55 protein-coding genes, 1 riboswitch and 1 other annotated feature (1 of these 57 running past the window's edge) are annotated in these 57,671 nt (G+C 33.3%); of the genes, 30 read left to right on the top strand and 25 right to left on the bottom strand.

The window, feature by feature from the left end; all coding sequences use genetic code 11:
* The 11 genes from gyrA to dnaA form a co-directional block, all read right to left on the bottom strand.
* Positions 1–1,740 carry the 5' portion of a DNA gyrase subunit A gene (gyrA, locus tag LQ611_RS07855; RefSeq protein ID WP_129407084.1) on the bottom strand. It extends 861 nt beyond the left edge of the window, so only the first 1,740 of its 2,601 coding nucleotides appear in the window; it begins with the start codon at positions 1,738–1,740; its stop codon lies beyond the left edge, outside the window.
* A 33-nt stretch (positions 1,741–1,773) separates the two neighbouring features.
* Complete coding sequence (gene gyrB / locus LQ611_RS07850; RefSeq protein WP_025906237.1) at positions 1,774–3,696, bottom strand: DNA topoisomerase (ATP-hydrolyzing) subunit B; 1,923 nt, start codon at positions 3,694–3,696, stop codon at positions 1,774–1,776.
* Between the two features lie 22 nt (positions 3,697–3,718).
* Positions 3,719–4,834, bottom strand: a complete 1,116-nt coding sequence (recF, locus tag LQ611_RS07845) for a DNA replication/repair protein RecF (protein ID WP_119494601.1) — start codon at positions 4,832–4,834, stop codon at positions 3,719–3,721.
* Between the two features lie 3 nt (positions 4,835–4,837).
* Positions 4,838–5,068 carry a S4 domain-containing protein YaaA gene (gene yaaA / locus LQ611_RS07840; RefSeq protein ID WP_269750679.1) on the bottom strand — a complete coding sequence of 77 codons (231 nt, stop codon included), beginning with the start codon at positions 5,066–5,068 and terminating at the stop codon, positions 4,838–4,840.
* 304 nt (positions 5,069–5,372) lie between these two features.
* The gene (locus LQ611_RS07835) at positions 5,373–5,786 is read right to left on the bottom strand and encodes a disulfide oxidoreductase (protein ID WP_119475102.1); all 414 of its coding nucleotides are present in this window, start codon (positions 5,784–5,786) and stop codon (positions 5,373–5,375) included.
* 15 nt (positions 5,787–5,801) lie between these two features.
* A complete protein-coding gene (locus LQ611_RS07830; RefSeq protein ID WP_025906233.1) occupies positions 5,802–6,533 on the bottom strand; it encodes a DsbA family protein in 732 nt (243 codons plus the stop codon).
* Between the two features lie 126 nt (positions 6,534–6,659).
* Positions 6,660–7,904, bottom strand: a complete 1,245-nt coding sequence (locus LQ611_RS07825) for an ABC transporter permease (RefSeq protein WP_239709506.1) — start codon at positions 7,902–7,904, stop codon at positions 6,660–6,662.
* Positions 7,897–8,796: an ABC transporter ATP-binding protein gene (locus LQ611_RS07820; protein WP_119475100.1), complete on the bottom strand. Its 900-nt coding sequence runs from the start codon at positions 8,794–8,796 to the stop codon at positions 7,897–7,899. The genes LQ611_RS07825 and LQ611_RS07820 overlap by 8 nt, the downstream gene beginning before the upstream one ends.
* 5 nt (positions 8,797–8,801) lie before the next feature.
* Positions 8,802–9,041, bottom strand: a complete 240-nt coding sequence (locus LQ611_RS07815; protein WP_025906228.1) for a helix-turn-helix transcriptional regulator — start codon at positions 9,039–9,041, stop codon at positions 8,802–8,804.
* Between the two features lie 114 nt (positions 9,042–9,155).
* Positions 9,156–10,289 (bottom strand): DNA polymerase III subunit beta, encoded by a 1,134-nt coding sequence (gene dnaN / locus LQ611_RS07810; protein WP_025906227.1) that lies wholly within the window; start codon positions 10,287–10,289, stop codon positions 9,156–9,158.
* 166 nt (positions 10,290–10,455) lie between these two features.
* Positions 10,456–11,796, bottom strand: a complete 1,341-nt coding sequence (dnaA, locus tag LQ611_RS07805) for a chromosomal replication initiator protein DnaA (RefSeq protein WP_107572669.1) — start codon at positions 11,794–11,796, stop codon at positions 10,456–10,458.
* 551 nt (positions 11,797–12,347) lie between these two features.
* On the opposite strand from dnaA, the gene rpmH reads away from it, so the two are divergent.
* The 8 genes from rpmH to LQ611_RS07765 all read left to right on the top strand — a co-directional run bounded on the left by rpmH (position 12,348) and on the right by LQ611_RS07765 (position 20,344).
* Entirely contained in the window at positions 12,348–12,485 is a 138-nt protein-coding gene (rpmH, locus tag LQ611_RS07800; RefSeq protein WP_016999186.1) for a 50S ribosomal protein L34, read from the top strand.
* Between the two features lie 91 nt (positions 12,486–12,576).
* Complete coding sequence (gene rnpA, locus LQ611_RS07795) at positions 12,577–12,927, top strand: ribonuclease P protein component (protein WP_232152577.1); 351 nt, start codon at positions 12,577–12,579, stop codon at positions 12,925–12,927.
* A 29-nt stretch (positions 12,928–12,956) separates the two neighbouring features.
* Positions 12,957–13,754: an RNA-binding cell elongation regulator Jag/EloR gene (jag, locus tag LQ611_RS07790; RefSeq protein ID WP_103360492.1), complete on the top strand. Its 798-nt coding sequence runs from the start codon at positions 12,957–12,959 to the stop codon at positions 13,752–13,754.
* Positions 13,755–13,867: 113 nt separating this feature from the next.
* A complete protein-coding gene (mnmE, locus tag LQ611_RS07785) occupies positions 13,868–15,247 on the top strand; it encodes a tRNA uridine-5-carboxymethylaminomethyl(34) synthesis GTPase MnmE (protein WP_025906217.1) in 1,380 nt (459 codons plus the stop codon).
* A gap of 15 nt (positions 15,248–15,262) precedes the next feature.
* Positions 15,263–17,137, top strand: coding sequence for a tRNA uridine-5-carboxymethylaminomethyl(34) synthesis enzyme MnmG (gene mnmG, locus LQ611_RS07780; RefSeq protein ID WP_025906215.1), 1,875 nt, complete (start codon positions 15,263–15,265; stop codon positions 17,135–17,137).
* Between the two features lies 1 nt (position 17,138).
* The gene (rsmG, locus tag LQ611_RS07775; RefSeq protein WP_025906214.1) at positions 17,139–17,858 is read left to right on the top strand and encodes a 16S rRNA (guanine(527)-N(7))-methyltransferase RsmG; all 720 of its coding nucleotides are present in this window, start codon (positions 17,139–17,141) and stop codon (positions 17,856–17,858) included.
* Between the two features lie 40 nt (positions 17,859–17,898).
* Positions 17,899–18,738, top strand: a complete 840-nt coding sequence (noc, locus tag LQ611_RS07770; protein WP_204980318.1) for a nucleoid occlusion protein — start codon at positions 17,899–17,901, stop codon at positions 18,736–18,738.
* 151 nt (positions 18,739–18,889) lie between these two features.
* Entirely contained in the window at positions 18,890–20,344 is a 1,455-nt protein-coding gene (locus LQ611_RS07765) for a carbon starvation CstA family protein (RefSeq protein ID WP_025906212.1), read from the top strand.
* Positions 20,345–20,454: 110 nt separating this feature from the next.
* On the opposite strand, the gene LQ611_RS07760 is transcribed toward LQ611_RS07765, so the two are convergent.
* From LQ611_RS07760 to LQ611_RS07740, 5 genes are read right to left on the bottom strand one after another with little or no spacing between them, the layout of a single operon-like run.
* The gene (locus LQ611_RS07760; protein WP_103360493.1) at positions 20,455–21,198 is read right to left on the bottom strand and encodes a cyclase family protein; all 744 of its coding nucleotides are present in this window, start codon (positions 21,196–21,198) and stop codon (positions 20,455–20,457) included.
* 16 nt (positions 21,199–21,214) lie between these two features.
* Positions 21,215–23,464, bottom strand: a complete 2,250-nt coding sequence (metE, locus tag LQ611_RS07755) for a 5-methyltetrahydropteroyltriglutamate--homocysteine S-methyltransferase (protein ID WP_103360494.1) — start codon at positions 23,462–23,464, stop codon at positions 21,215–21,217.
* Positions 23,458–25,296, bottom strand: coding sequence for a bifunctional homocysteine S-methyltransferase/methylenetetrahydrofolate reductase (locus tag LQ611_RS07750; RefSeq protein WP_103360495.1), 1,839 nt, complete (start codon positions 25,294–25,296; stop codon positions 23,458–23,460). Before LQ611_RS07750 ends, metE begins: the two co-directional genes overlap by 7 nt.
* Positions 25,253–26,425, bottom strand: coding sequence for a cystathionine beta-lyase MetC (gene metC / locus LQ611_RS07745; protein WP_037589456.1), 1,173 nt, complete (start codon positions 26,423–26,425; stop codon positions 25,253–25,255). Before metC ends, LQ611_RS07750 begins: the two co-directional genes overlap by 44 nt.
* Positions 26,422–27,528 (bottom strand): PLP-dependent transferase, encoded by a 1,107-nt coding sequence (locus LQ611_RS07740; protein WP_103360496.1) that lies wholly within the window; start codon positions 27,526–27,528, stop codon positions 26,422–26,424. Before LQ611_RS07740 ends, metC begins: the two co-directional genes overlap by 4 nt.
* 77 nt (positions 27,529–27,605) lie before the next feature.
* Positions 27,606–27,916 (bottom strand) — a binding site (T-box leader).
* A gap of 180 nt (positions 27,917–28,096) precedes the next feature.
* Here LQ611_RS07740 and LQ611_RS07735 point away from each other — a divergent pair.
* From LQ611_RS07735 to rpsR, 7 genes are all read left to right on the top strand, one after another.
* Positions 28,097–28,933: a ParB/RepB/Spo0J family partition protein gene (locus tag LQ611_RS07735; protein ID WP_107565142.1), complete on the top strand. Its 837-nt coding sequence runs from the start codon at positions 28,097–28,099 to the stop codon at positions 28,931–28,933.
* Between the two features lie 11 nt (positions 28,934–28,944).
* Positions 28,945–29,829: a mechanosensitive ion channel family protein gene (locus tag LQ611_RS07730; RefSeq protein WP_078099956.1), complete on the top strand. Its 885-nt coding sequence runs from the start codon at positions 28,945–28,947 to the stop codon at positions 29,827–29,829.
* A 23-nt stretch (positions 29,830–29,852) separates the two neighbouring features.
* The gene (locus LQ611_RS07725) at positions 29,853–30,050 is read left to right on the top strand and encodes a DUF951 domain-containing protein (RefSeq protein WP_025906204.1); all 198 of its coding nucleotides are present in this window, start codon (positions 29,853–29,855) and stop codon (positions 30,048–30,050) included.
* A gap of 3 nt (positions 30,051–30,053) precedes the next feature.
* Positions 30,054–31,154 (top strand): redox-regulated ATPase YchF, encoded by a 1,101-nt coding sequence (gene ychF, locus LQ611_RS07720; RefSeq protein ID WP_103360498.1) that lies wholly within the window; start codon positions 30,054–30,056, stop codon positions 31,152–31,154.
* Positions 31,155–31,325: 171 nt separating this feature from the next.
* The gene (gene rpsF / locus LQ611_RS07715; RefSeq protein ID WP_025906202.1) at positions 31,326–31,619 is read left to right on the top strand and encodes a 30S ribosomal protein S6; all 294 of its coding nucleotides are present in this window, start codon (positions 31,326–31,328) and stop codon (positions 31,617–31,619) included.
* A gap of 27 nt (positions 31,620–31,646) precedes the next feature.
* Positions 31,647–32,174 carry a single-stranded DNA-binding protein gene (gene ssb, locus LQ611_RS07710; RefSeq protein ID WP_025906200.1) on the top strand — a complete coding sequence of 176 codons (528 nt, stop codon included), beginning with the start codon at positions 31,647–31,649 and terminating at the stop codon, positions 32,172–32,174.
* 59 nt (positions 32,175–32,233) lie between these two features.
* Entirely contained in the window at positions 32,234–32,476 is a 243-nt protein-coding gene (gene rpsR / locus LQ611_RS07705) for a 30S ribosomal protein S18 (protein ID WP_025906198.1), read from the top strand.
* A gap of 580 nt (positions 32,477–33,056) precedes the next feature.
* Here the strand turns inward: rpsR and LQ611_RS07700 are convergent.
* Together LQ611_RS07700 and LQ611_RS07695 are read right to left on the bottom strand one after the other, a co-directional pair.
* Positions 33,057–33,200: a hypothetical protein gene (locus LQ611_RS07700; RefSeq protein ID WP_158011154.1), complete on the bottom strand. Its 144-nt coding sequence runs from the start codon at positions 33,198–33,200 to the stop codon at positions 33,057–33,059.
* Positions 33,201–33,524: 324 nt separating this feature from the next.
* Positions 33,525–34,058: a hypothetical protein gene (locus LQ611_RS07695; RefSeq protein WP_107573042.1), complete on the bottom strand. Its 534-nt coding sequence runs from the start codon at positions 34,056–34,058 to the stop codon at positions 33,525–33,527.
* Positions 34,059–34,192: 134 nt separating this feature from the next.
* Here LQ611_RS07695 and LQ611_RS07690 point away from each other — a divergent pair, with 134 nt between their 5' ends.
* The 4 genes from LQ611_RS07690 (at position 34,193) to LQ611_RS07675 (ending at position 37,122) form a co-directional block, all read left to right on the top strand.
* Positions 34,193–35,038, top strand: a complete 846-nt coding sequence (locus tag LQ611_RS07690; protein ID WP_119495391.1) for a DUF2785 domain-containing protein — start codon at positions 34,193–34,195, stop codon at positions 35,036–35,038.
* 2 nt (positions 35,039–35,040) lie between these two features.
* Entirely contained in the window at positions 35,041–35,436 is a 396-nt protein-coding gene (locus LQ611_RS07685; RefSeq protein ID WP_107618350.1) for a nucleoside 2-deoxyribosyltransferase, read from the top strand.
* 67 nt (positions 35,437–35,503) lie between these two features.
* The gene (locus LQ611_RS07680) at positions 35,504–36,208 is read left to right on the top strand and encodes an SAM-dependent methyltransferase (RefSeq protein WP_151359121.1); all 705 of its coding nucleotides are present in this window, start codon (positions 35,504–35,506) and stop codon (positions 36,206–36,208) included.
* 23 nt (positions 36,209–36,231) lie between these two features.
* A complete protein-coding gene (locus LQ611_RS07675) occupies positions 36,232–37,122 on the top strand; it encodes a PhzF family phenazine biosynthesis protein (protein WP_119495389.1) in 891 nt (296 codons plus the stop codon).
* A gap of 67 nt (positions 37,123–37,189) precedes the next feature.
* On the opposite strand, the gene coaA is transcribed toward LQ611_RS07675, so the two are convergent.
* Positions 37,190–38,092 carry a type I pantothenate kinase gene (gene coaA, locus LQ611_RS07670; RefSeq protein ID WP_025906185.1) on the bottom strand — a complete coding sequence of 301 codons (903 nt, stop codon included), beginning with the start codon at positions 38,090–38,092 and terminating at the stop codon, positions 37,190–37,192.
* A gap of 215 nt (positions 38,093–38,307) precedes the next feature.
* On the opposite strand from coaA, the gene LQ611_RS07665 reads away from it, so the two are divergent.
* Positions 38,308–38,703 (top strand): VOC family protein, encoded by a 396-nt coding sequence (locus tag LQ611_RS07665; protein ID WP_119495388.1) that lies wholly within the window; start codon positions 38,308–38,310, stop codon positions 38,701–38,703.
* Positions 38,704–38,740: 37 nt separating this feature from the next.
* On the opposite strand, the gene LQ611_RS07660 is transcribed toward LQ611_RS07665, so the two are convergent.
* Both LQ611_RS07660 and LQ611_RS07655 read right to left on the bottom strand, forming a co-directional pair.
* Positions 38,741–39,562, bottom strand: a complete 822-nt coding sequence (locus LQ611_RS07660; RefSeq protein ID WP_025906180.1) for a YqiA/YcfP family alpha/beta fold hydrolase — start codon at positions 39,560–39,562, stop codon at positions 38,741–38,743.
* Positions 39,563–39,720: 158 nt separating this feature from the next.
* A complete protein-coding gene (locus LQ611_RS07655) occupies positions 39,721–40,593 on the bottom strand; it encodes a prolipoprotein diacylglyceryl transferase (RefSeq protein ID WP_119495387.1) in 873 nt (290 codons plus the stop codon).
* Between the two features lie 210 nt (positions 40,594–40,803).
* Here LQ611_RS07655 and LQ611_RS07650 point away from each other — a divergent pair, with 210 nt between their 5' ends.
* On the top strand, positions 40,804–42,321 hold the full coding sequence (locus LQ611_RS07650; protein WP_119495386.1) for a DASS family sodium-coupled anion symporter: 1,518 nt from the start codon (positions 40,804–40,806) through the stop codon (positions 42,319–42,321).
* A 354-nt stretch (positions 42,322–42,675) separates the two neighbouring features.
* Here LQ611_RS07650 and LQ611_RS07645 read toward each other — a convergent pair whose 3' ends face one another.
* Both LQ611_RS07645 and LQ611_RS07640 read right to left on the bottom strand, forming a co-directional pair.
* The gene (locus LQ611_RS07645; RefSeq protein ID WP_058590751.1) at positions 42,676–44,016 is read right to left on the bottom strand and encodes a sodium-dependent transporter; all 1,341 of its coding nucleotides are present in this window, start codon (positions 44,014–44,016) and stop codon (positions 42,676–42,678) included.
* A gap of 178 nt (positions 44,017–44,194) precedes the next feature.
* Positions 44,195–44,854, bottom strand: a complete 660-nt coding sequence (locus LQ611_RS07640) for a nitroreductase family protein (protein WP_119475410.1) — start codon at positions 44,852–44,854, stop codon at positions 44,195–44,197.
* Positions 44,855–44,954: 100 nt separating this feature from the next.
* Here LQ611_RS07640 and LQ611_RS07635 point away from each other — a divergent pair, with 100 nt between their 5' ends.
* The gene (locus LQ611_RS07635) at positions 44,955–45,995 is read left to right on the top strand and encodes an NAD(P)H-dependent flavin oxidoreductase (protein ID WP_239709504.1); all 1,041 of its coding nucleotides are present in this window, start codon (positions 44,955–44,957) and stop codon (positions 45,993–45,995) included.
* A 28-nt stretch (positions 45,996–46,023) separates the two neighbouring features.
* On the opposite strand, the gene LQ611_RS07630 is transcribed toward LQ611_RS07635, so the two are convergent.
* Both LQ611_RS07630 and LQ611_RS07625 read right to left on the bottom strand, forming a co-directional pair.
* Complete coding sequence (locus LQ611_RS07630; protein WP_037589426.1) at positions 46,024–46,680, bottom strand: GNAT family N-acetyltransferase; 657 nt, start codon at positions 46,678–46,680, stop codon at positions 46,024–46,026.
* A gap of 137 nt (positions 46,681–46,817) precedes the next feature.
* On the bottom strand, positions 46,818–48,440 hold the full coding sequence (locus tag LQ611_RS07625) for a DUF2382 domain-containing protein (RefSeq protein WP_119495191.1): 1,623 nt from the start codon (positions 48,438–48,440) through the stop codon (positions 46,818–46,820).
* 255 nt (positions 48,441–48,695) lie between these two features.
* Positions 48,696–48,798: riboswitch (purine riboswitch) on the top strand.
* A 108-nt stretch (positions 48,799–48,906) separates the two neighbouring features.
* On the opposite strand from LQ611_RS07625, the gene xpt reads away from it, so the two are divergent.
* The 8 genes from xpt to LQ611_RS07585 all read left to right on the top strand — a co-directional run bounded on the left by xpt (position 48,907) and on the right by LQ611_RS07585 (position 57,530).
* Positions 48,907–49,482, top strand: a complete 576-nt coding sequence (xpt, locus tag LQ611_RS07620; protein ID WP_025906165.1) for a xanthine phosphoribosyltransferase — start codon at positions 48,907–48,909, stop codon at positions 49,480–49,482.
* A gap of 1 nt (position 49,483) precedes the next feature.
* The gene (locus LQ611_RS07615; RefSeq protein ID WP_037589422.1) at positions 49,484–50,752 is read left to right on the top strand and encodes a nucleobase:cation symporter-2 family protein; all 1,269 of its coding nucleotides are present in this window, start codon (positions 49,484–49,486) and stop codon (positions 50,750–50,752) included.
* Positions 50,753–50,786: 34 nt separating this feature from the next.
* Positions 50,787–52,256, top strand: a complete 1,470-nt coding sequence (gene guaB / locus LQ611_RS07610; RefSeq protein WP_103361454.1) for an IMP dehydrogenase — start codon at positions 50,787–50,789, stop codon at positions 52,254–52,256.
* A gap of 19 nt (positions 52,257–52,275) precedes the next feature.
* A complete protein-coding gene (gene guaA, locus LQ611_RS07605; protein ID WP_119475407.1) occupies positions 52,276–53,820 on the top strand; it encodes a glutamine-hydrolyzing GMP synthase in 1,545 nt (514 codons plus the stop codon).
* Between the two features lie 126 nt (positions 53,821–53,946).
* Positions 53,947–54,267: an antibiotic biosynthesis monooxygenase family protein gene (locus LQ611_RS07600; protein WP_107590962.1), complete on the top strand. Its 321-nt coding sequence runs from the start codon at positions 53,947–53,949 to the stop codon at positions 54,265–54,267.
* A 188-nt stretch (positions 54,268–54,455) separates the two neighbouring features.
* Positions 54,456–55,238: a hypothetical protein gene (locus tag LQ611_RS07595; RefSeq protein ID WP_119475406.1), complete on the top strand. Its 783-nt coding sequence runs from the start codon at positions 54,456–54,458 to the stop codon at positions 55,236–55,238.
* A gap of 170 nt (positions 55,239–55,408) precedes the next feature.
* Positions 55,409–56,170 (top strand): zinc ribbon domain-containing protein, encoded by a 762-nt coding sequence (locus LQ611_RS07590; protein WP_107573030.1) that lies wholly within the window; start codon positions 55,409–55,411, stop codon positions 56,168–56,170.
* A gap of 10 nt (positions 56,171–56,180) precedes the next feature.
* Positions 56,181–57,530 carry a TcaA NTF2-like domain-containing protein gene (locus tag LQ611_RS07585; RefSeq protein ID WP_119475405.1) on the top strand — a complete coding sequence of 450 codons (1,350 nt, stop codon included), beginning with the start codon at positions 56,181–56,183 and terminating at the stop codon, positions 57,528–57,530.
* The last annotated feature ends 141 nt before the right edge of the window (positions 57,531–57,671 follow it).

Below are 57,671 nucleotides of genomic sequence, written 5' to 3'. Positions count from 1 at the left end.
TCTAGACATTTCAGGAATTTCGTAACCTTTAAGTTTGTAGACACGACCTTTATTCGTAAAGAATAAGACGTTATCATGTGTACTTAATGTTACGAGTTGGCTAACAAAGTCATCTTCTATCGTATTCATACCTTGTACACCACGTCCACCTCTATTTTGTGAACGATATGTAGATACTGGTAATCGTTTAATATAGTTGTTATGACTTAATGAAATAACGATTTGTTCTTCTGGGATTAAGTCTTCATCTTCAATTTGATCAAGACCTGCTGCCGTAATTTCTGTACGACGCTCATCACCATATTTATCTCTTATTTCAGTAATTTCTTCTCGAATGATTTCTAGTAATTTTTCTTCATCACGTAAAATCTCTTTTAATTCTTCAATAAGTTTAAGTAAATCTTGATATTCTTTTTCGATTTTGTCGCGTTCTAAACCAGTTAAACGACGTAAACGCATATCTAAAATCGCTTGCGCTTGTCTTTCAGAAAGGTTGAAACGATTTTGTAAACCTTCCATCGCTTCTGAGTCACTTTGTGATTCACGAATTAATGTAATGATTTCATCGATATGATCTAATGCGATTCTTAAACCTTCTAGAATATGCGCTCTATCTTGAGCTTTTTTCAAGTTATATTTCGTACGTCTTGTTACGACATCTTTTTGGTGTTCTAAATAATGATATAGAACTGCACGTAAGCCTAATAATTTAGGTTTACCATCGACTAATGCAATCATATTCACACCAAATGATGTTTGTAATGGTGTTTGTTTGTATAGATTGTTAAGAATAACATTAGCATTCGCATCTTTTCTAACTTCTATAACTATACGTACACCGACTTTTAAGCTTGTTTCATCTCTTAAGTCTGTAATACCTTCAATTTTCTTATCGCGTGCTAATTCAGCAATTTTCTCGATTAATCTTGCTTTATTAACTTGGTAAGGTATTTCAGAAATGACGATACGTTCTTTACCATTTTTCATAACTTCGATTTCAGAACGTGCTCTCATTAAGATTGATCCACGACCAGTTTCGTATGCACGTCTAATGCCACTTCTACCCATAATTAAACCAGCTGTTGGGAAGTCAGGACCATGAACGATATCCATTAACTCATTTGTCGTAATTTCTGGGTTATGACTAAGCGCTAATACGCCGTCTATAACTTCATTTAAGTTATGAGGTGGAATATTTGTTGCCATACCAACTGCGATACCTGATGTACCATTCACCAATAAATTAGGGAATCTTGCAGGTAAGACTACCGGCTCTCTTTCGTTACCATCGTAGTTGTCTTGGAAATCAATTGTATCTTTATTGATATCTCTTAATAATTCACTTGTAATTTTAGCCATACGTGCTTCTGTATAACGCATTGCAGCAGCACCATCACCATCCATAGAACCAAAGTTCCCTTGGCCATCTACTAATGGATATCTATAACTAAAGTCTTGTGCCATACGTACCATTGCTTCATAAATAGATAAGTCACCGTGTGGGTGATATTTACCCATTACGTCACCAACAATACGTGCAGACTTCTTGTAAGGTTTGTCTGAAGTCATACCTTGATCATTCATACCATATAAAATACGTCTATGAACTGGTTTTAAACCGTCTCTAACATCGGGTAATGCACGAGATACAATTACACTCATTGCATAGTCTAAGAATGATTCTTTCATTTCTTTACTGATGTTACGTTCACTAACTCTTGATTGTGGTATTTCAGCCATTAATCATATCCTCCTTAAATCGTAAATGATGCTTTATATATCTAACGTTGCGTATTCGGCATTTTCTTCAATAAATTGACGACGAAACTCAACAACATCTCCCATAAGCATTTCAAAAGTTTCGTCAGCTTCTATCGCATCTGTTAGTGTTACTTGAAGCATTGAACGATGTTCAGGATTCATTGTTGTTTCCCACAATTGATCAGCATTCATCTCTCCAAGACCTTTATAACGTGCTATAGACAATTTCGGTGTTGAGCTAAGTTCTTCTTTTAATTTATCTAATTCTCTATCGTTAAATACATAATATTTTTTCTTACCTTGTTCTACTTTGTATAAAGGTGGTTGTGCAATGTATACATAACCCGCTTCAATAAGTGGTCTCATAAATCTATAGAAGAATGTTAATAATAACGTTCTAATATGTGCACCATCGACATCGGCATCTGTCATAATAACTAATTTATGATATCTCGCTTTACTAATATCAAACTCTCCACCAATACCTGTTCCTAGACCTGTAATCATGGCACGAATTTCGTTATTACCTAAAATTCTATCTAAACGTGCTTTTTCAACGTTTAAAATTTTACCACGTAGCGGTAGAATCGCTTGTGTCTTAGAGTCACGACCTAATTTAGCAGACCCCCCGGCAGAGTCACCCTCAACGATGTATAATTCACATTCTTCAGGTTTCTTACTTGAACAATCTGCAAGTTTACCAGGTAAGCTTGATACTTCTAATGCTGATTTACGTCTTGTAACTTCTCTCGCTTTTTTAGCGGCAAGACGTGCTCTAGAAGCCATCACACCTTTATCTACAATAATTCTTGCCACGTTTGGATTCTCTAATAAGAAACGTTCAAAGAGTTCAGAGAATAATTTATCAACGATTTGACGTACTTCTGAGTTACCTAATTTAGTCTTTGTTTGACCTTCGAATTGTGGATCACCGTGTTTAACAGATACAACAGCTGTCATACCTTCACGTACGTCTTCACCAGATAGCTTTTCTTCGCCTTCTTTAAGAAGCTTGTTCTTAATACCATAGCTGTTAATAACACGCGTTAATGCACGTTTAAATCCATCCTCATGCGTACCACCTTCATAAGTATGAATGTTGTTCGCATAAGTTAATAAATTCGTCGCAAAACCATTGTTATATTGAATGGCAATCTCAACTTCTACGTCATCTTTAGTATCGTGAATATAGATTGGCTCATCATAAAGTACTTCTTTAGATTTATTTAACATTTCAACATAAGATTTAATACCGCCTTCATAGTGGTATGAATCTTCTTGAATGTTTTCGTCATCTCTTTCATCTCTCAATGAAATTTGGATACCTTTATTTAAGAATGCTAATTCACGAATACGTTTTTGTAATGTTTCATAGTCATATTCAGTTGTTTCAGTAAAGATTTCACCGTCAGCTTTAAAGCGTATTGTTGTACCTGTATGATCTGTGTCACCAATGACTTTCAAATCAAATGCTGGTACACCTCTTTCATAGGCTTGATGATAAATTTTATTGTTAAGGTGAACGTAAACTTCTAAATTAGAAGATAGCGCATTTACGACAGATGAACCTACACCATGTAAACCACCAGATACTTTGTATCCGCCACCGCCAAATTTACCACCGGCATGAAGTACTGTTAAGATAACTTCTACAGCAGGACGTCCCATTTTCTCTTGAATATCAACAGGTATACCTCTACCGTTATCTGTTACTTTAATCCAATTGTCCTTTTCTATTACAAGTTCAACATGATCTGCATATCCAGCTAATGCTTCATCGATACTGTTATCTACAATTTCCCAAACGAGATGATGTAATCCTCTTGCAGATGTAGAACCTATATACATACCAGGGCGTTTACGGACTGCCTCTAAACCTTCTAATACTTGTATCTGATCTGCACCATAACTTGAAGCGTTATTTTGTTCTGACACGTATTTCCACCTTCACTTTCATCTACTCAATAATATTGCCTTTAGATACGTTAAATACCTTGGCATCTTTCATAATCTCATGCTCTATTCCATCAACAGATGTTGTTGTTACAAACGTTTGTACCTTCTCTTGAATTGTACTTAATAAATGGGTTTGTCGATTATCATCAAGTTCACTTAGCACATCGTCTAACAGTAGAATTGGATATTCACCAACAACTTGATTAATCAACTCAATCTCAGCAAGCTTTATGGATAATGCTGTCGTACGTTGCTGTCCTTGAGAACCATAAGTTTGTACATTCATATCATTAACATGAAAACTAATGTCGTCTCTATGCGGTCCAAAGCGTGCACTTCCACGTTCAATCTCTTTATCCATTGAATCATTAAGCAACGAACAAAAAGCATCTTTCAGTTCAGTTACATCTTGATATGTTTCTGACAGTTTAATATTCGGCTCATATTGAACCTTTAAACTTTCTTTTTCGCTCGTAATGCCTTGATGAATCACTTCGGCAATCTTTTCTAATTCACGAATAAAGTGCGCACGTTTCAAAGTCACATTGGCTGCCGCTTCTGAAAATTGTTCATTGAATACTTCTAACATCGTTCGATCTTTCATTTTCCCAATTTGTAATTGTTTGAGGTAATGATTTTTTTGTTTAAGTAATCTTTGATAATTAGATAAATGATTTAAATAGACCGCAGACATCTGACCGAGTTCCATATCAATAAAACGTCGTCTGATTTGCGGGCTACCTTTTACAATATTTAAATCTTCTGGTGCGAACAACACCACATTTAAGTGACCAATATACTGCGTTAATCGGCTCTGTTCTAGATGATTAACTCTCGCCTTTTTGCCTTTTTTCGTAATGATTAAAGAAATAGGCATTGAGCCATGGCGATAACTTAGTTCACCTTCTATTTTACCATACTCTTCACCAAACTGTATGAGTTCTTTATCATTCGAAGTCCTATGACTTTTAGCTAGTGCTAAAGTATAGATAGATTCTAATAAATTCGTCTTACCTTGCGCGTTCTCACCAATTAAAATATTAACATTGGAATTAAAATCAAGCGTACATTTATCATAATTTCTATAATGAGTTAAAGTAAGTTTCTGTAATATCATAATCTATTCACTGAGATGGTTAATACGAAATTGACCTTCAGAAGGAATTTCGACTAAATCACCATCATGTAATTTTTTGCCACGACGAGTTTCACGTTCACCATTTATTAATACTTCTTCATCTTGGAGGAACCATTTAGCCTGACCACCCGTTCCAATGACGCCTTCATTTTTTAGGAATTGACCTAAAGTAATATCGTCTTTTACTGAGATATCTTGTACCACTATCTTCACTCCAATCTTAATTAGTCATCTCTATATTATACCTTTTTTCCACCAAAAAATCATGCTTTTACGCACAATTCATTTTAAGATAAATTAATCTTCAAAATATTTATATTCTAAGTGAAAAATTAAGTCCGGAACTTAAACATTATTTTCATAATAAAATCAAAAAAGTATAGCTAAAGAACATAGTGAAATACTATTGTGTTCGTTAGTTACACTTCGACCAACTTTTGTAACTATAGCGCCCTATCCTTACACTTTCACACAAAAAAGCTGAGACAATGATGTTTGTCTCAGCCCTTCTAAATATTTATATTGCTTTATCTTTCTTTGTGAAAATCAAAATCAAACTGATTAACAAGAATGCTGTTCCTGCTAAAAATGGAATTGTGATGAATCCAAATACATTGATATATTCTGATGAACATGGAACACCTTGTGTACATGGTTTGATTTCAGCAAATCCTGGTACTTTTTGCTCTAAGTAATGCCATGTGGATATCAATAGTCCAATGATTGATAAAGGTAGTGCTATTTTTTTAACATTATAATCATTTTGGAATGAGCCTATTCCGAGTATTAACACGAGTGGATACATACAGATTCTTTGATACCAGCACATTGTACAAGGAACAAATTGTCGTATCTCACTAAAGTATAAACTACCTAACATAGCTACTAAAGCTATTACCCAGGAAATAAATAGTGCATATTGTTGCTTCAAATATATCACCTATTTTTATTTATTTTTCTTTTCTATCGCTTGATCGATTGCTTTAGAAACTTTGTCGTAATCCATTGGATCTGATAATACTTTACCGTCTACCACAATTGTAGGTGTAACATCTACATCGTATTTATTTGTTAAATCTGAATCATTTTTCATTTGTTTATAAGACTCTGAATTTCTATCTTTCACTAATTTCATGATTTGATCTTTTTTAGATTTATCAATATCTAATCCATCTACTGCTTTTTGGACTACTTTAAGATCTAACCATTCATCGTCTGTTTCTGCATTATGGTCATCTGGTTGAGCTTCAAATAATGCTCTGTGGAAATCCCAATATGCATCAGGTGCGATTTTATAAACAGCATGTGCTGATGCACCACCAACTTCAGATCCTTCACCGTGGAATGGTGCGTTCACAAATCTATATTCCACTTTGTCTTTATCGATATAATCTTTTTCAATTTGATCCATGTAATTCGTTTCAAATGCTTTACATGCTGGACATTTAAAATCTCCAAATTCAACTATTTGAACTTTAGCTTTGTCTTTTTTATGTGTTGGATTATCTTTTGTATCTTTTGATAAGTCTGTGGCTTTAACAGTTCTATCAAATAGACTATCTTCTTTGTTGTCACTTCCGCTTCCACCAAACACAACAAGCAATACGATACCTACGACAACAACAAGTATTGCTATCATTAAAAACATAATATTACTGTTACTATTTTTATTCGCCATATTAATCCCTCAATTTCTTTTGTTGATAATATAAATTTTATACTATCACTTAAAGAAATTCTATATCATTCACTAAAAATTCATTAAGGTTTTGTGACAAAATGGTGATTAATATTTTCGTAAAAATTATTTAGTAATATTTAATGCATTTTTTAAATTTTTGATAACGCCTTTTTCATAAGTGAGCACGCTACCACGATACGTTTTCGCTGCAAACACCAGTAGAATGATACATGTAACGACTGAAACGACAATTCCTAAAAGTAAATGCCATTCAGGAGTTGATTCTGATGTAGTTCTTAGTAACATGACCATTGGCGATAACATCGGAATGAAGCTTGTCACTTTTACAAGCATCGTATCTGGGTTTGAAATACTAAATATCGCAATATAGAATGCCGCTAATGAAATAAATGTAACTGGCATCATAGATTGAGCAAGATCTTCTATACGGCTCGTTAATGCCCCTAGAATAGCCGCTAATGAAATATAGGATACAACACCCAAAATTAAGTAAACTGCGCCATAAATAATGATTCTCGTCGTCTCAGGGCCATATTCAACGCCAGCTGACTCAAATAATCCTTTCAAATCAAATGCGAATATACTAATTACAATTGCCAGTATGATAAAGAATATTTGTGTAAATGCAACTGCGATGATTGCAAGAATTTTCGCTGACACATGAATCGACGGTTTCACACTTGTAACAATCATTTCAATCACACGTGTTGTTTTTTCAGTCGCAATTTCTGAACCGATCTGGTTAGCGTAATTGATTGTGATAAAGAATGATAAGAAAATGATGATGTAAACAACTGCTGAGTTTAATGCTTGAACTTTCGGATCAATATCACTAGATTGTTTTTCATCATTCGTTTTAATTTCTTCTGTCTTCACATCACTCGGTGTATTTAACGTTTTTAAATCTTTTTCTGACAGATTTAATTTTTGAGCTGTTAATGATGATTGCATTTGGCTAAGCGTTGATTGTAAGGTCATTTTCTCACTTTCACTTACATTGCCTTTTTCATAAATTGTGCCATCTACTTTTTCACCGTTCACGTTTACTTGAATTAAACGTTTATATTTTTCGTCTTTAACACCTTTTTTACCTTTTTCGAGTGAAACTTTTTCTACTTTTTCAATATCGTCGTTTTGTTTATATTGCTTTTCTAACACTTTATAGATCATGTCGTTATCTGTTTGTATCGCAACAACTTTACTATCGTTATCAAAGAAATCAATAATTTTGTCGATGTTACTTAATGCAAAGATTAAAATCATAAAAATTGCAGTCATGATGATAAATGATTTACTTTTCACTTTTTGCATATACGTTAAATTAAATGTCGGCCAGAATTTATTCATGCTTATCACCTACCTTAGCTATAAAGATATCGTTTAGAGATGGTTCAGCAACTTGGAATCGTTTGAGGTAACCTAACTTCGTCACATTTTGATAAATATTTTCTGCATATTTTTCATCAGAAATTGTGATTTTAACGCCTTTTTTAGTCGTTTTAATTGCTTCTACACCTTCAAAGTCTTTTAAGAATCCTAAATCGTAGTCGCCTTCGATAAATACATCTTTCTTACCAAAGTCGTCTTTAACTTGATCAAGAGAACCAGCAACGACTGCTTTACCTTTATTCATAATGCAAATATAGTCACAAAGTTCTTCTACGTGTTCCATTCTATGCGAGCTAAATATAATCGTTGTGCCTTGTTCTTTTAAATCTTTAACAGCAGCTTTTAGCAATTCAACATTGACTGGATCAAGTCCACTGAATGGTTCATCAAGAATTAATAATTCGGGTTTATGAATGATTGCTGCAATCAGTTGTACTTTTTGTTGATTACCTTTCGATAATGCTTCGATCTTTTTTTCTTTATTTTCGAATGCATCAAATCGTTTTAACCAATAATCTAATGCTTCTGAAATATCTTTTCTTTTCATGCCTTTTAATTCAGCTAAATATTGCACTTGCTCCCAAACTTTTAATTTTGGATGCAATCCTCTTTCTTCAGGTAAATAACCAATCGTATTCGTCATACTATAGTCAATTGGCTTATCGTTAAACGTCACAACACCTGTTGTCTTTGGTAATAAACCTAAAATCATACGAAATGTTGTTGTTTTACCTGCACCATTTCCACCTAAAAATCCATACATCGTACCTTTAGGAACTTCCAAATTAACATCATGTACTGCCGTAAAGTCATTAAATTTCTTGGAAACATCTTTAATTAGTAATGTCATAATGTTTACTCCTTTTCTTTGGATTCTAATTCTGAAATATCTATATTCTCATCTTCTTCAAAAATAAATAATTCATCAATAGATACTTCGAACACTTGAGAAAGCTTATGCGCTAATACTAACGTGGGATTGAATTTGTAACGCTCAATAGAATTGATGGTTTGTCTAGACACTTTAACCAATCGAGAGAGTTCACTTTGCGTCATGTTTTTCTGAGTACGATATTCATAAACTTTGTTTTTCAATTCATCACTTCCTGTCAAGTTAACTTTACATTATATAAATTTTTACACTATGTCAAGTAAACTTGACACAAAAAAAGCTGAGACCCAAATCGGGTCCCAGCCATGACATGTTTATTAATATGTTCTAATCGGTAAGATAAGTTGTACGACTGTTTCGTCGTCTTTAGGTTTAAGAATAAATGGTCTCATTGTACCAAAGAATTCTACTTGTACTTCATCGTTGTCGATAGCTTTTAATGCATCCATCATGTATTTAGAGTTGAATGAGATTTTTAATGACTCACCTTCAACATTGTCTGTAGATACATCTTCTTTAACTGTACCGATTTCTGGTGAAGTAGATGATAATTCAACTTTATCAACATCCGTAGATAATTTAATGACATTGTTACCACCTTCACGTGCTAATAATGATGCACGGTCTATTGCATGATAGAACTCACTGTTATCTAAGATGATTTTAGTTTCATAGTTCTCTGGGAATAATCTTGTTGTATCTGGATAGTTCCCTTCAAGTAATCTTGAAATAAAGTTAATGTGACCAACTTTAAATAATACTTGGTTACTTGCAAAGAAGATATTGATGTCTTCTTCAGAATCAGAAACGATTTTGTTTAATTCAGATAAAGCTTTACCTGGGATAATCACATTTTTATCATCGATTTCTTCGTCTTCTAATTTTAATTTTCTTAATGCAAGTCTGTGTGAATCTGTTGCAGTACAGATCAGTTCATTGTTTTGAATAAGCCAGTTAACACCTGTTAATACAGGACGTGTTTCTGACGTGGACACTGCAAAGTTCGTTTGTGCGATAATGTTCTTTAATACTTTGATTGGTAATTTAATCGCATCTTCTTCAGATACTTGTGGTAATAATGGATATTGATCTGGATCTAAACCACTTACGTTAAATTCAGAATGTCCTGATGTGATAAGTGTTTTAAATTGATCATTCGTTGATAAATTAACGGTTTTACCTGGTAATTTTTTAACGATATCTACAAAGAATCGTCCTGGAAGTACTACAGAACCTTTTTCTTCAATATCTACAATTTTTTCACCATCAATATTTTGATTTATTGTTATTTCTATTGATATTTCAGAGTCTGATCCTGTTAAGATGATGCCTTTATCTGTCGCATCTATCTTGATTCCTGTAAGTATCGGTAATGTAGTTCTTGGTGAAATTGCTTTTAATGTATCATTCAATTGATTAAGAAAGTAATCTCGTTGAATTGTAAATTTCATAACTTATAAAACTCCTTCCAGTCGTTATATATTTAATTATATATCTTTTAAAATCATAGTAATAGTCATAGGGGCTGTGGATTGGTGGATAACCCGCTTTAAATAGCGATATAAAAGTTATTCACATGTTGATAAAATGTGTATGACTGTGCACAACTTATCCACATTATCCACGGATTTGTTTTTCTAGTTGTTCTAAATCATTTTTGAGTTCTTGATTATTTTCTAAATCTTTTTTAATTTTATCATGTGCATGGATGACAGTTGTATGATCTCGTCCACCAAATTCTTCACCAATTTTAGGTAATGAAAAATCAGTAAGTTCTCTTGATAGATACATAGCGATTTGTCTAGGATATGCAATTGATTTTGTACGTTTCTTAGCAGCAAAGTCTTCGATTCTAACGTTATACATTTTACTAACCGCTTGTTGAATGTCTTGAATCGTGATTTTAGTTGATCTTGGTGATGAAATAATATCTTTAAGCGCTTCTGCTACTAAATCTGTGTTGATCGGTTTATTTCTAAGTTTGGAGTATGCTAATACTCTCGTTAAAGCACCTTCTAATTCACGTATATTAGATTGAATAGAATTAGCGATATAAGTTAAAGCTTCAACAGGTATATCTAAGTTTTCTTCTTCGATTTTCTTTTGTAAAATAGCCATTCTCGTCTCAAAGTCAGGAGGCGTAATATCTACTATTAATCCCCATTCGAAACGTGTTCTTAAACGATCTTCTAAAGTTGGAATTTCTTTAGGCGGACGGTCACTTGAGATGACAATTTGCTTTTTATTTTGATGTAAATCATTAAAAGTATGGAAGAATTCTTCTTGCGTTTGTTCTTTCTTTTGAATGAATTGAATGTCATCTATTAAGAGCACATCGATGTTTCGATACTTGTCTCTAAAGCTTTCCGTATCGTTCATACGTATAGACTTAATAAATTCATTTGTGAATTTTTCGCTTGATGTATATAGAACGTTAGCATTTGGATTTTGTTCAAGCACATAATGACCAATTGCATGCATTAAATGTGTCTTTCCTAAACCGACGCCTCCATATATGAAAAGCGGATTATAAGCATTGGCTGGTTCTTCAGCTACTGCAAGTGAAGCAGCATGCGGGAACTGGTTACCAGGTCCAATAACGAATGTATCAAAAGTGTTATTACTGTTCAGCTGACTATTTGTAACTTCTTCATATGCTTCAGTTTCTTTAGGTTTTTCTGGCTGTTCAGTGAAATCTTCACTTTGTAAATCTTCTTCTGATATAAATTTAACTTGAACTTTGTCTCCAATCACTTCATAGATAAAGTTTGTGACATGTTCATGATATTTATTGGTTAACCACTCAGCGACAAAAGGACTTTGTGCAACAACTATTGCGCGCTTACTATCAATTTGATGTAAGTAAGTCCCTTTGAACCATGTATTATAACCAGCAGAAGCGATTTGATCTTCAGCAATAGATAACACTTGCGCCCAAATTTCTTCTTTTGAATTCATAAAAGTCCTCTTTCTCATTTAAATTTATTGAGTTATACACATAAAATAAGATTGTTGATAAAGAAAATCACAGGCTGTGAATTATTATCCACAACTTACACACAAACGGTGGATAACTATACTTTATAATTCTCTTGTCCACAATCTTTACACGTAAATATTTATGAAATAATCACAGTAATATCAATGCTTTGTATAACTTATCCACACAATTATACTTTTAAACAAATCGAGTTGTCAAATACCTGTGAATATGTGCAGTTTGATGAGATTATATTGTGAATAAGAATAAATCTTAATCAATTTATCCACAAAAAGTTGGTTATGCATTGTGAATAAGTGGATAACTTAATAAATAGAAGTTGTAAATTTCTTCTTGATTTTTAAAATCTGATTTGTTATAGTTTAGTAGTTATTGAAATTGTGACAAATCACACGTATGGTATAAATAATTTTGAAACTAATCTTCTGATAAATATAAATGAATATCATACAAATGATAATCTAATGTAGAATTAGATGTTAAGAATAATTAATGGAGGTGTTCTTAAATGGTAAAACGTACGTATCAACCAAATAAACGTAAACATAGTAAAGTACACGGTTTCCGTGCACGTATGAGTTCTAAAAACGGCCGTAAAGTGTTAGCTCGCCGTCGTCGTAAAGGTAGAAAAGTATTATCAGCTTAAGATCACTGAAGAGCAGTGGTCTTTTTTTTGTTTTAATTGAAGGAATTGTTTTGTATAATAAACAATAATTAAGTGATGTATTGTGGAGTGGATGCTTGTGGAAAAGGCTTATCGAATAAAGAAAAATAATGATTTTCAAAGAATTTATAAAAAAGGTAAGTCAGTCGCTAATAGACAATTTGTTATTTACACAGCTGAAAATGATCTTGATCACTTTAGATTAGGTATAAGTGTTTCAAAGAAAATGGGTAATGCTGTGACAAGAAATAGAATTAAAAGGTCCATTAGAGAATGTTTTAAGAATCATAAAGAAAATATTATTCCTAAAGACATCATTGTTATCGCTCGAAACCAAGCTGTTGATTTAAAAGTCATCGAAACACAGAAGAGTTTAGAGCATGTATTGAAGATTGCTAAAGTTTTTAATAAACGTATTCCCTAAGTATTGATATATTACTAGGAGGTTGCAGCATGCTTAAATCGCGCTATGAAGGACAATCAGTAGAACAAGCACTACAACAAGGTTTAGAAGATTTGAATGTTCAAGAACAACAAGTAAGAATTGATGTTATTAATGAAGGTAAAAAAGGTATTTTTGGATTTATGAAACAAGATGCACAAATTGAATTAACTGTAATCGATCCAGAACTTAAGCAGTTTGAATCAATTGAAGCATTAAAAAATCGTCACGCGTCGGTCGAAGAGGATAATAGCCCAATAACAGATGAAGTGACACATCAAGAAGACACAATAATAGAAGAAAAAGATATTCAGTCAGAAACAGGTATACGTGAAGATCGCAATCAGAAAAAAGATTCATTAAATGAAGTGGCACAAAACACTTTAGATTATGTACTTAATATCATAGGAGAAATGGATATTGATGTAGATGGTTCATATGAAATTAAGTCTAATACAATTTATATTAATATGACTTCCAACAATGCTGCTTATATAATAGGTAAGCGTGGTCAAATTTTAAACGCCTTACAAATAGTAGGTCAAAATTATATGCATCAATTTGTTAAAGGTTATTATACGCTTATATTAGATATCGAATCGTATAGAGAAAAGCGTAAAGAAACGTTAGAGAAGTTGGCGGTTAATATGGCTAAGAAAGCAACTCAGACAAAGAGACCGGTTAAATTAGAACCTATGCCAAACTTTGAACGTAAAATTATGCATCAAGCAGTCAGTAAAATTGAAAATATCGAAACATACTCTGAAGGAAGAGAACCTCATCGATATTTAGTCATTAAGAATAAATAAAAATAGTCGGAGTGAGTCATCTCGCTCCGCATTTTTTCGAACAATATATTCGAAAAATATTACAAAACCATTTACAATCAATAGAATAGTTATTAATGGTGGAGGAGAATATCATGGATTTAGATACAATTACAAGTATCTCAACGCCTATGGGTGAAGGTGCAATAGCAATCGTACGATTAAGTGGTCCGGATGCCTTAAATATTGCTAATCGTATATATAAAGGTAAAAAACAAATTACTGAAGTAGCATCACATACAATTAATTATGGTCATATTATTGATCCTGAGACTGATGAAGTCGTAGAAGAAGTTATGGTAGCTGTCATGAAAGCACCTAAGACTTTTACGAGAGAAGACATCGTTGAAATAAATTGTCATGGTGGTTTAGTAACGGTTAATCGCGTACTTGAGTTAACGTTATCTAACGGTGCTAGAATGGCAGAACCAGGTGAGTTTACGAAACGAGCATTCTTACACGGACGTATTGACTTGTCTCAAGCAGAAGCGGTTATGGATTTCATCCGTTCTAAGACGGAACGCGCATCGAAGGTAGCCTTAGGTCAGATGGAAGGACGTCTAAGCAGTCTTATTAAAGGCTTAAGACAGTCTATATTAGAAATACTCGCTCAAGTAGAAGTGAATATTGATTATCCTGAATACGATGACGTAGAAGAAGCGACGACTAAATTCTTATTAAAAGAATCAAGGCATATTGAAAATGAAATTGATCAGTTATTACGAACTGGCCAGCAAGGTAAAATTATGCGAGAAGGTCTATCAACGGTCATTGTTGGGAAACCGAATGTAGGTAAGAGTTCCATGCTTAACAACTTGATTCAAGATAATAAAGCGATTGTTACTGAAGTAGCTGGTACAACAAGAGATGTATTAGAAGAATACGTCAATGTTCGTGGTGTACCATTAAGGTTAGTGGATACTGCAGGAATTCGTGAAACAGAAGACATCGTAGAAAAAATAGGTGTAGAAAGATCGAGAAAAGCTTTATCAGAAGCAGATTTAATTTTATTTGTTCTTAATTATAATGAAGCATTAACGGAAAATGACTATCAGCTATTTGATGTCATTAAAGATGAAGATGTGATTGTAATTATTAACAAAATGGACTTAGAACAAAAGTTAGATATTGATGAATTAAAAGCAATGATAGGTGACCATCCTTTAGTTCAAACTTCTATGGTTGAACAACAAGGTATCGAAGAACTTGAACAGAAGATTTCAGAGTTATTCTTTGGTGGACAAGTACAAGCACAAGATATGACATATGTCTCAAATTCAAGACATATTGCATTATTAAAAGACGCTAAGACATCTATAAATGATGCAATACAATCTGCTGAAGACGGTGTACCTATAGATATCGTACAAATAGATTTAATCAAAACTTGGGAATTGCTCGGTGAAGTAATTGGTGAAGAAGCAAGTGATTCACTAATTGACCAACTGTTTAGTCAATTCTGTCTCGGAAAATAAAAAGGAGGAAAAATTTTGACACAAAAATATGACGTTATTGTTGTCGGCGCTGGACATGCAGGTGTAGAAGCTGGTTTAGCTTCTGCAAGACGTGGTGCAAAAACATTAATGCTTACAATTAACCTTGATAGTGTAGCATTTATGCCATGTAATCCATCAGTTGGTGGTCCAGCTAAAGGAATTGTTGTAAGAGAAATCGATGCACTTGGTGGTCAAATGGCTAAGACAATCGATAAGACACACATTCAAATGCGTATGTTAAACACTGGTAAAGGTCCAGCTGTAAGAGCGTTACGTGCACAAGCAGATAAAGTATTGTATCAAGAAGAAATGAAACGTGTGATTGAAGATGAACCAAATCTTGATATTATGCAAGGTATGGTTGAACGTTTAATTATAGAAGATAATAAAGTTAAAGGTGTAGAAATGGTTATCGGCTCAACTTATGAAGCGGATGCTGTTGTATTAACGACAGGTACATTTTTACGTGGTGAAATTATTTTAGGTAACTTGAAATATTCAAGTGGTCCAAACCACCAAATGCCATCTATTAAATTAGCTGAACACTTGAAAGAATTAGGCTTTGATATCGTGAGATTCAAGACTGGTACACCTCCACGTGTGAATGGTAATACAATAGATTACAGCAAAACAGAAATTCAACCAGGTGATGAAGTAGGGCGTGCATTCAGTTATGAAACGACAGAATACATTTTAGATCAATTACCTTGTTGGTTAACATATACAAATGAACAAACGCATAAAGTAATCGATGACAACTTACATTTATCTGCTATGTACTCAGGTATGATTAAAGGTACAGGTCCAAGATATTGTCCTTCAATTGAAGACAAATTTGTAAGATTCAATGATAAACCAAGACACCAATTGTTCTTAGAGCCAGAAGGACGTAAGACACAAGAAGTATATGTACAAGGTCTATCAACAAGTTTACCTGAACATGTTCAACGTAAAATGTTAGAAACAATTCCAGGTCTTGAAAAAGCAGACATGATGCGTGCAGGTTACGCAATTGAATATGATGCAATTGTACCAACACAATTATGGCCAACACTTGAAACGAAAGTCGTTAAAAACTTATTTACCGCTGGTCAAATCAATGGTACTTCAGGATATGAAGAAGCGGCTGGACAAGGTTTAATGGCAGGTATCAACGCTGCTGGTAAAGTATTAGGTAAAGAAGACGTTATTTTACGTCGTTCAGATGCTTATATTGGTGTGTTAATTGATGATTTAGTTACAAAAGGTACGAACGAACCATATCGTTTATTAACTTCTAGAGCGGAACATCGTCTATTATTAAGACATGATAATGCAGACTTAAGACTGACAGATATCGGTTATGAAATTGGTATGATTTCTGAAGAACGTTACGCTAAATTTAATCAAAAACGTGAAGCAATTTCAGCTGAACAAGAAAGATTAAGAGGTATTCGTATTAAACCGAATGCACATACACAAAGTGTTATCGAAAGTCGCGGTGGAACAGCGCTTAAAGATGGTATATTAGCTTTAGATTTATTACGTAGACCAGAAATGGATTACGCAGCTATTATGGAAATCTTACAAGAAACTTCACCAGTAGATGAAGATGTACAAGAACAAGTAGAAATTCAAACGAAATACGAAGGTTATATCCAAAAATCATTAGCACAAGTTGAAAAAATGAAACGTATGGAAGATAAAAAAATTCCTGAAAATATCGATTATGATGCAATCAATAGTTTAGCGACTGAAGCTCGTCAAAAACTTAAAGAAGTTAAACCACTTGATATTGCACAAGCTTCTCGTATTTCAGGTGTAAACCCTGCAGATATTTCAATTTTACTTGTGTACATTGAACAAGGTAAAATTCAGAAGGTGAACTAACATGAATGAACAAACTTTTATTGATACGTTAAAAGAATCTGGTATAACATTAACAGATAAACAAATTAAGCAATTCGAAACATACTTTGAGATGTTAGTAGAGTGGAACGAAAAAATTAACTTAACAGCAGTTACTGAAAAAGAAGAAGTGTACTTGAAACACTTCTTTGATTCAGTGACACCAAGCTTTTATATAGATTTTAATGAAATTGAAACGATCTGTGATGTAGGGGCAGGCGCTGGATTTCCGAGCATCCCTTTAAAAATCGTATATCCACACTTGCAAATTACAATAGTAGATTCACTAAATAAAAGAATTAAATTTTTAAATGAATTAGCTGCATCATTAGACTTAGATCAAGTAAACTTTGTACATGATAGAGCAGAAACATTCGGTAAATCACAACAGTATCGTGAAAGCTTTGATCTTGTAACTGCAAGAGCAGTAGCACGATTATCTGTATTAAGTGAATTATGTCTACCTTTAGTGAAAAAGGGCGGTCAATTTGTCGCATTAAAAGGCTCACAAGGTAATGAAGAGTTAGAAGATGCACAATTTGCAATTTCTGTATTAGGTGGAGAAGTAAAAACAGTACATGAATTTACGCTACCTCTTGAAGAAAGCATGAGACAGATCATTACGATAGATAAATTAAGACAAACACCTAAGAAGTATCCAAGAAAGCCAGGAACACCAAACAAAGAACCTTTAACAAAATAATTCCTGGGAAATATGTATGAACGAAAGTAGGTATATTGAGATGAAAAAGCCTTTTTCTAAATTATTTGGACTTAAAGACAAAGAATTAGAACACATAGAAGAAGCACGAGCTGAAGGTAATGTGGCAGTCGTATCAACAGAAAGAATAGTGCCAAACCGTTATCAACCGAGAAAAGTATTCGATGAATCTAAAATTAAAGAACTCGCACAATCTATAAAAGAACATGGATTATTACAACCTATTGTTGTTCGTCCAATTGAAGAAGGTATGTATGAAATCATAGCAGGTGAGCGAAGATTTCGTGCAATGAAATATAACGATTTACCAGAAACTGAAGTTATTATTAAACCATTAAATGACAAAGAAACAGCAGCCGTTGCGCTGATTGAAAATATACAAAGAGAAAATTTATCAGCTATAGAAGAAGCGGAAGCCTATAAGAAATTGTTGGATTTAGAAGACATTACACAACATGACTTAGCGGTTAGTATGGGTAAGAGCCAATCATTTATAGCCAATAAATTAAGACTGTTAAAATTATCAGAGCCTATAATTATTTCATTACAAAAAGGTGAAATAACAGAAAGACATGCAAGAGCATTGTTAAGTTTAGATGATGAAGGGCAGCAAGAAGTCTTAACATCCATACAATCTCAGAACTTAAATGTTAAACAAACAGAAGATCGCGTTAAGAAAATACGCGGCTCTGAAAAAGTAAAAGCAAAACAATTTCAATTCGAACAAGACATCACAGAAGCACTTGATACACTCGGGCAAAGCATTAAAAATGTTGAAAAAGAGGGTATTAAAATCAAGCGAATTGATGAAGAACATAAAGACTTCTATGAAATTACAATTAAAGTTTATAAGAAGAAATAATATATAGAGTTTGGGATAATATACTATATCCCAAACTCTTTTTTTATGTTTACATACAGAATTTCTGTAAATTTCCGATATATTATTGTTATTTGTAAAAAACTCATTTATACTTTTATGTAAACGTTTTCATTTAAAAAGGGGGATTTTAATGATTACATTTTTAGTTTCTATCGTTTTATTAGTTATAGGTTATTTTACATATGGCAAGTATATTGAAAAAATGTTTGGTGTTAAGGATGAACGTCCGACGCCTGCTCATGATCAAAGGGATAATATTGATTTTGTTCCGATGTCGACAAATAAGAACTCATTGATTCAATTGTTAAATATTGCAGGTGTTGGACCGATATTTGGACCGATTATGGGTGCTTTATATGGACCTGTTGCGTTTATTTGGATAGTATTAGGGTCTATATTTGCTGGTGCTGTTCATGATTATTTAACAGGTATGATTTCTATACGTAATAAGGGTGCTCATTTACCTGAATTAGCTGGTAAGTTCTTAGGTAATGTGATGAGACATCTCGTGAACGTCTTTACACTATTACTATTATTGTTAACAGGTACGGTATTTGTTACCAGTCCGGCATTACTATTACATTCTTTAATGGATGGTAGAGTGGCTTTAGGTATTATTGTCTTTGTTATTTTCTTATATTATTTCTTATCTACAGTGTTACCTATCGACAAAATTATTGGTAAAGTTTATCCGATATTTGGTTTCATCTTGATGATTTCTGCAGTAGGCATCTTTGTACGATTAATTATGACTGGTGCAGAAATTCCTGAACTAACATTGAAAAATATGCATCCTGATTCGGCGCCTATTTTTCCTTTATTATTCTTTACGATTACTTGTGGTGCTTTATCTGGTTTCCATGCGACACAATCGCCGATTATTTCTAGAACGACGAATAATGAGAAAAATGGTCGTAAAATATTTTACGGCATGATGATTGCTGAAGGTATTATTGCGATGATTTGGGCTGCAGCTGCTATGAGTTTATTTGGTGGCTATGGTGGTCTACAAGAAGTGTTAGCGAAAGGTGAAGCGGCGCTTGTAGTGAGTGAGGCATCTACTATGTTATTAGGTTCTGTATTTGGAACATTAGCGATATTAGGTGTTATTGTATTACCAATAACAAGTGGTGATACTTCATTTAGAAGTGCGAGAATGATTTTGGCTGACTACTTTAATTTCGGTCAGAAGAAAGTAATGAATCGCTTCGCAATTGCGATACCGATGTTTGTTATTAGTTTTATTTTAACGAGAGTAGACTTCACAATACTATGGAGATACTTCTCATGGGCAAACCAAACAACAGCTGTTATCGCTCTATGGATAGGCGCTATGTATTTATTACTATCTAAAAAGAATTTCTATGTCGCTTTAATACCTGCTTTATTCATGACGTGGAATATATTCACATATATATTAAGCCAACCAATAGGATTTGGGATGGATTTATCGCTTAGTTATTGGTTATCAGCTGGTTTGACGATTTTATGGTCTATGTATTTCTATTATTTATATCGTAAAAATAGTGAAAATGCGATAGAAATAGATTATCAAATCGGAGGATCACCCGTATCTAAATATTAAACAGTAAAAGCACCTTTCGATCTCCATCGAAAGGTGCTTTTTATATATTTAATATAGGGAAGGTAGTCTGCCATACGATACTCGCTCAAAAATATCATATGGCAGTGCTATTATTTAGGGGTAATAGCAAATGCTCGGACAGGGAATCCGGGTGCATTTTTAGGTTTAGGGCTAATGGCTAATATAACTGAACCACGTGTCGGTAGTTCATCTAATCCGGTTAACAGTTCTATTTGAAAAGTATCTAAACCAAGTACGTATCGTTCACCGACAATGTCATTGTTTTTACGGATGTCTACTGAAGCATCAGTATCAAATGTTTCATGTCCGATTGACTTGATCTTTCTCTCTTCAAACAAGTATTTAAGTGCGTCTAATGACCATCCTGGGAGATGTTCATGACCATCTTTGTCTTTGTTCTCAAATTGCTCTTTATCTGGCCATTTCTTTGACCAGTCACTTCTAAATGCGACAAACGTTCCACTTTCAATTGGTCCATTTTCAGATTCCCATTGAAGGATGTGTTCTTTAGTTAGTCTGAAATCTGAATCTTGGGCTACTTCTTTTGAAAAATCTAACACGATTAAAGGTAAGACTGTTTCTTGTAAACCGAGTTCATGTAGATATCGTTTATGATCTACAAAATGTATCGGTGCATCTATATGCGTGCCATATTGTGTAGGAAATTGCCATGATTGGGCAAAGAAACCGTCGTCTTTAACTTTATACAATGTTTTTGTTTCTGCATTTTCAAAAGCTGAAAAATGTGGAGATTCTGAATCAAATGTATGCGTTAAATCTACCCATTTATATTCTTTCAGTTGATTTAGCGTGTTCCATAATGGATATGACATAACATCACCTCATTTATTAGTTAGGTTGTTTAACTGTATTGTCTTGACGTAATTTTTCTACTGAATTAACTAATACAGTTAAAGCTTGTTTTACTTCTTCTTCTTGTCTTGTCTTCAATCCGCAGTCAGGGTTTACCCAGAATAGAGAACGGTCAATTTCTTGAAGTGCTCTATCGATTGCGACTGTAATTTCTTCTTCTGTAGGTATACGAGGACTATGAATATCATATACACCTAAACCAATACCTAAGTCATATGTGATATCTTCAAAGTCTTTGATTAAGTCACCATGACTTCTTGAAGTTTCGATTGAGATAACATCAGCATCTAATGATTTGATCGCATGGATGATTTGACCAAATTGTGAGTAGCACATATGTGTATGAATTTGTGTTGAATCTTGTACTGAAGAAGTTGATAATCTGAATGAATGTACAGCTTTATTCAAATAATCTTCATGGTATTCAGAACGTAATGGTAAGCCTTCGCGCAATGCAGGTTCGTCTACTTGGATGACTTTAATACCCGCTTCTTCAAGTGCTAGAACTTCTTCATTAATTGCTAATGCGATTTGATCTTGAACTTCGCTACGTGGAATATCTACACGTTCGAATGACCAGTTTAAAATTGTAACTGGACCTGTAAGCATACCTTTAACAGGTTTGTCAGTTAAACTTTGAGCATATAATGTCTCTTTAACTGTTAATGGTGCTGTCCATTTAACATCTCCATAAATGATTGGTGGCTTAACTGCACGAGAACCATATGATTGAACCCAACCAAACTTAGTTACTAAGAATCCGTTTAGCTTTTCACCGAAGAATTCAACCATGTCATTACGTTCAAATTCACCGTGTACTAATACGTCTAATCCAATTTCTTCTTGAATTTCAATCCAACGTTTAATTTCATTTTGTACGAATTCTTCGTATTTTTCATCTGAAATACGATTGTTTTTCCAATCAGCACGGTATTTACGTACTTCTCTTGATTGAGGGAATGATCCAATCGTTGTTGTTGGTAAGTCTGGTAAATTTAATACTTGATCTTGTAAGACTTTTCTTTCTTTAAATGGTGTAGTACGTTCTGATTTAACTGAATCATAGTCATATTCTAGTTGTTTGAATGATTGACTTTCAAAGCGTTCATATTGCGCTTTTAACTCGTTATATAAAGTGTCATCATTTTCGTTAAATAATTGTTTTAAAGCATATAATTCGTCTAATTTTTCAGTCGCAAAGCTTAAACCTTCACGAACTGAGTCGTCTAATGTTTCTTCTTCTAAAGTAACTGGTACATGTAATAATGAAGAAGATGGTTGAATCACTAATTCATCTGTATAAGATTGTAATGTTTCGATTAAAGCTTTCTTCTCTTCAATATTAGTTGACCAAACATTTCTACCATCAACGATACCAGCGAATAAAGCTTTTTCTTTAGGGAATAAGCCATCTTTGATTTGTTGTAAGTTAAAGCCATTGTCATGTACAAAGTCTAAACCGAATCCATAGACTGGTAATTGACCAACAAAGTTTAAATCTACGCGTTCGAAATATGTTTGTAAGACAAGTTTCGCATTAGGTGCCGCTTCGTTAAAGAATTCATATGCTTCTTTTGTAATATCTTGAAGATCAGTTGCACCGTCTGTTACGAGAATTGGCTCATCTACTTGGATGTATTCAGCGCCAGCTTCAGTTAATTGCTCGAATACTTCTTTATATAATGGTAAAAGTGTTCTTACTTTTTCATCGAAACTTTGGTCTCCACCTTTAGATAATGCTACGTATGTAACAGGACCAAGAATAACTGGGTGAGATGTTACACCAACTTCTTTAGAGAAATTGAATTTCTCAAGTAATACATTGTTATTTAATTGAGGTGACACGTTGTCCCATTCAGGTACGATGTAGTGATAGTTTGTGTTGAACCATTTGATTAACGCACTTGCAACATGATCTTTGTTACCACGTGCAATATCGAATAATAAATCGTCATCTACAGGACGTCCTTGGAAACGTTCTGGAATGATGTTAAATAGTAATGATGTATCTAACACGTGGTCATATAATGAGAAATCACCAGTAGGGATATGATCAACATGATGGTCTTTCTGAATTGTTAAAATTTCTTTGTGTAAATCCTGCAACGTTTGATCTAATTCGGCTTTATCTATTTTTTTAGCCCAGTAACTTTCGATGGCTTTTTTCCATTCTCTTTTCTTACCTAGTCTTGGGAATCCTAAATTTGATGTTTTAATTGTCATAATATTGCCTCCTTGGTTTGTGTTCCAGTTTTTAGTTTTGAATAATTTGCTAATTCAACTGTTAAATCATATTTTAAAAATGGTGTAACTAAGTACAGGCCATTAAAATATTGATGTACTGCATCAATCAATTGTTTACTCAAATTAATACTGAGTTCTCTTGTTGCATCTCTGTCGTCTTTGACTTTTTCAAAGGCGTTTAGCACTGTATCTGATAGTTTAATACCAGGTACTTCGTTGTGTAAGAAGAGTGCGTTATTGTAATTCGTAATTGGCATAATACCAATGAAAATCGGGGCGTCTATATGTTTAGTTGCTTCATATATTTCTTTAACTCTTTCAGGTTCATAAATCGGTTGTGTAATAAAGTATTCCATTCCAGATTCAATCTTTTTTTCTAATCTTTTGACTGCTGGCTCTAGTCGTCTTACATTTGGATTGAATGCACCTGCAACAGAGAAGTTGGTATTGCTTCTCAATGTATCTCCATCGGCATTTATACCTTGATTAAACTGTGTAATGATTTCAGCTAATCCGCTAGAATTAACGTCGAATACACTTGTTGCGCCTGGGAAGTTACCCACTTTAGAAGGGTCACCCGTAATCGTTAATATGTCATTAATGCCAAGTAACGAAAGTCCCATTAGGTGAGATTGCAAGCCGATTAAGTTTCTATCACGGCAAGCTAAGTGTACGAGTGGTCTAATTTTATACTTTTGTTTAATGATACTTGCTGCGGCAATGTTAGAAATCCTCACGCTCGCTAGTGAATTGTCAGCAAGTGTGACCGCATCTACACCTGCATCTTCTAGAGCTTGTATCCCATCGAAAAATTTATTCGTATCTAAATGTTTAGGTGTATCTAATTCAACAATAACGGTTGGTCTTTGTTGAACGAGCTCTTTAATACTAGGTTCTTCTTTATTTTGCTTTTTGTACTGTTTTGTTTCGATTGGTATAACATTTTTGTGCTTGATAGGCTTTAAATCTTTGACGACATTCTTTATTTTTTTAATATGTTCTGGTGTTGTACCACAACATCCACCTATTAATCTTACGCCTTGGTTAACGAGCTCTTTAGCTGCATCTGAAAAGTAATCTGAGTTGTTATTGTATTTCAAGTCGTTGTCTTCTAAATCCAGCAAACTTGCATTTGGATAACATGAAAGGTAAGCATGATCAGGTAAGTCAATATGTTTAAATGTCTTAATCATATGGTATGGACCGTGATGACAATTTAAACCAACGACATCTGCACCGGCTTTCACTAATGTTTCTAATGCATCTGGTATAGGTGTGCCATTTCTCAAATAATTTGTATTACTAGCTGTTAGTTGAGCAATAATCGGAATGTCGTATCTTGCTTTTGTATCTTTTAAGACAGCAAGTAATTCTTCTAAATCGTAGTATGTTTCAAATAAAATACCATCTACACCTTCATTAACAAGTGTTTCAATTTGAATCTCTGTGTGATATTGAATGGCTTCAATTGATAAGTTACTCTTTTTGATATTACGAAAACCGCCTACCGTACCTAGAATAAACGTATGGTCGTTGCTCGCTCTTTTAGCGATTTGAACAGCTTCACGATGAATTTCTTTTACGCGATGTTCTAAATTAAAATCTTGAAGCTTCTCAAAATTTGCACCGTACGTGTTTGTTTGAATAATATCTGCACCAGCTTCAATATAAGAACGGTGAATTTGTTCTATCTTGTTAGGGTGTGTCAAATTATAACTTTCTGGACAAGTATCCAATCCTTCAGAGTAGAGGATGGTTCCAATTGCTCCGTCAGCTACTAAAATTTGGTTCTTTAACGCTTCTTTTAGACTCATATGTAGCCTCCTTTAATGCCCAATCGATATCTGTGATCAATTCTTTGACATCTTCTAAGCCGACTGACAATCTAAATAATCCGTTAGTGATACCACGTTCAGCTCTCACTTCTTCAGGGATGGCTGCGTGACTCATTGTAGCTGGGTGAGAAAGAATCGTTTCTACACCACCTAAGCTTACAGATACAAGTGGGATATTAAGATGGTCAACAAATGCTTGTGCTTTTGATTCATCTTTAAGTCTGAATCCGAGCACGGCACCGCCATTTTTAGCTTGTCTTAAATGTGTGTCATTTGTGATTGGATAATAGACTGTTTCAATTGCTTCATTATCGATTAAATATCTATAAATTTGTTCTGTATTATAAACAGATTGTTTAAATCTAATTGGTAATGTCTTTAAATGTTTAGCAAGTGTCCAAGAATCATAAACGCTTAATCCTGAACCTGTACCATTCTGAATAAGATAAATTTCATTTTTAAGTTCTGGATCATTCACAACTACTGCGCCAGCTATGAGGTCACTGTGACCGCCTAAGAATTTTGTAGCTGAATGAACGACGATGTCAGCACCTAGTTTCAATGGTGATTGTCCTAACGGTGTCATAAATGTATTATCGACAGCTAATAGTGCGTCGTGTTTACGTGCAATTTGGCTAACACCATCAATATCTGTCACTTTAAAGAGTGGGTTAGAAGGTGTTTCAACATAGATCAGTTTCGTATTTTCTTGAACAGCTTCTTTGATATTTTGTAAGTCTGTTTGATCGACAGTTGTAAATTCTATTTCGAATTTCTTAAGAATTTGCTCTGTTAGTCTGAACGTTCCACCGTAAACATCATCTGGAAGAATCACGTGGTCTCCAGGTTTCAATGTTAAGAAGACAGCTGTTATTGCAGCAATTCCTGAACTAAATGCAAATCCGTAATTACCGCCTTCTAAATCTGCTAACTTTTCTTCAAGTAACTTTCTATTAGGGTTACCACTGCGTGCATAGTCAAATTCTTGATTGCCACCTAAAGTTTCTTGATGATAAGTGGATGAATAATATAATGGTTGATTGCTTGATAAGTGCTCGTTACCTCTAGTGGAATCCAATATTAAAGACGTTTCTTTTGAATAGCTCATATTGACACTCCTTCTTTTCTTGAATTTTTTAAGGCTTGTAGTATGTCTTCGTAAATATCTTCATAATCTTCTATTCCAATAGATAAACGGAGTAAATATTCATCTATACCGCGTTTATCTTTTTCTTTATCTGCCATATCTACATGTGTTTGTGTATATGGGAATGTGATAAATGTTTCAGTACCGCCAAGACTTTCAGCAAATATACATAATTTAATATTTTGTAAGAAGCTATCAACGCTATATGCATTGTTTAAACGAATACTTAACATTCCGGTTTGACCTGAGTAAAGAACTTCATCAATGCTTTCAACAGATTGTAGTGATTGTGCTAACTTTTGAGCATTTTCAGTAGAACGGTCAAGTCGTAAATGTAATGTCTTTAAGCCTCTCAGTAATAAATAACTATCGAATGGTGAGAGTGTTGCACCGATCATATTATGAAATTGGCCAAGTACTTCACCTAAGTAATCATCTGATACAGTGACAATGCCTGCTAACACATCATTATGACCACTTATGTACTTTGTAGCAGAATGTAAGACGATGTCAGCACCATCTTTTAATGGTGTTGATAAGTATGGTGTTAAGAATGTGTTATCGATAATCGTTAATATATTTCTTGCTTGTGCAATTTCATATAAAGGATTTAAGTCTACTGAGAACATTAACGGATTTGAAATGGGTTCAATAAAGAATGCGCGTGTATGTTCATTAATCGATGCGTTTACTTCATCAATATTTGAAAAATCAATGTACTTGAATTTGATGTTGTATTGTTTTTCGTAAAATTCAAATAGTCTAAATGTGCCGCCATATAAGTCGAATGACACTAAGATTTCATCATTTGGTTTAAATAAGTTACAAACTAATTGGATACTAGCCATACCGCTTGAAGTTGCAAATGAGTATTTACCACCTTCAAGTTTGGCAAATGCCTCTTCAAAGTTTGAGCGAGTTGGATTTTTCGTTCTTGTATAATCAAAGCCAGTTGAACACCCTAATTTTTCATGTTGATAGGCTGTTGAAAGATAAATTGGGTTTGTAGTTGCCCCGGTATGGTCTTTAGTTAATGAAATTTGAGCGAGTTGAGTAGATTTCATAATAGCCTTCCTCCCTAATGAATTAAAAAATAAAAATAAAAAAAGCTTCCGTCCTTTAAACCCGAAATAAATCGGATGTAAAGGACGAAAGCTTAGCTCGCGGTACCACCTTTGTTCGCAATGACATTACTGACATTACCTCTATAAGTACGAGTCTCTTACAAGAAGATATAATGGCAGTAAAATTGGTGAACAAATTCCAGTACGCCATCATCGCTAAAGAGACTTTAATACTGTATCGCTATAACGGGCGATCCCGTTGACACCTCAATATCGATGCCACCACTCCAAGGCCATTTTCAATCTTTCTTTCAATGTTCCCTTTCAGCAAATGGGAACTCTCTGATGATTGCAGTGTAAGATTTACTTTCCTTTTTATCGTGATTTTATTTGTTTTCGTTGTTGATATATTACACAATACTATGCGTATATTTTTTTGTCAACAACTTTTCTGAATATTTTAATTTATCGCTCAACTTTTCTTTTGTGCATATATCTTTCAAAATTGTTATAATCTAATTTGGATGTTTTACGTGAAACATACGAGAATAAATAACGTGGTGATGAAATGAAAGAAAGAAATCAAGCCTTAACAGATAAGATTTCTTATAACCATAGTCATGATAAAATTGTTGAACTTCCTTTAGAAAAATTAAGAAGGAATCCGTATCAACCGAGAGATTATTTTGATGAAGAAGCTTTGAGAGATTTAACGCAGTCGATTTCACAGCATGGTGTGTTACAACCTATCGTCGTAAGAGAAACGATAAAGGGTTACGACATCGTTGTAGGTGAAAGAAGATTTAGAGCAAGTCAATTAGCTAACAAAGATTCAGTACCGGCAATCATAAAAAATTTAACCGATGAAGAAATGTTAGAACTTGCTATTATAGAGAATCTTCAACGTGAAAATTTAAAACCTCTAGAAGAAGCAAAAAGTTATGCAACGATGATGGAAGAACTGAACTTAAAACAACAAGACGTAGCAGATAGATTAGGGAAATCAAGATCATACATTGCAAATGTTTTAAGGTTGCTGAACTTACCACCAAGTGTAAAAAAATTAATCAACGAAGAAAAAATATCGAGTGCACATGGTAGAACATTACTTGGTTTAGATAAGAAACATCAATTAGATCAAGTGGCTAAAAAAGTTGTAAAAGAACATATGAGTGTTAGAGCATTAGAAGAATATATTAAACAGTTAAATGCTCAAGGCCAAGACAAGAAAAAGAAAACGAAACAACCGAAACCTAATTTCTTAGTTAAACATGAATATCGATTAAAAGAAAAATTTGGAACAAATATTGATATTTCTAAGACTAAAAAAGCAGGTAAAATTTCTCTTGAATTTAATTCTGAAGATGAATATAAGAGAATATTAGAATTATTGCTAGATGAATAAGAGGTGTAAAAGTGAATAAGATTATGAACATCATCCATAAATTGATAGACCCGTTTATGGATCCAGAAAATTGGCAGAAGTGGATAGAACAAATATTAATTGGCATATTCTACATTGTATTAGCTTACGTCATTATTAAAGTCCTTCATAAAGTCGTAGAGAAATTCTTTACAACGAAATACGGAACTAAGAGGGTAGGGAAGTCTAACAAGCGCGCTAAAACAATGGTTAACTTACTACAAAATGTTATTTCCTATGTCGTATGGTTTATAGTTGCGACAACCATTTTAAGCAATTTAGGCATAAGAGTTGAAAGTATTATCGCTGGTGCCGGTGTGGTAGGCTTAGCAATTGGTTTCGGTGCACAAACTTTAGTAAAAGATGTCATTACGGGCTTCTTTATTATTTTCGAAAATCAATTTGATGTTGGCGACTATGTAAAAATTAATACAACAGGTACCACTGTTGCGGAAGGTACTGTACAATCAATAGGAATGAGATCTACAAGAATTTTATCATTTGCTGGTGATTTAACGATTCTTCCTAATGGTACAATGAATGAGATCGTAAACTTCTCAATTCACAACGGTATGGCTATCGTAGAAATACCTGTATCTATTAAAGAAGATTTAGATGAAGTTGAAAATAAGTTAAATGAATTTTTACCAACAGTTAAAGAAAGATATGAAATTTTCATTAAAGATCCTGAAATTTTAGGTGTAGAAACTGTGACAGCAGGGGAAGCAACGATTAAAATAGCAGGGGAAACAGAACCAAATGAACATGCATCAGGTGCTAGAATCTTAAGAAGAGAAGTGAAATCATTCTTTGATAAAGAAGGTATTCAAGCGCCAATTCCAACAATGGTTTCTTATAATCCAAATAACATTCAATAATCATCTAATCGGGAGGCAAAAATATGATCAAATCATATGAGTTAAATGATATCGTTGAAATGAAAAAACAACACGCATGTGGGTATAATAGATTTAAAATTATCAGACTCGGTGCAGATGTTAGAATAAAATGTGAAGAATGTTCTCGTAGTATCATGCTACCAAGACAAGAGTTTAATAAAAAAATTAAAAAAATATTAGTAAAAGGACAAGGTGAATAAAATATGGCATTAACAGCTGGCATAGTAGGATTACCAAACGTAGGTAAATCAACATTATTTAACGCAATTACGAAAGCAGGAGCACTTGCAGCGAACTATCCTTTCGCAACAATCGACCCTAATGTAGGGATTGTAGAAGTACCAGACCATCGTTTACAAGAATTAACGAAATTAGTAAAACCTAAGAAAACTGTACCAACAGCATTCGAATTTACAGATATTGCAGGTATTGTTAAAGGTGCATCTAAAGGTGAAGGATTAGGAAATAAATTCTTATCACATATCCGTGAAGTAGATGCGATTTGCCAAGTCGTACGTGCATTTGTTGATGAAAATGTTACACACGTATCAGGAAAAGTAGATCCAATAGATGATATCGAAGTTATTAATATGGAATTAGTATTAGCAGACTTAGAATCAGTTGAAAAACGTTATGAAAGAGTAGCAAAAATGGCAAAACAAAAAGATAAAGATGCCGTAGCAGAAGAAAAAGTATTAGCAAAAATTAAAGAAACATTAGAAAACAATAATCCAGTAAGAAGTTTAGAATTCACACCAGAAGAAAAAGCAATCGTGAAACATTTAAGCTTACTCACTTCTAAACCAATGTTATATGTAGCAAACGTAGCAGAAGACGAAGTAGCAAACCCAGAAGATAACGAATACGTACAAAAAATCGAAGAATATGCAAGTAACGAAGGTTCACAAGTTATCGTTATTTCAGCAAAAATCGAAGAAGAATTAGCAACATTAGATGACGAAGACCGCGAAATGTTCTTAGAAGATTTAGGCGTAGAAGAAGCAGGATTAGACAAATTAATCCGCGCATCATATAACTTATTAGGATTAGCAACATACTTTACAGCAGGTGAACAAGAAGTAAGAGCTTGGACATTTAAAGAAGGCATGACAGCACCACAATGTGCCGGTATCATCCATACAGACTTCGAAAGAGGCTTTATAAGAGCAGAAACCGTAAGTTATGATGATTTATTAGCAAATAACGGCATGAACGGTGCTAAAGAAGCGGGTAAAGTAAGATTAGAAGGTAAAGAATACCTAATGAAAGACGGAGACGTTGTACACTTTAGATTTAATGTGTAAGATAAAGGCCAGTAGTGTTTATGCACTATTGGCTTTTTCTTTGATATCAATGAGAAAAAGATTGTAAAAAGTAATACTCTATGCTATAATTCTTGATTGTGAGTAATGAAAATTATTCCTTGCTTAATACTGAGTTATTAGGCCGCATAGACCACAAGGAGGTGTAAATTGATGAGAACATATGAAGTAATGTACGTAGTACGTCCAAATATCGAAGACGAAGCTAGAAAAGCTGTCGTTGAGCGTTTTAAAGGAATCTTATCTTCAAACGGTTCAGAAATCATCGAAGAAAAGGATTGGGGTAAACGTCGTTTAGCTTATGAAATCCAAGACTTCACAGAAGGTTTCTACAACATCGTTAGAGTTAAGTCTGAAAATGACGAAGCTATCAGTGAATTTGATCGTTTAGCAAAAATCTCTGATGATATCATTCGTCACATCGTAGTACGCGAAGAAGAAAAATAATTTAACTTATAAAATGGGGGAGATTAAATGATTAATCGTGTTGTATTAGTCGGTCGATTAACTAAAGATCCGGAATACAGAGTAACACCCTCAGGCGTTCAAGTTGCTACTTTTACTTTAGCTATTAATCGTACTTATACGAATCAGCAAGGTGAAAGAGAAGCTGACTTTATCAACTGTGTTGTATTTAGACGTCCCGCAGAGAATGTAAACAATTACTTATCTAAAGGTAGTCTGGCAGGAGTTGAAGGTCGTCTACAATCTCGTAGCTACGAGAACCAAGAAGGTCGTCGTGTTTATGTAACTGAAGTTGTTTGTGACAGTGTTCAATTCCTTGAACCAAAAGGCGCAAATCAACGTCAATCTGGTAATGATAATCAATCATATAACCAAAATAATAACGAATTCCAAAATTATGGACAAGACTTTGGTGGTAACCAACAACAAGGACAAAAAGCACCTTCAAATCAACAGTCAAATAATCAACAATCAAGTAATCCATTTGCAAACGCTAATGGCCCAATTGATATCAGTGATGATGATTTGCCGTTCTAATAGTTGATTGAAACGAATATAAATTGATAAACATTTAACGAGAAGGGAGGAACACAATCATGGCAGGTGGACCAAGAAGAGGTGGTCGTCGTCGTAAAAAAGTTTGTTACTTCACAGCAAACGGTATTACACATATCGACTACAAAGATACAGATTTACTTAAAAAGTTTATCTCAGAAAGAGGTAAAATCTTACCACGTCGTGTAACAGGTACTTCAGCAAAATACCAACGTATGCTTACTGTAGCTATCAAACGTTCACGTCACATGGCTTTATTACCATACGTTAAAGAAGAACAATAAGAATTAGCGTATAATATAACCCTCTAGCAATCAGGCTAGAGGGTTTTTTGTGTTTAGAATTATAGAAAAGTTGTTATTTATAATAACAACGATATTATTGTAAATAATTTGGAATTATTAAAAGCATAAATAGTATAAACATTGCTAGTGCGCTGAAGTAAATAGACGTCTTATTTCTTATATATACTTTAGATATTGTTTCACAAATTAATAATTGAGTTAAAAAGCTAAATACAAACAAGAATAATAAACTAAAGATTAGATTTAATAAATTAATATTTGTTAAATCAATAGACATAATCATAAACATAGCCAGAAATAAAATTATTGTATAAATAAAGTATTGGAAAAGAATGTTTATTTTATCTAATAATCTTCTAATAAATTCAAAGTCAAAGATGTATTTTAGTAAAAATATGTTTACTGAAATAGAGAAAATAAATTGTAAAAATAGCAAAGACGATAAATTATTAAAAAAAGATGCCTTTTGATCCAAGAACGTCGTTATTATAGATAATAATAAAATGAGAAATACGATGAATAAATTTGTTTTTCTATACATAAAAAAAGCTCCAATAAATTAATTGATTTTTACTGCGTTTTGAAAGCTATCAGGTGCATCTTTCTTATTGTTTATAATATCAATATAATCAAGTATAACATCTTCCCCAATACCTGTAGTGTATACTAAGTATGATTCATTGTAAGATAAAAAAAGAGGCAACCTCTCGGTCAACCTCTTAAAACGGAAAGAACTATTGTTCTTTCATAATAAACAAGAGATAAAAGGTATCTCTTGGAGGCACATGCCTCATTCCTTATACATAATGTTAATTGTTCTTGACGTAATTAGTCAATCATTTTATGTTTAGTTTTATAAAAATTTCGCAATTTTTTCGTGGAGAATGAATGATTCTAGAACACTGATTATAAAAAAAGAGGCGACCGTCAGTAACAGTCAACCTCAAGTACACTCCGCAGATATGTACCGCTATTTGAATATAATTTTAATCTATATTTAGATAATTATTAATATTATTGATGAACTTTAATTACCATTATTGAAACCAGAATTAAATATTTCATGAATTCCTTGTTTTAAATCTTCTCCTACAACTATGTCGGACATTTCCTCTAATGTTTTAGACACTTTGCTATTAAACTCCCAGTCATTTGCTGTAATAATAAATACTTTTGAAGCGGGATTATCTTTTATATGATTAACTAATATTTCAATGTTTTTTCCTTTTATTGTTTTTGGATTCACTGGATAATATATTGCAAATTCGCCAAAGTTAGGGGTATTTGCGGTATATAAATTTAACTGTAATGATAAATCATTTAATGTGAAAGTTGTGTTTAGTGGTATCTCTTTTGTAAGCATGCCTTGTTCTGTCAGATCTTTGAAAACTTCTTTAGAATGAGCATTTAATGTTCCTTTTGAATATTGGGATTGAGTTTCTATTGCAGCTAAAATGGATAATAATTTTATCTCATGAAACATACCTTTCGTTAACACTATTCGGTTATCGCTATTTAAAAATTTAATAAATTGCTTTTTAAACTCTTGAAATATTTCCATAAAATCACTCCAAAAATGTAAGGTTAGTATGTATAGTTTATTATACTATGCAATTGAAATAAATATGTCTCATTTCATTCATTGTAAAAATACAATATAATAATGAGTAATAGAGTCTAAAGGGTGTGTTCTTAATGACAATCGAAGAAATAATTGAAAGATATAAAAATAAATTTCCAGATCAACAAGTAACAGACGAAGAATTTAAATTAATGATGTCCAATATTGGAAATCCTACTGCCAATATTCGTGAAGATAATTTTGATTTAATTGCGCGTTTTATTATAAGCGGTAAACTGGATAACCATCAACTGCTACAGTTACTTGAGGATTGTGAATTTGTTTTAAGAAGTGTTAACGAAAGTGATACTGAACATCTTGTGCTGGATAGAAGTTTCAGTGCACTTATTATCGGAATCATTATTGAATATTTAGAAGAGCATAATCAGTTACCTCAGGATATTTATGAGAAGATTATAAACTTAGCGATTGATTACATGGATAAGGAATCTGATGTTAGAGGATATGTACAAGGGACAGGATGGATGCATAGTGTTGCGCATGGATCAGATTTACTCGCAACATGTGTTAGATCTAAATATTATTCAGGTGACTGTAATAAAGTGATATTAAAGGTCATCTCTAAAAAACTTTATCAGTTAAATACTGATCTATCTTGCTATATAGATGATGAAGATGAGCGACAAGCATTTATCATTGAAGCATTACTTGAAAAAGGACTTACAGATCAAGAATTGAGTAATTGGGTAAGCGAGCTATTCGTGACAGTTAATCAAACAGATTTAAATCAATCTGAAGAAGCATATTTAAGTTATTTTAGAATAAGGAAAAATATAAAAGATTTCTTGAAGACACTGTATTTTAGACTAAAATTTAATCAAAAATGTCAGGTAACTCAAGATAAAATAGAAGAAATCCTTAAAAAGTTATACTCAGAATTAACACAACAAGGAGACTAAAAATGGGAATAAAGTTTTATGTAGCAAGTAGTTTTGGAAATAAGAATATTGTAAACAAACTTATAGAGAACTTAGAACAACACGGCTTACAAAATACTTATAATTGGACGCTGAATGATAAAGCAATTAATAAAGAGGACTTAAGAAAAATTGGTCAATCTGAAGCGGATGCAGTGAAAAATTCAGATATACTTTTAGCTATATTGCCTGGAGGTAAGGGGACACATACAGAAATAGGTATTGCGATAGGACATAATAAACCTATTCTATTATTAGCACAAAATGAAAACATATTCGAAGCTGATAATGCAGCTACATTTTATTTCCTGGAAAATGTTTATCGAAAGCAACTTGATAGGGTTAATGTATATGAAGAAGTTGTAGGTATAGCGAAGTGATTATTGTAATATAACTCTTTTTGAAACTATGTTACCATTGGTCTTAGTTATGAAAAAGGAGGATTTTATGAATAATTTAAATCGCCAAAGAAAATTAGATATAGATCACATCATTTTTATTGGCCGTACATATGAAGAATACTTGAACATGTTCAATTTATCTCTAGAATATTTAGAAGGTAAGAGAGTCTTAGATTGTCCTGCTGGTGCATGCTCTTTTAGTGCAACTGCAAGGAAATATGATATAGATGTTGAAGCTTGTGATTTAGCATATTATTTTAAAGATGATGTTTTGTATGAAAAAGGTAATAATGATATTAAACATATGATTAATAAAATGGAACATTCTAAATTGAATTATAATTGGACCTTTTTTAAAGACCTAAATGATTTGGAATTTCACAGAAAAAAAGCTTTAGAAACTTGTGTAAAAGATATGAAAAATAACCATGATAAATATTGTCTAGTAGAAATGCCACAATTACCATATAATAATAATGCGTTTGATGTATTGTTATCAGCTCATTTTTTATTTTTATATGCTGATGTATTTGATATCGACTTTCATATTCAAACAATTAAAGAAATGATTAGAGTTACAAAAGAAGAGATTCGTATTTTTCCATTAGTTGATATGGAAGGGAAAAGATATAAAAATTTAGATGAAATTATAAAATTATTAAAAGATAATGGCTATAAAACAAGTGAAATAAAAGTACCTTATGAATTTCAGGTTAACGCGAACTCATTTTTGAAGATACAAATTCAGTAAATATAAATAAAGGATGATGTTTCATGAAGTCGGTTAGTGTATATCATTATGATGCATTTAGTTTAGAAGCGAATAAAGGAAATCCTGCTGGTGTGGTATTAGATAGTGAAGGATTAACAGATGAAGATATGCAAGAAGTTGCGAAACAAATTGGATTTAATGAAACAGCATTCCCTTTAAAATCAAATCTTGCTGATTTTAGGATACGGTATTTTACACCTGGTCACGAAATGGATTTATGTGGACATGCTACTATTGGTACAATCGCAGCAATGAAACAACATGGATTGTTAGAGGATAAGAAGGAATTTACAATAGAGACGAATGCAGGTATCTTACCAATTACTTTAAATATTGAAAATGATAATATTTATATAACGATGCAACAAGCTAGTCCTCAATTTGAAGTGTTCAATGGATCGAGGGCAGATTTGGCTCATGCTATTGGAATTGATGAGAAAGATATTGTAACAGAATATCCGATTGTTTATGGCAGTACAGGAGCATGGACATTATTAGTACCTGTTAGGAATCTAGAAGTATGTAAAAGAATGTCTCCTCAAAATGAATTATTTCCAGAAATATTAAAAGAAAGACCCAAAACTTCAATTCATCCATTCTGTATGGAAACTTACAATGAAAACTTACATATGCATGCAAGACATTTTTCCTCACCATTTTCAGGGACAACTGAAGATGCAGTTACAGGAACAGCTTCTGGCGTAATGGGCGCATACTATGCTCAATATATAAATACACCTGCTAAATATCCACTTGAACTAATTGTTGAACAAGGACAAGAAATAGGAAAAGATGGACAAGTGTATGTGCATGTGAATAATATAAACAATCAGCTTAATATTGAGATAACTGGTAGTGCAGTATATGTTAAAGAAAGAATAATAGAATTGTAATTCTTTAGACTGCCGGAACACTAAAACCCTCACTAGACAAGGACTAGAGAGGGTTTTAGTGTATAACTTAAAATTTATTAAATTTCAGTTTTTCTATAACATGGTCGTGATTTTTATATAGTACGAGATCTGCTCTGTTTTTAGTTGGCAAGATGTTTTTGATTAAATTGACTTCGTTAATATTGTCCCATAGATCTGTTGCTATTTTTAAGGCTTCGTCTTTTGGGATGTCTCGATATTTATAGAAATGTGAGTCTGGTTTCTGGAAGGCTTCTTCTTGAAGTAGTAAGAAGCGGTTAAGATACCATTTCTTCATATTTTCTATTGTTGTGTGTAAATATATTTTGTAATCAATATAATCACTTACGAGTTCTTCTTCATGTGGACTTACTTGGAAGATGTTCACGCCTTCTATAATAAGAATGTCCGGACAGTCTATGTTGTGATATTGGTCTTTAAGACGGTCGTATGTGATATGTGAATACGTGTATGTTGGAATGTTAGGTTCGTTGTTCTTAATTTGTTTTAAGTGACTGATTAATGTTTTTGTATCATAACTTTCAGGAAATCCTTTTTTAGAAAGTAAGTCTTTATCGATGAGCTCTTGTTTAGGCATGATGTAACCATCAGTCGTGATCAAATCAACTTTCCAGTCCGCATTATATTCTTGTAGTAAGTTTAAAAGCAGTCTTGAGACAGTACTTTTTCCTACAGAAACCCCTCCTGATATTCCGATAATAAAAGGTGGTGTGTTATTTTTGTTATGTAATTTGTTGTTAATGTTAGATGAATAATCTTTATGGAACTTAACTTTGTTTGTCAAAAAATTAATGAGTGGCAAATAGAGTTCATTAATTTCTGAATTTGTTAAGTTATCATTTAAACTGATAATTTCTTCTAAGTTTAAATGACTTGTATCCATATCTAATTTAAAATTTGTGTTTTGCCATTCTTCTTTTGTGAATTTCATAATGAGTTCCTTTACTTAAGAATTTTTCACTTTTTACAGTACTCGTATAGGGTAACATAAATAGTCATGAAAGTGCTTTATTAATTTTGAAAAATTCTTATATACTATTTTATTCATGTACATCATGATTTTCTTTATAGTGTTAAAATGTATAGAAGATATGGAAATTATTAAAAATTGTCTTAATATAATTTTGAATTAGAGGTGATTGGAAGATGAATGGTTCTATACATCATTTAGAGATCTATGTTAGTGATATAAATAAATCTAAAAACTTTTATAGTTGGTTATTAGGACTGCTAGGATATAGTTTGTATCAAGAATGGAGAGAAGGTTTTAGCTTTAAATTAAATGGAACTTACATAGTATTTGTGCAAGTGGATGAGTCATTTAAACAATATGGATATCATCGTAAAAGGATTGGATTAAATCATTTGGCATTTACCGTTGAAGACAGAGTAACAGTGGATGATATCAATATTATTCTGGAACAAAAAAATATTAATAAACTGTATGATGATTTATATCCGTATGCTGGTGGTAATCATCATTATGCTGTTTATTTTGAAGATCCAGATAGAATGAAAATTGAAATAGTATCTAAAGAATAACACCACCTCTAAATCTGATATGAAGGTGGTGTTATTCTTAAAATTCTGCTATGACAAGTTTGTCTTCAAGGACTTGGTTTACAAAGTTTACGGTTGCTTCTCTTGATATAGGATTATGTCCGAGCTTTTTATTGTTGTATAATATGAACTTTATGTTTGAACTGTTTATTTCGTATTTATCTAAGAAACTACAAAATGGATCGAAGTGTCTAGTCATATCAGTCTCACATAATCTGTTCTGGATGTAGTAAATTTTAGGCACATATTTTTGTTTGCGGAATAAGCTTGTGATCGACAGTCTCAGTGCGTATTGTTTTTTGATATAATCGCGTGAGCGGTTGGGAAATATTTTGTTGTATAGTTTTTCAACGTTCACTTTATCGTAGCGATCTACGTAACATTGTGGATTGTTCACTACAGCAGTTGTGCCTTTATGTAATGTTGCTAAATACATAGACATAAAGCCACCTGCTGATGAGCCACAATAGACGACATTTTGTGATTCTATTTGGAGTGCTTGCGTGACTTGTTGCGCAATCTCAGAATAATCTTTTAAGAAATGACGTTCTTCTCTTCCAACCCCCCAACCGATACGTAATTGTTTATAATGGACAGTTCTGTCATCTATATAAAGACAATTCGCATTAAAATCTTCATGCCATTTACTTCTCATAAAGACAGGTGGTTTACTTTTAGACGGATCAATCGCGCCATTTGAAAATATAACTAATTTATGATTATCTTCTTTAAGATTCAATTTGATATAGATGTCTAAATCATCTTTCATGATTTTCACAACTTGATTATTATGCGCCCATAAAAGGTCATTGTTCAAATCTTCGTAATTTAATGTTTCCATGATGTGAAACACTCCTAATGGTTAATATTCATTACAAATACTTAATATAAAATTCAATATAACAAAGTACTCTAGCAATTAACAATTATATAGTAGAAATTTACAAAAACTTAACAAAAAAGAGGCTAGGCATCATGCCCAACCTCTTTTTAAAGGGATTAAATATTGAATAATCTTTGGAAGAATCCTTTTTTCTTAGGTTCTTCTTCAGTTTCTGATTTGATTTCTTCTTTTACTTCTTCTTTGTTTTCTGAAGGCGTTGAAGTTTCGTCTACTGTCGTTTCAGGTGCTTTTTCTTCAGTAGATGCTGCTTTGTCAGTCGTTTCTTCTTTAGATGTAGTTGCATCTTCTTCTTTCGCTTCTACTGCTTTATCAGTAGTCGTTTCTGGTTTAACAACAGTTTCTTTATCTTCTGATTTCACTTCAGCTTGAGTTTCTGATTTAGCTGGCTCTTCAGCTACAGCAACTTTTGTTTCTACTTTATCTTCTTGTTTGTTCGTTTCAACTGATTCACTAGAAGTCTTATCTTCTGAAACTACTTTAGAACTTTGTGGTTGTTCAGCTTGTTTCGCTTCAACTTTAGTATCATTCTCTTGAGCAGTAGCCTCTGATTGTTGAGGTGCTTGTAATGCTAAAGTTTGTTCTAGTTTCTGTTGTTGAATATGTACTTGTTGCAACATTTCACCAAGCATTTGTCTTTCTCTACGCATATGTTGAACTTCTAATCTTAATTCTTCAATTAAATGTTGTAGTTCAGGTGTTTGATTAGCAGGTTCGTCTTTAACAAGAACTTGTAAAAAGTCTTTCTCTTGTTCAAGTGTTTCGAATGCTTGGTCATAACTATTTGTTTCTTTAACTTTTTCCGCTATTTCTTGGAAAAGTTCAATATCTTCTTCTTGGAAGTCTGTCGCTTCTCTTCCACGATATTCTGTCTTAGAAAGTTGATATCCTCTGTCTTCTAAGTGCTGTACAATTTTTCTAACTTGCTTTTCACTAAGACCTACTTTAGTTGCGAATTCTTTAGTTAACATATTATAAATCATCCTTTATTTGACAGTAATTTAATAGGTAGGGTTGTCTGTCGGCAGACAACCGTCACACTTCCCTTTATACATTACATGTAAATAACAGAAAGTTCAAGTATTTATTGTATTAATTGTGAAAAGTATTATATGCAAAAAAGAAATATGTTATTATTTAGGAAATTAGAACAATAAAAATTAATATTGGAGCTGTTAGATATGTCTAATAATACTGAGAAAAAAGCTTTTAAACCAATTTGGATTATTGTTAGTTTTGTTGTATTAATTGGAATATTGTTATTACCAACTTCAAATGATTTACCTGTTATGGCAAAATGTGCGTTAGCGATTTTAGCTTTTGCAGTTATTATGTGGGTAACAGAAGCTGTAACTTATCCTGTATCAGCGGTCATGATTGTTGGACTGATCGTTGTACTCATTGGATTTAGTCCAGTTCAAAATTTAGGAGATGCGTTAGGCAATCCGTCAGCAAATGGAAAAGCTTTAGAAGGGGATGCATTACTAGGTACAGGCAATGCATTACAAATGGCTTTAAGCGGATTTTCAGGGTCTGCAGTGGCACTCGTTGCAGCAGCACTATTCTTAGCTACAGCGATGCAAGTGACCAATTTACATAAACGTTTAGCATTACAAGTACTTTCTATTGTAGGAAACAAAACAAATAGAATTGTTATTGGTGCAATTGTAGTTTCTATTATTTTAGCATTCTTCGTACCTTCAGCTACAGCAAGAGCAGGTGCTGTTGTACCCATCTTATTAGGTATGATTGCTGCATTTAATACATCTAAGAACAGTAAATTAGCAGCATTATTGATTATTACTGCCGTGCATGCCGTCTCAATATGGAATATAGGTATTAAGACTGCCGCCGCTCAAAATATCGTTGCGATAGGATTTATTAATAAATCAATGGGACAAGATGTGTCTTGGGGTGAGTGGTTCTTATATGCAGCACCATGGGCGATTATCATGTCAGTCGTCTTATACTTTGTGATGATTACTGTCATTAAACCTGAGGAGAAAGAAATAGAAGGTGGAAATGAATTAGTTAAAGCACAATTAAAAGAATTAGGACCAGTTTCAGCAAGAGAGTGGCGACTCATTACGATTTCTGTCTTATTATTATTTTTCTGGTCTACCGAAAAAGTGATCCATCCTATTGATTCATCTTCTATAACAATCATCGCATTAGCAATTATGTTAACACCTAAAATCGGTGTCTTTACTTGGGAAGATGTTGAGAAGAAAATTCCGTGGGGTACAGTTATCGTATTTGGAATTGGTATCTCATTAGGAACAGTATTGTTGGAAACAACAGCGGCACAATGGTTAAGTGATAAAACATTTGGATTGATGGGACTTAATCATATGCCACTAATCGCAACCATTGCACTCATTTCAATATTTAATATTTTAATACATTTAGGATTTGCGAGTGCAACGAGTTTATCTTCAGCCTTAATCCCTGTGTTTATAGCCTTAACACAAACATTAAATCTAGGAGATCAATCAATCGGATTTGTACTTATACAACAATTCGTGATTAGTTTTGGTTTCTTATTGCCAGTTAGTTCACCACAAAATATGCTGGCTTACGGTACAGAAACATTTACCGTTAAAGACTTTATTAAAACAGGTGTACCACTCACAGTTATTGGATACTTATTAATTATCTTGTTCAGCATGACATATTGGAAGTGGATAGGATTGATATAAAGGAGGTTTAAACAGGCTGCTGAGATAAGAAATCATTGAAGTCGTGGCTTAATGTCAGAGTAAAGCCAAGAGATCACTCAAGTCGTGGCTTAACGACTGAATTAAGCCAAGAGATTGCCCAAGTCATGGCTTAACGTCTAAATAAAGCCAAGAGATTGCCTAAGTCATGGCTTAACGTCTAAATAAAGCCAAGAGATCGCCTAAGTCATGGCTTAACGACTAAATAAAGCCAAGAGATCGTGTAAGTCATGGCTTAACGACTAAATTAAGCCAAGAGATCATCCAAATCCATCCGAACTACATAAAAAAGCCGTTCAATTCCCAAAAAATTGAACGGCTTCTTCTTTTCTCTATTTAAATTAATTGTCCAATAAATACGGCGATGATGATAATTGGAAGTACAAATTTAACTAAGAAATACCATGTATTCACAAAGAGTCTTCCTTTTTTAGTATCGCTCATATTTAATTCTTTCATAATGATTTCTTTATTGAATATATGACCAACGAAGATGGTTACGCCTAATGCACCTATTGGCATTAAGATATTCGCGACTAAGTAATCCATATTATCGAAGAATGTTCCGACACCGAATGTAAAGTCCTGGAGTAATCCGTTTGAAAGTGCTGATGGTATCCCGAATATAAAGACTAATATACCAATGATATATGACCATTTCTTTCTATTATCATTATTATTTTTAGTAATATTTGAGATGTTCAATTCTAATAACGAAATTGAAGATGTAATGGCTGCGAATAAAAATAATATTAAAAATAGTAAATAGAACAATTGACCGACAAACATTTGATCAAATACTTGTGGAAGGACGATAAATAATAATCCTGGTCCTTGGTTAGGTTCTAATCCAAATGCGAAAATAGCTGGGAAGATGGCTAACCCGGCTGCTATTGATACAGCTATGTTCATCCACACAATAGCATTCGCACTTTTGACGATATTTGTTTTACGGTCTAAATATGAAGCGTATGTCATCATACCGCATGTTCCAAGTGATAATGCGAAGAACGATTGACCTAGGGCATATAGTATACCTTCAGCACTTAAATCTGAAACTTTTGGTTGTAGGAAATATTGAATTCCGTCTAAAGCACCGTCTAAAGTGATTGACCTAATAATGACAATTACAAATGATATAAATAAAAGTGGCATCATGACTTTTGAAGCTTTCTCGATACCTTTTTCTACACCTTTACTGACAATGACTACAGTGAACAGTATAAAGGCAAACTGACTCGCTAATGAATAGAATGGGTTAGATATATAATCATTAAAGATATTGCCGTAATTATGTGATTGCGTTAATCCAAAGCTGTCTAAAAGAGTACGTATAATATATAAAATGATCCAACCACCGATAACACTATAGAAAGAAAATAGTACAAAGACTGTTAGATTTCCAAGCCATCCTACTAAATTCCAAGATGATTTACCGGATACTTTTTTGAAGATGTTAGTAGAATATGTTCTACCATAACGTCCCAATACAAAATCACTTAAAAGTAGTGGTAAGCCGACAAGCAATGTGAAAATAATAAATATTAGTAAAAATGCGCCACCACCGTATGTTCCAGCCATGTATGGGAATTTCCATACAGCACCAATTCCTATAGCTGACCCGGCACTTGCTAGAACGAAGCCGATACTGGACGACCATTGAGATAAATTTTTCATATATATTCCTTCTTTTAATTTGATATTCACTTTAAAGCGGTAAAGCTTTTAAGTAAAAAAATAAAACTCACAGCAATGAATTTTACACTATATTTTGGGATAATGCAATATTAAAAAATATCGGCAACATAAGATAGTTGCCGATAGGGTACTATTATAAATAGAACGAATAAAGTACTTATTCGCCGATTGAACCGTTACTTTCATCATTCCAAGCAATGATTCTATCTACTGGTAATCTACTAGAATCATGAGGTGGTTTAACACCTTTACCAATAGCGATTAAATGAGCTGGTACATATCTAGAAGTATCGATGTTTAATGCTTCTAATACAGCTGTTTTATCGAATCCACCGATAGGGTTTGTATCATAACCGTGATCAGTCGCAATAAGCATTAACTGCATAGAAGCTAAGTTTGCATCCATTAAACCTTGTGCATTAAAGTAACTTTCGTCAGCACTGCTAATTAAATTTGAAATTGTTTCAATAAAGTAATCTTTTGAATTTTCATCCATATAACCAAGTTCAACATTCTTCTCGTAAATATCGCTTACATATTCAGCGTGTTTTAAATCTGCAAGTACAAGGATAATGGCACTTGATGAATGTAATTGTCTTTGGTTGAACTGTACAAGATGGTCTAATTTTTGTTTTGTTTCTTCAGAATCGATGATAACAAAGCGCCATGGTTGTAAGTTGATTGATGAAGGTGCTTTAGTAGCAAGTGCTATCATTTCTTTCATTTCTTCTCTTGGAATTTTGAAGTTTGGATCGAACTCTTTAACTGATTTTCTTTTATTAATAATTTCAGTTAATGAAAGCTTAGAGTGTGTCATTTTATTTCTCCTTTTAGTATGATGTCATTATAATGCACCAATTAACTAAAAAAATAAAATGATTAGCTTACGAATTAAATTTTTTTAGGAGGGATTGTCATTGGAATCGAAAATATTAATCTCAGAACTGGATAAACCGATTTTTCTAGCGGGTATGGCTGGAGGTATTACAACACTTGATTTAGTGGCTTCAGTTTGTAATGAAGGCGGCTTTGGACAAATTGGTGCTGGATATATGACGCCTGATGCTTTAGCTAAAGATATAGACCAAATTAGACAAATGACGTCTGAACCGTTTGGCGTCAATTTATTTGTGCCAGAGTATCCGGCTATGGATCAAGAAAAAGTTGATTTTATGAATAAAATATTACATCCCATAACTGAAAAATTAAACAGTAAACAAATACAAGATGTTTCAATTGAAGTGAACTTTGATGACATGTTAAACGTGATTATAGAGAAACATGTTGAATATGTAAGCTTTACATTTGGTAAGCCTTCAGAAAGTCTCGTTCGCACATTACATGGCCATCATATTAACGTAATAGGAACTGCAACAGATTTAAATGAAGCTCAAGCTTTGGAATCCATTGGTATTGATGCGATAGTGATTCAAGGTAGTGAAGCGGGTGGTCATAGAGGTTCATTTGAACAATCATTGCCAGAAAATCGTCTTACAACTGAGCAATTGTTTAATCAAACGTATCCTTTGATTAACGTTCCATTAATAGTAGCGGGCGGTATCACGACACCAGAATTAGCGAAAAGTTATATTCAAAAAGGTGCTCATGCAGTTCAACTTGGGACAGCATTCTTAACAACACATGAAAGTGGTGCGCCAGATGTACATAAAGCGCATATATTAAAAGCACATCCTGATGATATTATATTAACGAATACGTTTAGTGGGCGTTATGCAAATGGTATTATAAATCCGTTTATACAGTATATGGAACAATTTAAAGATGATATTTGTCCGTATCCGATTCAAAATATATTAACACAACCTTTAAGAGGGCAGTCTAAAAAGTTAAAGAATCCAGATTATATGAATTTATGGTGTGGTACAAATCCAGCAGGCGCTAAAGATGAAAGTGTCCGTGCATTAATGGAAAGGTATCATAAAGTAATAAAAAGCTGACATCGCAATCGATGTCAGCTTTTCTAACTTATAAATCCATAGATTCTAATAATTCGTATACAAATTCTCGATCGTTTTCATTTCCGTGTATGTACTTGTTGATGTAACAAGAACGAATACTCGGTGAGATAACGTCTTTTTGAAGCGGCAAGTATTGCTTAATATATAAATCTATAGGTGTAGGTGCTAATGATTTTTGTGGATTTGGTTGTATATAAGGGATGTCTTGTTGAACTTCATAACCATGTCTATTAAAGAAGTTCTTACGCAGAATCGCTTCTTCTTTACCACTGTTGTTTTCGTATGATTCTTCTCCAAACGATTCCAACATAATCATGTTAGCATCTCTTCCATGAACATCTTGAGCATGTTTATGAAGTTCAGCTTCAATTCTTTCCAACGTTTGTCCGCCAACACGCTGATTGCGGTATTCAGGATGCGTCATTAAATAAATAATAAAAGCTGAATTTGTTGTAGGTTCATAATGACCTGTAGACAAACTTACGACCGTGTCATCAATTAAACCAACTAAAAATATATAATGTTTCTTTATGTACTCAGATGTAAGCGAATGGATGAAGACATGACGGTCTTCTCGCACCTCTGCCTTGAAAATATCTTCATACATTTCTAATGCTTTTTTGAATAATGGATCATCGATAGATGTGACAACTTCAAAATTCATAGTTATGAACCCCTCATAATCAATATTTTATAATATTATAACATAAGATTTTAATGGTAGTACTATCGTATTGAGGAAATAAAAAGAGAGACCAGGACATGACACTATGTCCCAGCCTCTTAAGTTATTATATTGTCTTATTTAGGATTATCATCTGTAGGGTTATTGATATCTGCTTCTTCATGTCTAACTTTTTCAGAAACATGTTCAGTATCTTGAACTTTATTTTTCTTAATGACGATTTCTTCAGATACGACATTTTCTTTGTCTACTTTTACACGTTCGTCATGTAATGGAATGTGTACGGAATCATCATCATTTGCGTTAAAGTCTTCGTCTACTTTCTCATTAACCGGTCTACGTTCGATGGTTACTTCTTCACGTTCAACAGGTACATCAAACTCTTGTTCTTCTTCAACAACATGTTTATCAACAGAAGCTTCTCCTGTTTCAACATTCTCTTTGTCTACATTTAGACGTTCTTCATGAAGTTGAACAGATTCTTCATCTACATTGTTATCTTGCGTTTCATTGTTGTGAGATGTTTCGCCTACATTATTGTCTTGTGTGTCGTTGTTGTAAGACTGCTCAGATGCATAAACATTAGTATCTTGCTCTTCTTGGCTAGAAGAGAAGTTAGATTCACGTGTTGTTGTTTCGTTTGATGTTGGTGGTTCAACACTTTCATTTGGTTTATTGTAGTTTAAGCTTGAACGCTCTGTTTCTACGTCATCATCATGCACTCTTGAGAATGATGATTCATCTTCTCTAGTTAAATCTCGCTGGTCTTTAACATTATCTGTTTCACCATATTGAGCAGACATATTTGTTGTTTCTCTATTATTCAAGTCTTCTAAATCTCTTTCATTATCGCTAGAGTAGACTCTTCTTTCATCTTGTACATCATCTTCAGTTTCTTGTTGTTCTCTTTGTTCGTTCGCATAACCAGCAGCACCAAGACCTGAAGCACCAGCTAAATTAGCTGAAGTTGATGTGCCATCATGGTCGATGTTTGAATCATCCACATCATCATGCGCTACATCTTCTTCATTAATATTATTACCATATCGATTTGTATTTACATCTCTTTCTGTTTCAGCTTCATTATCGAATGATGATGCTTCTGTTTTTTCTGTGTCAGTATCTTTAGTTAGATCATTTTCAGATACTTCATCTTGCTGATTAAATTCGTCTTCTCTTTCAGCTTTATCAAAATCAGATGTTTCATCTGTAGCTTCCTCTTGATCTGAAGATGAATGCGCAGCAGCGGCACCAGCACCAGCGCCCGCAGCACCTGCACCTAATCCGGCACCAGCAGCTGTACCTTTAGATACGCCACTTTCTTCGCTCTCATCACTAGAAAATGGTTTCGTGTTATCGTAATGCTCATTTCCTGTTTGAGAATCTTTAGGGTGATCTGAATCATAGTTTTCAGTATCACTTATATTGTCATTATCAACATATAATAATATTTTTCCGTTATTAAGTTCTTGTTTGTATCGATCTAATTCTTCTTCTGGAACATTTAAACTAGATAATACGCGTTCTTCAGCACTTTCACCTGAGAATAGTGCAGTAATCTTGTCGCTAAATGAACCTCTAGAGTTCTTCACTTTAACATCCGTGTAGTCTAAAGAGTTATCATCTAACCTATCTTCGGAAATAACTTGTAAGTCACTTTCTCCGACACCTTCTTCTTTTAATTGATCAATACGTTGCAGTAAATCACTTTCGCTACTAAATTTTTCTATTTTACCCATACTAAAACCTCCATAAATTTGTAATGTGTAAAAATCTTATCAACAGTGATTATTCTCTAGGTGTTTACATACTTAATAAATATTGTCTACGTAAATACAATATAATTCACAAATACCCTTGTGGAGGAGAATCAAACAAAATTCTATTAACTTTCTAATTATTTAGATTTTTCAGTTTATTTAAAACCGCTTAAAATAGCGCTAACATAAGGTTTTGCCTATTGTAAAAATACTGAAATTTTGTTATTATCAATGAATAATTTATTACTAAAAACTCATATAATCTGAAGAATATGGCTTTGGAAGTTTCTACCGTGTTGCCTTAAACGACACGACTATGAGTAAATGAATAACACTGGAATCAGGCTATCCAAAATGGTGTGGTTTTATATTATTTTTTACTCATCTTACCTATTTTCTAGGATTAAGGTGTGTTTTTTTTAATCTAAATGAGGAGGCGAGTAGTGTGAGGACACTACAAGATAGGGTTAAAGAAGATGGTGTAGTCATCGATGAAAAGATTCTTAAGGTTGATTCATTTTTAAATCACCAAATTGATGCAAAGTTAATGTATGAAGTTGGTCAAGTTATTACGGAACATTTTAAAGACAAGAAAATCACGAAAATACTTACGATTGAAGCGTCAGGTATCGCACCTGCGATTATGGCATCTTTACATTTAGATGTGCCATGTTTATTTGCGAAAAAAGCAAAACCATCTACAATGACATCTGAATTTTATCAAACAGATATTCACTCATTTACTAAAAATACAACGAGTACAGTGGTTATCGCGAAACAATTTTTAAATGAAGATGATCATGTATTAATTATTGATGACTTTTTAGCGAATGGCGAAGCATCATTAGGTTTACATCGTTTAGTTCAAGCAGCAAACGCAACAACAGCTGGAATTGGAATTGTTATAGAAAAAAGTTTCCAACCGGGCAGAGAGAAGTTGGAATCTGAAGGATTAGAAGTCTTATCTCTATGCCAAGTTGCTTCATTATTAGGAAATACAGTCAAACTGGTAGGAGAATAACATGAAAAATTTCATCTTAAGTGTTCAACATTTACTTGCTATGTATGCGGGTGCCATAATGGTACCTATTATCGTCGGATCTGCTTTAAAATTCACACCTGAAGAAGTGGCTTACTTAGTCGCTATTGATATCTTTATGTGTGGTGTAGCAACATTTTTACAAGTATATAAAGGAATAGGAATTGGACTGCCGGTAGTCTTAGGATGTACATTTACAGCTGTAGCACCAATGATTCTAGTTGGTAACACACACGGTATCGGTGTGCTGTACGGCTCTATATTTCTTTCAGGGATTATTGTAGTCTTAATTTCTCCATTTTTCTCATATTTAGTAAAATTATTTCCACCTGTTGTTACAGGAAGTGTTGTTACAATAATCGGTATTACGTTAATGCCAGTTGCCATGAATTATTTAGCAGGTGGTCAAGGTGAAAAGAACTACGGAGACAGTAAAAATATATTCTTAGGTTTATTTACATTAGTGATCATCTTATTAATACAAAGATTATCTAAAGGGTTCATTAAATCTATAGCGATATTACTCGGTTTATTAATAGGTACAACCGTCGCTTCCTTCTATGGATTAGTGGATACATCGAATTTAAGAACGTCGAATTGGTTGGAACTACCTAGACCATTTAGATTTAGCGGGTTTGAATTTGAATTTGGTACAACGATCGTCTTTGTCATTATTGCAATCGTTAGTTTGATTGAATCAACAGGCGTGTACCATGCTTTAAGTGAAATTACGAAACAACCTATATCAAGAAAAGACTTATCAAAAGGTTATAGAGCTGAAGGAATTGCGATTATAATTGGTTCAATCTTTAATGCATTTCCTTACACAGCTTATTCTCAAAACGTCGGGCTAGTTTCATTATCTGGCGCTAAAAAGAATCAAATCATGTATATGATGGTTGCATTATTAATCGTTTGTGGCTCAATACCTAAACTCGGTGCATTGGCAAGCATGATTCCATTTCCAGTATTAGGTGGTGCGATGATTGCGATGTTTGGAATGGTTATGGCATACGGTGTGAAAATGCTTGGTGGCATAGACTTTAACAAACAAAACAATTTACTCGTGATTGCCGTATCGGTCGGGATTGGTGCAGGTATTACAGCAGTACCTCAAGCGCTTGAAACATTTGGAGAAGAATATGCTTGGTTAACACAAAACGGTATCGTATTAGGTACTTTCTCAGCTATTATATTAAATTTATGTTTTAATGGATTAAACAATCAACAAAACAGTGAAAATGTGAAATAATAAATATGAAAATAAATTAGTGGAGGTTATATTCATGTGGGAAAACAAATTTCAAAAAGAAGGCTTAACGTTCGATGATGTATTATTAGTACCAGCAAAATCAGAGGTATTACCAAGTGATGTAGACTTAAGCGTATCTCTTTCAAAAAATATTAAGTTAAATATTCCAATCATTTCAGCTGGTATGGATACAGTTACTGAAGCTAAAATGGCGATTGCTATGGCAAGACAAGGTGGCTTAGGTGTTATTCATAAGAACATGTCTATAGAACATCAAGCAGATGAAGTACAAAAAGTTAAACGTTCAGAAAATGGCGTTATTACGAACCCATTCTTCTTAACACCTGAAGAGCAAGTGTACGCAGCAGAAGCATTGATGAGTAAATACCGTATTTCTGGTGTTCCAATCGTTAATAACGAAGAAGATATGGAACTTATCGGTATTATTACTAACCGTGACTTAAGATTTATCGAAAACTTCTCAATTAAAATTTCTGATGTGATGACTAAAGAAGATTTAGTAACAGCACCAGTTGGCACAACGTTAGAACAAGCAGAAGAAATTTTACAAAAATATAAAATCGAAAAACTTCCATTAATTTCTGAAGAGGGTAAACTTAAAGGATTAATTACAATTAAAGATATTGAAAAAGTAATCGAATTCCCATATGCAGCAAAAGACAGTGAAGGACGTCTACTTGTTGCAGCAGCATTAGGTATTGCTAAAGATACACCAATTCGTGCTCAAAAATTAGTTGAAGCGGGAGCAGATGCACTTGTTATTGATACTGCACATGGTCACTCTAAAGGTGTCTTAGATGTCGTTAAACATATTAGTGAATCATACCCAGACGTTACAATTATCGCAGGTAACGTTGCTACAGGTGAAGGTACTAAAGCATTGTTTGAAGCGGGAGCAGATGTCGTTAAAGTTGGTATTGGACCAGGTTCAATCTGTACAACTCGTGTCGTTGCAGGTGTAGGTGTACCTCAAATTACAGCTATTTATGATTGTGCAACAGAAGCACGTAACTATGGTAAAGCAATTATTGCTGACGGTGGTATTAAATTCTCTGGTGATATCGCGAAAGCTTTAGCAGCAGGCGGAAATGCAGTTATGTTAGGTAGCTTACTTGCTGGTACAGAAGAAAGCCCTGGACAAACAGAAATCTTCCAAGGTCGTCAATATAAAGTTTATCGTGGTATGGGATCACTTGGTGCGATGGAACAAGGTTCTAAAGACCGTTACTTCCAAGAAGATACTGCAGCTAAGAAATTTGTACCAGAAGGCATAGAAGGTAGAATTGACTTTAAAGGCCCATTACAAGATACAATTTATCAATTAATTGGCGGTATTAAGAGCGGTATGGGTTACACAGGATCAGCTAACCTAGAACAATTAAGAGAAGAAGCTCAGTTTATTAGAATGACTGGCGCAGGCCTTAAAGAATCACATCCACATGATGTTCAAATTACTAAAGAAGCACCAAACTACTCATTTTAATTAAAGGAGAACTACAATTATGGAAATGGCTTTTGAACAAGAGTTAATTCTTGTATTGGATTTTGGTAGTCAATATAATCAATTGATTACACGTCGTATAAGAGAAATGGGCGTATACAGTGAGTTACACGACCATGAAATCTCAATCGAAGAAATTAAAAAAATGAATCCTAAAGGTATTATACTTTCAGGTGGACCTAATTCAGTATACGAAGAAGGATCATTCACAGTTGATCCTGAAATCTTCGAACTAGGTATTCCTGTTTTAGGTATTTGTTACGGTATGCAATTAATGACTAAATTATTAGGTGGTTCTGTAGAAAGAGCTAACGAACGTGAATACGGTAAAGCAACATTAAACGTTAAATCAGATGATGAGTTATTCTTCAGCTTACCTAATAGTCAAACAGTTTGGATGAGTCACAGTGACAAAGTAATCGATATTCCTGAGAACTTTGAAATCATTGCAGACAGCCCAAGTTGTCAAAATGCAGCAATTGAAGATAAATCAAGAAAATTATACGGTGTACAATTCCATCCAGAAGTAAGACATACTGAATACGGAAATGACTTATTAAGAAACTTCATTCGTCGTGTTTGTGAATGTACAGGGAACTGGACAATGGAGAACTTTGTTGAAATCGAAGTAGAAAAAATTAGAGAACAAGTTGGCAATCGTAAAGTATTATGTGCGATGAGTGGTGGCGTTGATTCATCAGTTGTAGCAGTATTACTTCATAAAGCAATTGGCGATCAATTAACTTGTATCTTCGTAGACCATGGTTTGCTTAGAAAAGGTGAAGGCGACATGGTAATGGAGAACTTTGGTGAAGGATTCAATATGAACATCATTAGAGTAGATGCCAAAGACCGTTTCATGAGTAAATTAGCTGGCGTTTCAGATCCTGAGAAAAAACGTAAAATTATCGGTAATGAATTTGTATACGTATTTGATGATGAAGCATCAAAATTAGAAGGCGTAGATTTCCTTGCACAAGGTACGCTTTATACAGATATCATTGAATCAGGTACAAAGACTGCACAAACAATTAAATCACACCATAACGTAGGTGGATTACCAGAAGACATGCAGTTCCAATTAATCGAACCAATTAATACACTATTTAAAGACGAAGTACGTGCACTAGGAATCGAATTAGGCATACCAGAACATTTAGTATGGCGCCAACCATTCCCAGGCCCAGGTTTAGGTATTCGTGTATTAGGTGAAATTACTGAAGAAAAATTAGAAATCGTAAGAGAATCAGACGCAATTCTAAGAGAAGTCGTGCGTGAAGAAGGTCTAGAAAGAGACATTTGGCAATACTTCACAGTATTACCAGATATCCGTTCAGTAGGTGTTATGGGAGACTACCGTACATATGACTACACAGTCGGAGTACGTGCAGTAACATCAATAGACGGTATGACAAGTGACTTCGCAAGAATTGACTGGGAAGTCTTACAAAAAGTATCAAGTCGTATCGTAAACGAAGTAGACCACGTAAACAGAGTTGTCTATGACATTACATCTAAGCCCCCAAGCACAATCGAATGGGAGTAAGATATATTAAACACCCCCTTTAACCTTAATGGTTAAGGGGGGTGTTTATATTTTTATAAAGCGTTTCATATGTTTGTAATTTTTATTTTTGATATATTGGAATATATAGACAAGGAGGCGTTATGAATGTTCGTTGCACAAGCAATTTTTTCTACTAAAGATGAGGCATCTAAGGCTATATTAGATAATAAAGCTAGTCATGCTAAACAAGATTTTGAAGGCTTTGAAGGCTTTATTGATGCACAAGTTTGGAAGTCTGAAACGGGAAGCAAGTTAGAGTACGCGATTGTTTCTAAATGGAATGATAAGAAAGATTTTCAAGCTTGGATTTCTAGACCTTCTCATGTTGAAGAGCATAAAAATATGAGTAAAGAAAAGAAAGAAAACGAAGAAGCGAAAGTTTCAAAAATCGAAAAGCAAATTAAAAAATACGAAATTGTAGATTAATACAAAAGTTATGTTAATGAGCTTATAAAATAAAAATCACGAGTGATTTTAGGTAGATGTACCTTTAGTCACTCGTGATTTTTTGTAGAAGTTATTTTTATTTCTGTAAAATTTTGTATAATAATAGAGAACTTAAGTATATATAAATACATTCCTAAGTTATAATTTAAACCGTTTATTAGGAGGGAGTGGCGATTAAAAAGTTACTAGTATTGTTATGTATATTTATCGTAGTTGTGGTCTGTGTGATGTTGTTTACATCAAATGGAAGAGATAGTGATCGTGATGTTCGGAATTTCACTTCTAAAAATGGAACGAAAGGTGAATATTTAATTTATCCTGTTAAGGACGCAAAGGGGATATTAGTGTGGTTACATGGTGATGGTGCTTATGAGTTTCATCATCCTGATTCAGAAGTCTATTTAGCTGGGAAAGATGGCATCTGTCAAGTTGCTAAAGAAAAAGGTTTAACTTTAGTTGTACCGAAGTCTGTTAATGATGAAGAGCAATGGTGGAAAAATGGAGAAGCCAATGTGCAATATTTAGTTGAATTGATTTCTTCTTTACCAAATCATGAAAAATTATGGATAGGTAGCTTTTCAGGTGGTGCAGAAACAACAGCATATTGGATGTTAGATAAATTACCAGAACTAAATATTCAATCTGGAGGTGCTATATTGTTTGGTGGAGGAGGCTCTCCAAAGAAAGAAGGGATTGCCACTCATATTGAAAAGTCACAACATGTAAAAGGATCATTCCCACTAACATGGATTGTTGGAGAAAATGATCACGTAGGTGGACAGACTGAAGATGACCCATTTGATGCTTTCGTTACAAGTAAAGAAGGTGAAGCATTTTATGCTCAAGAAGGCTGGGAAACAAAGAGGGTTGTCTTAAAACATTATAGTCATGTATTGGCAAATGGAGAAGTCGGACTGTATGGGAAATATTTAAGAGAATATATTAATTGAAAATTACCAATTCATATTAAATATTTATTAGTTTCTAGAGTTTATATATAACTGAAGCTGTATTACTTAAAATTAATATTATGAATTTTAAGATTTATTTGAATTTACCATCTTAATTTTAATTTATTTATGCTAAAATTATATATAAATATATATAAGGAGTGTTTAATATGAATTGTCCTAAATGTGGTTCACCTGTTATGCAAGATGACAGATTCTGTGGCGAATGTGGTGAAAAGTTAATTCAATCTAATGGGAACACAACTGCAGTAGAATCAACTAATCATGAAAAAGTTGAGAAGTTTAAAAGTTCATTAAATACATATAAGAATGAAACCTTAAATGAGAGTAAAGGTTTCTTTAAAAATATTTTCACGAATTTAGATCAAGAAGTCTCAAGTGCACACACATATAGTTATAAGTTTATAGCTTCTTTAGTAGGCGCGGGTATTCTATTACTATTAATTTTCTTGTTAATTATAGTACCTGCAGATATAAGCTTTTTTGGACCATCTAAATCAAGCATTGTTTTCAGTGTGTTATTTTCAATCATTTTCAGTTTAGCACTATTGTTTGGTATAACTTTAGGTATTGTTAAACTGTTGAATACAAATATTGGCGTGCATAAAGTATTATCAGACTTTGTTTCATTTAATTTATTTTCAACGGGATTCTTCTTTGTTGGATTATTATTTGCGCTCATTAAAGTACCAAGTTTCGCAGCGATATTAATTTTGTTAAGTATTTTATTATTTGTAGTATCTCCTATCTACTTAATGACGAAATATAGTAACCAATTCAACTTCCGTTTTCAAGTGGTGTACGGCATTCTTATTTACTTTGTTGTTGCATCGATTATATTACGTATATTAGTAGAAAAATCAATTTCGGATTCTCTAGATATAGTCAATTCGTTATTAACTGATTACTAGGAGGTAAAGTATGAAATATTGTAAAAATTGCGGGAATAAACTTTCTGAAGGACAAAAGGTATGTACACAATGTGGTACGCCTGTAGCTCAAGAAAATCAAGCGAATCAGAATGTTGAACATAAGAAAATGAATAAAAAACTACTGATTATTATTGCAATTGTAGCATTACTGTTATTGCTAATATTTGCAGTTTATAAAGTTGTCGAATCACAACTATCCCCTGTTAATGATGCTGAAGAAATTGCTTCAGATATTAAAAAAGGAAATACTAAATCTTTAAAAAATCATTTGAAATTTAATAACCGTGATTTAAGCCAAACAGAAAGTAAAGCTTTTTATGATTATGTAGTTGAAGCGGATAGTTCTGATAGATTTGCTGATGAGGTTGAAAGCCAAGTGAAAGATATGAATCAAAGTGATGCTGAAAGTACTACTATAAGTGCTGGAGAACAGCCTGTCATTCAAGTTAAGAAAAATGGTAAGAAATATGGCGTCTTTGATAACTATGAATTTGAAGTTGTAAAAGAAAGTGTTTCAATACAATCAGATTCAGATAGTACAATTACGTATGACTACAATGGTAAAAAGAAAAACATCAAATTATCTAAAGATAACGATAAAGTATTTGCAACATTGCCAATAGGTAATTACCATTTAGATGCTACTAAAGCGATAGATGATAAGAAATTTAAAGGTGAAGTTATTGTTAACATGGTAGATTCATCAGAAGTAGTAGAGAATTTCAAACAGAAAAATGTTAAAGTAAATATCGACTCAGAGTATAGTTATGGAGATGAAGATATAGATATTTATATTAATGGAAAGAAACAAGGTACTTATCAAACATATGATGAAACAACATATGGCCCGTTCTTACCAGATGAAAAAGTAGCAATATATGCACAAACTAAAGTAAATGGTAAAGTATTTAAAACAAATACTGTTAATGCCACAAAAGCCGATGAAGGTGAAGATGAAATAACGGTAGATCTTTCATTTGATGACGATGCAATCAAAGATTATAAAGAAAATGAAGAATTAAAAGATGATGTACAAACATTTATGGAAGATTATATAGACGCATTAAATGAAGCATATGAGGAAGAGGACTATATGTATGTATCTAGTTATATTAAGAGCAGTTCAGATACAGCAGATCATATAGAAAATGTTGTTGAAGAAGGCGGTAGTACAGAGTTCTCTACACCTAAAGTGACAAAGTATGATAAAAAAGGTGACACAATTACAATTGAAGTAGAAAAGAAAGATCAAAATGGTAAAAGTATTAAATCTAAATACGTATTAGATTATGATTCAACATTCTCTGATTTTAAAATTAAAGATTATACAGATATCTAATTTAATCAATATAGTTTAGGATCTAAGGCATTAGAATATGTCTTAGATCCTTATTTGTGTAATTAAAACCATACGCTATGCGTATGGTACAGTATGGTTTCACCGTTGTATTAAAAAATGCATCTCTACATGCTAGAATAA

This window comes from Mammaliicoccus sp. L-M44, assembly GCF_022386355.1.
In the GTDB taxonomy this organism is placed as follows: Bacteria; Bacillota; Bacilli; order Staphylococcales; family Staphylococcaceae; genus Mammaliicoccus; species Mammaliicoccus sciuri_A.
Note: the sequence above shows the minus strand (reverse complement) of the source record. Positions and strands in the feature narration are given on the sequence as shown.

Coding starts and splice junctions, on each gene's coding strand:
- recF (WP_119494601.1), bottom strand. CDS start 4,834: ATGATATTACAGAAACTTACTTTAACTCATTATAGAAATTATGATAAA.
- LQ611_RS07830 (WP_025906233.1), bottom strand. CDS start 6,533: ATGGCGAATAAAAATAGTAACAGTAATATTATGTTTTTAATGATAGCA.
- LQ611_RS07825 (WP_239709506.1), bottom strand. CDS start 7,904: ATGAATAAATTCTGGCCGACATTTAATTTAACGTATATGCAAAAAGTG.
- LQ611_RS07820 (WP_119475100.1), bottom strand. CDS start 8,796: ATGACATTACTAATTAAAGATGTTTCCAAGAAATTTAATGACTTTACG.
- dnaN (WP_025906227.1), bottom strand. CDS start 10,289: ATGAAATTTACAATTCAACGAGATTACTTTCTTAATCAATTGAATGAT.
- dnaA (WP_107572669.1), bottom strand. CDS start 11,796: ATGAATTCAAAAGAAGAAATTTGGGCGCAAGTGTTATCTATTGCTGAA.
- rpmH (WP_016999186.1), top strand. CDS start 12,348: ATGGTAAAACGTACGTATCAACCAAATAAACGTAAACATAGTAAAGTA.
- rnpA (WP_232152577.1), top strand. CDS start 12,577: ATGCTTGTGGAAAAGGCTTATCGAATAAAGAAAAATAATGATTTTCAA.
- jag (WP_103360492.1), top strand. CDS start 12,957: ATGCTTAAATCGCGCTATGAAGGACAATCAGTAGAACAAGCACTACAA.
- mnmE (WP_025906217.1), top strand. CDS start 13,868: ATGGATTTAGATACAATTACAAGTATCTCAACGCCTATGGGTGAAGGT.
- rsmG (WP_025906214.1), top strand. CDS start 17,139: ATGAATGAACAAACTTTTATTGATACGTTAAAAGAATCTGGTATAACA.
- noc (WP_204980318.1), top strand. CDS start 17,899: ATGAAAAAGCCTTTTTCTAAATTATTTGGACTTAAAGACAAAGAATTA.
- LQ611_RS07765 (WP_025906212.1), top strand. CDS start 18,890: ATGATTACATTTTTAGTTTCTATCGTTTTATTAGTTATAGGTTATTTT.
- LQ611_RS07760 (WP_103360493.1), bottom strand. CDS start 21,198: ATGTCATATCCATTATGGAACACGCTAAATCAACTGAAAGAATATAAA.
- LQ611_RS07750 (WP_103360495.1), bottom strand. CDS start 25,296: ATGAGTCTAAAAGAAGCGTTAAAGAACCAAATTTTAGTAGCTGACGGA.
- metC (WP_037589456.1), bottom strand. CDS start 26,425: ATGAGCTATTCAAAAGAAACGTCTTTAATATTGGATTCCACTAGAGGT.
- LQ611_RS07740 (WP_103360496.1), bottom strand. CDS start 27,528: ATGAAATCTACTCAACTCGCTCAAATTTCATTAACTAAAGACCATACC.
- LQ611_RS07735 (WP_107565142.1), top strand. CDS start 28,097: ATGAAAGAAAGAAATCAAGCCTTAACAGATAAGATTTCTTATAACCAT.
- LQ611_RS07725 (WP_025906204.1), top strand. CDS start 29,853: ATGATCAAATCATATGAGTTAAATGATATCGTTGAAATGAAAAAACAA.
- ychF (WP_103360498.1), top strand. CDS start 30,054: ATGGCATTAACAGCTGGCATAGTAGGATTACCAAACGTAGGTAAATCA.
- rpsF (WP_025906202.1), top strand. CDS start 31,326: ATGAGAACATATGAAGTAATGTACGTAGTACGTCCAAATATCGAAGAC.
- ssb (WP_025906200.1), top strand. CDS start 31,647: ATGATTAATCGTGTTGTATTAGTCGGTCGATTAACTAAAGATCCGGAA.
- rpsR (WP_025906198.1), top strand. CDS start 32,234: ATGGCAGGTGGACCAAGAAGAGGTGGTCGTCGTCGTAAAAAAGTTTGT.
- LQ611_RS07695 (WP_107573042.1), bottom strand. CDS start 34,058: ATGGAAATATTTCAAGAGTTTAAAAAGCAATTTATTAAATTTTTAAAT.
- LQ611_RS07690 (WP_119495391.1), top strand. CDS start 34,193: ATGACAATCGAAGAAATAATTGAAAGATATAAAAATAAATTTCCAGAT.
- LQ611_RS07685 (WP_107618350.1), top strand. CDS start 35,041: ATGGGAATAAAGTTTTATGTAGCAAGTAGTTTTGGAAATAAGAATATT.
- LQ611_RS07680 (WP_151359121.1), top strand. CDS start 35,504: ATGAATAATTTAAATCGCCAAAGAAAATTAGATATAGATCACATCATT.
- LQ611_RS07675 (WP_119495389.1), top strand. CDS start 36,232: ATGAAGTCGGTTAGTGTATATCATTATGATGCATTTAGTTTAGAAGCG.
- coaA (WP_025906185.1), bottom strand. CDS start 38,092: ATGAAATTCACAAAAGAAGAATGGCAAAACACAAATTTTAAATTAGAT.
- LQ611_RS07665 (WP_119495388.1), top strand. CDS start 38,308: ATGAATGGTTCTATACATCATTTAGAGATCTATGTTAGTGATATAAAT.
- LQ611_RS07660 (WP_025906180.1), bottom strand. CDS start 39,562: ATGGAAACATTAAATTACGAAGATTTGAACAATGACCTTTTATGGGCG.
- LQ611_RS07655 (WP_119495387.1), bottom strand. CDS start 40,593: ATGTTAACTAAAGAATTCGCAACTAAAGTAGGTCTTAGTGAAAAGCAA.
- LQ611_RS07650 (WP_119495386.1), top strand. CDS start 40,804: ATGTCTAATAATACTGAGAAAAAAGCTTTTAAACCAATTTGGATTATT.
- LQ611_RS07645 (WP_058590751.1), bottom strand. CDS start 44,016: ATGAAAAATTTATCTCAATGGTCGTCCAGTATCGGCTTCGTTCTAGCA.
- LQ611_RS07640 (WP_119475410.1), bottom strand. CDS start 44,854: ATGACACACTCTAAGCTTTCATTAACTGAAATTATTAATAAAAGAAAA.
- LQ611_RS07630 (WP_037589426.1), bottom strand. CDS start 46,680: ATGAATTTTGAAGTTGTCACATCTATCGATGATCCATTATTCAAAAAA.
- LQ611_RS07625 (WP_119495191.1), bottom strand. CDS start 48,440: ATGGGTAAAATAGAAAAATTTAGTAGCGAAAGTGATTTACTGCAACGT.
- LQ611_RS07615 (WP_037589422.1), top strand. CDS start 49,484: ATGAAAAATTTCATCTTAAGTGTTCAACATTTACTTGCTATGTATGCG.
- guaB (WP_103361454.1), top strand. CDS start 50,787: ATGTGGGAAAACAAATTTCAAAAAGAAGGCTTAACGTTCGATGATGTA.
- guaA (WP_119475407.1), top strand. CDS start 52,276: ATGGAAATGGCTTTTGAACAAGAGTTAATTCTTGTATTGGATTTTGGT.
- LQ611_RS07600 (WP_107590962.1), top strand. CDS start 53,947: ATGTTCGTTGCACAAGCAATTTTTTCTACTAAAGATGAGGCATCTAAG.
- LQ611_RS07590 (WP_107573030.1), top strand. CDS start 55,409: ATGAATTGTCCTAAATGTGGTTCACCTGTTATGCAAGATGACAGATTC.
- LQ611_RS07585 (WP_119475405.1), top strand. CDS start 56,181: ATGAAATATTGTAAAAATTGCGGGAATAAACTTTCTGAAGGACAAAAG.